Below are 55466 nucleotides of genomic sequence, written 5' to 3'. Positions count from 1 at the left end.
TTCACCGTCCGCTTCGACTCCATCGAAGCACCCTGACACCCACCAGCGTCACAGCACCCGCTCGACCCGCACCTCACCCATTATTTTCGGACCAGAGGTGGGATACCGGTGGGAGGAATCGGGAGTAAGGCCGAATTTCGGCTCGTGGTCTAGGTGCACCCGGAGATGGGCGCCTGACGGGAATTTTCCCTGGTCAGGCGCCCTTTTTCTGCGTCTAGAAGAAGCCCAGCTTCTTCGGCGAGTACGACACCAGCAGGTTCTTCGTCTGCTGGTAGTGCTCCAGCATCATCTTGTGGGTCTCGCGGCCGATGCCGGACTGCTTGTAGCCTCCGAACGCCGCGTGCGCCGGGTACGCGTGGTAGCAGTTTGTCCAGACGCGGCCGGCTTGGATCGCGCGGCCCGCGCGGTAGGCGGTGTTGATGTCCCGCGTCCACACGCCCGCCCCGAGCCCGTACAGCGTGTCGTTCGCGACCTTGATGGCGTCGTCGAAGTCGTCGAACGACGTGACCGAGACGACCGGGCCGAAGATCTCCTCCTGGAAGATCCGCATGCGGTTGTCGCCCTCGAAGATGGTCGGCTGGACGTAGTAGCCGCCCTTCAACTCCCCGTCATGCTCGATGCGTTCACCGCCGGTGAGGACCTTGGCACCTTCCTGCCGGCCGATGTCCAGGTAGGAGAGGATCTTCTCCAGCTGGTCGTTGGAGGCCTGGGCGCCGATCATCGTGTCGGTGTCGAGGGGATGGCCGGGCTTGATGAGTTCAGTGCGGGCGACCGCCGCTTCGAGGAATTCGCGATAGTGGCCGCGTTGGATCAGCGCCCGGGACGGGCAGGTGCACACCTCGCCCTGGTTGAGCGCGAACATCGTGAAGCCTTCGAGGGCCTTGTCGCGGAAGTCGTCGTTCTCGGCCCAGACGTCGTCGAAGAAGATGTTCGGGGACTTGCCGCCGAGCTCCAGCGTGACCGGCTTGATGTTCTCCGAGGCGTACTGCATGATCAGCCGCCCCGTGGTGGTCTCACCCGTGAACGCGACTTTCGCCACCCGCGGGCTGGACGCGAGCGGCTTTCCCGCCTCCACACCGAAGCCGTTGACGATGTTCACGACACCAGGCGGCAGCAGGTCCGCGATCAGGCTCATCCAGTAGTGGATGGACGCCGGGGTCTGCTCGGCGGGCTTGATGACGACCGCGTTGCCGGCCGCCAGCGCCGGGGCGAGCTTCCAGACCGCCATCAGAATGGGGAAGTTCCACGGGATGATCTGCGCGACCACGCCGAGCGGCTCGTGGAAGTGGTACGCGACGGTGTCGTCGTCGACCTCGCCGAGCGAACCCTCCTGTGCGCGGATCGCTCCCGCGAAGTAGCGGAAGTGGTCGATCGCGAGCGGGATGTCGGCCGCCAGGGTCTCGCGCACCGGCTTGCCGTTCTCCCAGCTCTCGGCGACCGCCAGCTTCTCCAGGTTCGCCTCCATCCGGTCGGCGATCTTGAGCAGGATGTCACCGCGCGCGGTGACGGAGGTGCGGCCCCAGGCGGGCGCCGCCGCGTGCGCCGCGTCCAGCGCGCGCTCCACGTCCTCGGCGGTGCCCCGCGCGACCTCCGTGAACGGCTGCCCGTGCACCGGACTCGGGTTCTCGAAGTACTGTCCGCGAGCCGGCGGCACGTACTCGCCGCCGATGAAGTGGTCGTAACGCGCCTGGTAGGAGACGATCGCGCCCTCGGTGCCGGGCGCCGCGTAACGGGTCATGCTGGTCTGCCTCCCGGAGAAGCGCTGCCCGCCGTTGGGCAGCTCTCGCCGCGAGGCTAGGAACGCGGACGTTGCGAGGACGTTGCGTGCCCGGCTATCGGCCTGCGGGGTTACGCCGGTGGCCCGGTGGCCCGGTGGCCCCGTGGCCCCGTGGCCCGGTGACCCGGTGACCTGGTGACCGGGTGGCCCGATGCCGGGGGCGCCGGGTGCCCCGGTGGCTGTTGGGCTTGCGGTGTGTTCGTCAGCGTGGTGTCGGGCGCGCCTGCCCGTGGTGTGCCGGTCGCGTCCGTCCGTGGGGTGCGGGGTGCGCCCAGCCCGGGGGCGCCGACAGCTCGGCCTCCAACCCGTCCAACCGCGCCCGCACCGCCGCCGTCGGGCGCACCGCGGCCAGCGCCCGCCATACGTCGAGGTCGTCCTCGCCCCACGGCGCGCGGGCCCAGTCGGCCAGCAGGTCGGGGTCGCGGCGGGCGATGAGCGCCGTACGCAGCCCCTCGGCGAGCCGGTGCCGCAGCCGCACCACCGCCGGTGCCGCGGAACCCGGCAGCAGCGGACCGGCGTACACCGCCGCGGCCGCCGTGACCGCGCCGGTGCCGAGCCGTCGCTCCACGACCGCGACATCGGACTCGACCGGCGCCATGAGCCGATAGGGGCGCGAACCCAGCAGGCCCGGGCCGAGAACCCGGCGCAGCCGTGCCAGTTCGGCGCGCAGCGTCACCGGCGTCACCGACTCGTCCTCGTACAGCGCGCACATCAACTCGTCGCCCGTCAGACCCTCCGGGTGCCGGGCCAGCAGCACCAGGATCTCGCTGTGCCTGCGGCTGAGCCTGATCTTCCGCCCGCCCGCGAGCAGTTGAGCCTCGTCGCGGCCCAGCGCGGTCAGTTCGATCGTGTCGGCCATGGCCTTCGGCGGCGCGAGCAACGCCAACTGGGACTCCGCGGCGCGCGCCACCGCCTGCACGAAACCGAGACTGTGCGGATGCGCGAGCCCGTCCCCGCCGGTGATGTCCACCGCGCCGAGGACCCGCCCGGTGCGCGGATCGTGCACGGGCGCCGCCGCGCACGTCCAGGGCTGGACACGGCGGATGAAGTGCTCGGCGGCGAACACCTGCACCGGCCGGTCGACGGCCACTGCCGTACCCGGCGCGTTCGTACCGACCGCCGTCTCCGACCACCGCGCACCCGGCACGAAGTTCATCCGCCCCGCCCGCCGCCGCGGCACCGGATGGCCCTCGACCCACAGCAGTCTGCCCTGCGCGTCGCACACCGCGAGGAGGTGCTCCCCGTCCGCCGCGAACGTTCCCATGAGTTCCCGGAACAGTGGCATCACCCGGGCCAGCGGATGTTCCGCCCGGTACGAGCCGAGGTCTCCGTCCGTGAGCTCCACGCTCGCGGTGCCGTCCGGCACGACGCCCGCCCGCGCCGAACGCCGCCACGAGTCGGCCACCACGGAACGCACCGGCCGTGGCACCGTGCCCGCCTCGGTGAACGCCTCGTGGGCGCGACGCAGGATCCGCACCCGCTCGACGGGATCGGCGCCCGGTTCCAGGGCCACCCAAGGATCGGTCAACTCGGCCTCCCGGCAGGCGATGCGGCTGGGACCATCGTCACTCCCGGTGCGGGCCCCGACAAGCAGTGCGACCGTCCGGGCCGCTGTTGTGGCCGTCCACCGCACCCGTCGCCCGCACCACCCGTCGCCTTCCGGACACCCCGAGGGCCCGTCGGTCAGGCGAAGTTGACGAGCCTTATGTAGCGCGTCCAGTCCCAGTTCGGCCCGGGATCGGTGTGGTCGGTGCCGGGTACCTCGAAGTGACCGATGATGTGGGCGCGGTCCTTGGGGATGCCGTACGTGGCGCAGATCGCGGCGGTGAGCTTGGCCGACTCCTCGTACAGCGCGTTGGTGAAGTAGGCGGGCTGGTCCACCCAGCCCTCGTGCTCGATGCCGATGCTGCGTGTGTTGTAGTCCCAGTTCCCCGCGTGCCAGGCGATGTCGTGCTCCCTGACGCACTGCGCGACATGCCCGTCGGCCGATCGCACGAGGTAATGGGCGGACACCTTCTTCTGCGGATTCTGGAAGATGGACAGGGTGTTGGAGTAGGTCGCCTGCGTGACGTGGATGATCACGTAGTCGAGCGGATAGGCCGTCGGCCGGTTGGACGCCGTGTAGTTGGACGAGCTCGCCTGCGTCCATTCGGCGCCGGGGAAGTCGACGTCCGCAGCCTGTGCCGTGGCCCGGGTGTCGGGGAGTAACGAGTAGGGGAGTGCGGCGAGGGCTGCGCCCTTCAGCAGCAGCCGCCGGCTGGGGAACGACCTGGCCCGTTCCATGGGGTGTCTGCCTTTCGACGGTGGGGGGTCATTGAGCGAGGGTGAGCGGATGCGCGCTCAGTGCCGGAGTGCCGTGGCCGTCTCGCGCAGCTGTGCGTGCAGTCCGCGATGTGTCTCCCGCGCGGGCAGCCATTCCTTGCGGAGCTTGGCGACGCACGTGTAGTTGGTGTCGCAGACGTTGGCGAGCGGCGACTCGACCGCCTGGGTCGCGAACTGGTACGCGTCCAACTCGCTGAATCCGTAGTCACGCACCAGCCACTGCACCAGGTCGAGCTGGGATATCCGGAACGCGTCCTCCAGCGGGCGTGCCGAGCCGGTCGAGATGATGTGCGTGTCGGACTCGATGCGCGGCCAGGGGGTGGCCACTCCCTTGAGCAGTTCGACGATCACCACTGTGTTCATCGCGCACTCGACGGCGACTCCACAGGTCTCGCCCTCGCCCTGCCGTGCGTGTCCGTCACCGAGGCTCAATAGGGCGCCCTCAACGTTCACTCCGAGGTAACAGGTCACGCCGGCCCGCATCTCCGGAGTGTCCATGTTCCCGCCGTGCGCGTCGGGCACCAGCGCGGAGCGTACCTCCAGGTTCGCGGGCGCCACTCCGACGGTTCCGTGCATCGGATCCATCGGCAGCTCGATCCGGATGTCACTGTCACGAGCGCTGAACAGCGCGGTGCGCCGCTCCCGGTCGAGCTGCCAGATCCACACGGTCTCCGGCAGTGGCGGCTGCAGCGTGGCCGTGGTGTGCGTGGACGTGAGCGCGCCGAAGAGGGGAACCGTCGTCGATGCCGCCCAGTCGCGGGCCGGTTCGATCGAAACGAAGTGAATCGCCACGGTGTCGCCCGGCTCGGCTCCCTCCACATGGAAGGGTCCCGTCTGCGGGTTGAGGAACGGAAACTCGCACACCTCGGACACCAGGTCCTTCTCGGAGCGCACCCGTCCGGCGAAGCAGTCCTCGGTGTAGAGATCAAGGACCGTGCCCGGCGCGATACGCGCCACGGGCGGCGCGCCGCCGAACGTCCACGCGTACTCGCCCGGTGAAGGCCGCACGGTCAGGATCCGGGGGTCGCTCATGGCTGCACAGCTCCGCTCTGCCGGGGGTCGGGGGTGGAGGTCTCGTCGAGGTGGACACGGGCGGTCTCGGCTATGCGCCCGGGATGGCGGCGCACCAGGACGATCAATACCACGATCCCCGCCAGCATCCAGACACCGACGACCGGTCCCGCGTACGACACGGGGGCGGTCAGTTCGGACACGAAGTCGAAGACCGGCAGGCCCGCCGCGGTCAGCAGCGCGGGGACGAAGGCGACGATGCCGAGCAGCGGGAACAGCAGATGCCGCACCGGTTCGAACAACTCCCGCCTGCGGCGCAGGAAGTAGCCCGCACAGGTGAGGTTCACCACGATGTACACGCCGATCACGACCGTGACGATCACTGTCGCGAGCAGCAGGAACGCGGTCACGGGGTCGTAGTAGAAGCCGAGCCCCAGCATGGCCGCGAGCGCCACGGCGCACTGCACGGCGATTCCGGCGACGGGGGAGCGGTGCCTGGGGTGCACGCGCGCGAAAAGCTGCGGGAACACCCGGATCCGCCCCAGGGCGAAGGCAGTTCGCGTGGAGACATTGGCGCAGGCGTTGGCGTTGGCGATCGTCGAGTTGACCACCGCGAGGAACACGAGCACCCAGAACAGGCCGAACGAAGCGCGGGCCACGCCCTCCCAGGACGCGGCGCCGGAGGCCCCGAACCCGGCGAAGCGGTCGGGCCCGAAGTACACGGCCATGGCGTAGGTCGTCAGGACGTAGACGAGGCCGATCGCGAGTGCCGCGCCGAGGACGGCGCGGTGCATGGTGCGGCGCGGGTCCTTGGTCTCCTCCGCGAGCGGTGCCGCCGCCTCGAACCCGGCGAAGGCGAGCACGGTGTACACCGATCCCGCGAACACGCCGCTGATGCCTTGGTATCCCTCGGCCGTGTGCGACGTGCCGAACACCGACAAGGTGTTGTCACCGCCCGCCTTGACGATCAGCCACACCGCGAAGACCACGAAGACCAGCACCTCGAACACTCCGAGGACGGTTCCGAAACGGGCCGAGGCGCGCACTCCGAAGTACCCGGCCACCGCGATCACCGCCGCGCCCGCGAGCGACCAGGGCCACCACAGGTCGTCCGGATACGAGGACCAGTCCTGGTGCAGCGTGCCCGCCGTGGTGAACCCGAGTTGCAGGAGCAGCAGCGGCGGCACCAGCGCCTCGACGAACACATAGCCCCAGCCCACCAGGAATCCGACGGCCGGGTGGAGCCCCTGTGCCGCGTACGTGGCCACCGATCCCGCGGCGGGCAACTGCCGAGCCAACTCGGCCACGCACGACGCGGTGAACAGGCACGCCACCAGAGCGATGAGCACGGACAGTGGCAGACTGCCGCCCGCGAAGGCCGCGCCCGACGGAATGGACGCGGCGACCGCCGCGGCCGGCGCCATGGCCGTGATGCTCTGGAACAGCACCTCTCGCAGCCCGATCGCCTCACGCCGCAGTCCTGGAGCTGTCTCCCCCGACATGTGAACCCCCCGATTCGCCCGGACACGCAGCCATCCGTCCGACGGCTGCGCCTCGCGTGAATTACGGTACGGCGCTTGCCGGTTGGGCAGGAAGAGCGAGGCGTGAGTCGGTGGACAGGCCCGGGACTGTGGACAACTCGGCCACCCGAAGGAGGGAATTGGCGTCAGGCGGGGCGTCTCGTGCCTCTCGAGGTACGCCGTCCGTTCCGCCCGCCTGCCCCGCCGCGCTCGCCCGCCCGCTAAGCCCGGGCCGCCACCCCGGCCGGATCGTCGAGCACTGCCCGTACCACCGAGTGTGCCGCGCCCAGCAGCGGACCCTCGGGACCCAGCCGCGAGACGGACACGGCACACGCCGGACCCGCCGTGCGCCGCGCCAACTCGCCTTCGAGCGACGGCAGCAGCCAAGGCGCGAGACCGGACAGCGCTCCCCCCAGCACGACAGTCTCCGGGTCCAGCAGATTGACCGCCCCGGTCAGCGCGATGCCGAGCGCTGTTCCGGCCTCGCGCAGGGCACGCCTTACCTCCGTGTCGCCCTGCGCGGCGCGCTCGGCGAGCAGCCCGACCCGGTCCTCGCCCGGCTCCAGACCGGCCGAGCGCAGGACGGCCTCCTCACCCGCGTACTGTTCAAGGCACCCGCGTCCACCGCACGGGCACTCCGGCCCTTCGGGGCGGATCGGCACATGCCCCAACTCGCCCGCGAAGCCGCGCGTTCCGCGCAGCAGCCGACCGTCCACGAGCACCGCCGCGCCGATGCCGATCTCTGCCGACACATGCAGAAAGTCTCGCGGAGTCGCCTCGCCGAGCCAGAGTTCCGCGAGACCGCCGAAGTTGGCCTCGTTGTCCACGGTCAGCGGCAGCCCCCCCGGCAGCAGCGTGCCGAGGTCCGTGTCGTGCCAGTCGAGGTTGGGGGCGCGGACCACGGTTCGGGCGTCGCGGGCCACCAGACCGGGCACGGCGACCGCGAGGCCCACGGGCCACAGCCCCTCCCGCTCCGCCTCGGCGATCACCTGACGTATCAGCGACGTCAGTTCCTGGATCACCGGCCCGGGCGGCCGCCCGCGGTTCGTGCCGTGCCGCACGGCCCGGGCGCGTACCTCACCGCGTAGATCGACCGCGCACACCGCGAGATGGTCGACGCCCACCTCCGCCCCGATCCCTGCGGGACCGCGCCCGCTGACGGCGAGGGCCGAGCCCGGCCGCCCCACCCGGCCGGGCCGCTCGGGGCCCAGCTCTTCGAGGAGCCCCGAGCGGATCAGCTCGTCCACCAGCGTCGACACGGCCGCCCGCGTCAGGCCGATGCGCGAGGCGACGGCGGCGCGCGACAGCGGCCCCTCGGCGTTGACGGTGTGCATCACCCGGGAGAGATTGCGGCGACGCATGCCCTGCTGGGTGTCGGGCAGCCGACGGCCGGAACCGGTCGGGTGAACCTCGTGCAGCGGTGCGGTCATGCCTCCGTCAGTCCTCGTCCGGACGGTCCCTCGGGGCGGTCCTCGTCAGTGTCCGGTCAGTTCCGGTGCGGCTCGCGCTCCAGCAGCGGGGCCGCGTCGGAGAGTACCCCGGTGATCCTCGTGAGCGTCTCCTCGTCCCGCTCCACGGCATCGAGCACGGGCCCGCGGGCGGTGTTCCAGCGCCGGGCGACGGCGGCCGGGTCCTCGCCGGTCAGCAGACCCGCGGCCTGCGCCGCGGCTCCCAGCGCGACCAGTTCCTTGGCCTCGGGCACCTGAACGGGCCGCCCCGACAGTCGGCGAACCGTCTCCTGCCAGGCCGTTCCCCGGGCGCCGCCGCCGATCAGCAGCAGCGGAGCGGAGCTGTCGGCGTCCTCGTCGAGCACCAGGTCGAGGGCGCCCAGCAGCGAGTGGACCGCGCCGTCGTACGCCGCCTGGAGCAGTTGCCCGCCCGTCGTGTCGTGCCGGAGCCCATGCAGCAGTCCGGCGGCGTGCGGCAGGTTCGGCGTGCGCTCACCGTCCAGGTAGGGGAGCAGCGTCACGCCCGCGCCCGGCTCGACGGCCTCGCGGTCCAGGCCCAGCAGTGCGGCCACACGGTCGATGGCCAGAGTGCAGTTCAGGGTGCAGGCCAGCGGGAGCCAGTCGCCACGCGCGTCGGCGAAGCCCGCCACGGTGCCGGTCGGGTCGGCGGGGCGTCGCGTCGAGACGGCGTACACCGTGCCGGAGGTGCCGAGGCTCAGTACCGGGATGCCGGGGCGCAGCCCGAGGCCGAGCGCTGCGGCCGCGTTGTCGCCGGTGCCGGCGGCGACCAGTGTGCCCCTGGAGACTGGCAGCTCATGGCCGGCGTGCACAGTTCCGGCCACCTCACCGGGACGGACGATGCGCGGAAGCAGCGCCGGGTCGAGGCCGACATGGGCGAGGACCTCTTCGTCGTACGTCTCGGTCGCGGACGCCCACCAGCCCGTACCCGAGACATCGCCCCGGTCGGTCGTGCCCTGTCCCGTGAGACGTTCGGTGAGGTAGTCGTGGGGGAGTCGTACGGCCGCGGTCGCACGGACGGCGTCCGGCTCGTTCTCGGCCAGCCAGGCCCACTTCGTGACCGTGAACGACGGGCCGGGCACAATGCCGGTCCGTTCGGCCCAGGCCTTCGGGCCGCCCAGCTCCTCGACGAGCCGACGCGCCTGCGCCGCCGAGCGTACGTCGTTCCACAGCAGGGCAGGGCGTACGGGATCGCCCTGGGCGTCGAGCGTGACGAGCCCGTGCTGCTGGCCGCCGATCGACACCGCTGCGGCCTCGTGTGCCGCGTCCCCGCACTGGTGCAGGGCCTCGCAGAGCGCGTCCCACCACTGCCGCGGGTCGCTCTCGCGGCCCGCCCCGGTAGAGACGGTGTGCGACGCCTGTCCGCTCGCCACCACCTGGCCGGTCGACGCGTCGACGACCAGGGCCTTGGTGGACTGGGTGGATGTGTCCACCCCGACGACGAGCGGACCCTCGGCTGCTGACATCGGGCTCTCCCTCTTCCGCGGCTCCGCGGGATCGGCCTGTTTTTGGGGTACCCAGGACCAGAGTGACCCGGGTTTCGCACTTCGTCTCTTCCCAGAGATGCCTCCGCATACTAATTTGTTAACCGCCATGACGAAATAGTCGGAGCTAGCAAGGAGCCGCGGCATGAACTACCAGCCCACCCCCGAGGACAGGTTCACCTTCGGCCTGTGGACCGTCGGCTGGCAGGGAAGGGATCCGTTCGGCGACGCCACCCGGCGCGCCCTGGACCCGGTCGAATCGGTGCAGCGTCTGGCCGAGCTCGGCGCCTACGGAGTGACCTTCCACGACGACGACCTGATCCCCTTCGGATCCTCGGACAGCGAGCGCGAGTCGCACGTCAAGCGGTTCAGGCAGGCCCTGGACGCGACGGGTCTGAAGGTGCCGATGGCCACCACCAACCTGTTCACGCACCCCGTCTTCAAGGACGGCGCATTCACCGCCAACGACCGAGACGTGCGTCGCTACGCGCTGCGCAAGACGATCCGCAACATCGACCTGGCGGTCGAGCTGGGCGCCCGGACGTACGTCGCCTGGGGCGGCCGGGAGGGCGCCGAGTCCGGCGCTGCCAAGGACGTACGCGTGGCCCTCGACCGCATGAAGGAGGCCTTCGACCTCCTCGGCGAGTATGTGACCTCGCAGGGCTACGACCTGAAGTTCGCGATCGAGCCGAAGCCGAACGAGCCGCGCGGCGACATCCTGCTGCCCACCGTCGGCCACGCCCTCGCGTTCATCGAGCGCCTGGAGCGCCCGGAGCTGTACGGCGTCAACCCCGAGGTCGGCCACGAGCAGATGGCCGGGCTGAACTTCCCGCACGGAATCGCGCAGGCGCTGTGGGCGGGCAAGCTCTTCCACATCGACCTCAACGGCCAGTCCGGCATCAAGTACGACCAGGATCTGCGCTTTGGTGCGGGCGATCTGCGCTCCGCGTTCTGGCTGGTCGACCTTCTGGAGACCGCCGGTTACGAGGGGCCCAAGCACTTCGACTTCAAGCCGCCGCGGACCGAGGACTTCGATGGAGTGTGGGCGTCGGCGGCCGGCTGCATGCGCAACTACCTGATCCTGCGCGAGCGTTCCGCGGCCTTCCGCGCCGACCCCGAGGTCCGGGAGGCGCTGCGTGTCTCGCGTCTGGATGAGCTGGCGCAGCCCACCGCGGCGGACGGTCTGAAGGGGCTGCTCGCCGACCGCGCGGCCTTCGAGGACTTCGACGTGGAGGCGGCCGCCGCACGCGGGATGGCCTTCGAGCGGCTGGACCAGCTGGCGATGGACCACCTGCTGGGTGCACGGAGCTGATCGGGTTCCCTGGGGTGTGTGGACCTGCCTTCTTGCGGGCTCGCGAGGCGCGGTCCTGCCGCCCGGCGGGTTCTTGAGGTCCGGTCCTGCCTTCCGGAGGGTTCGTGAGGCCCGGACCTGCCTTCCGACGGGTCCGGGCCGCACGTTCTCCTTCTGCGGATCTCCGCGCGGAATGCTCCGGAATCATGCGATCCATGGCATGAGTCCGCATCAACTTCCGCGCAGGGGTCGCGTCATGACCGGTTCGAGGCGACTCTTGACGGTATGGCCATGCCGCCCGTACCGCCCCAGCCCCCTCGGCCGCCGGGAGACACGCCGCCTCCTGGAGGTGGTGGCTTTGGCCCTCCGTCCGGGGGCTACGGACCTCCACCCGGCGGCTATGGCCCGCCTCCTGGCGGCTACGGTCCCCCTCCTGATGGCTACGGACCGCCGTCGCAGGGCGGTGGTTGGCCGCCCGGACAGGGCGACGCGGGCTGGCAGCCGCCGCCTCCCGGATCGCCCGGTGGGCCCGGTGGCCATCGAGGTGGAGGGCGGCGCCGCAGCCCCCTGTTCCTCGTGCTCGCCGTGATCGTGGCCGTAGGAACCATCGTCGCCGTGGCCGTGGTGGCCTTCGGCGGTGGCGGCAAACAGGACAAGAAGTCGCCCACCGAGAGCACGCGTCACTCACCCAGCCCCTCGCTGAGCATCCCGTCCGAACTGCCGTCCCTGCCTTCAGAGGTGCCCAGCGTCGTGCCGACACTGCCCTCGGAGGTGCCCAGCGGAGACGTACCGAGCGACCTCGAATCGCTCTTCCCGACCCTCGCGAACGACGAAGTGCCGTACTACATGCTGAAGAAGGGCGACTGTTTCGACACGTTCGACAGCCTGCCCGGGCAGGCTGCCAAGCGCTCGTGCAGCAGGCCGCACGACGCCGAAGTCGTGAAGGTGACCGAACTCAACGGCAGTTACTCGACCGACGCCGCCCTCAAGAAGGCCGCCTCGGCGCTGTGCGAATCGACACTGGAACGCAAGGCGGCCAGGCAGCCCGCGGGCACCGTGCGCGGCACCCTGGTGCAGTATCCGGACTCCAGCGGCTACAAGATCGGCATCGACAACGTCGCCTGCAGCCTGGCGGCGGACATCGGCAAGGGCACCCACAAGCTGACCAAGCCACTGCAGTGAACGCCACGCGCGCGTGGCCGCCGTTCACCGCCCACGCGCGCGTGCTGTACGAAGAGTCCCCGAGGTCAGATCCCGTGCGGCAGCCGCACGTAGGTGACCGTCGTCTCGATCCCGCTGTCCACCAGCCGGTCCTGCGCGTCGAACGCGCCCGCCCCGTCGGTCATCCCGAAGTCGTTGTCGTTGATGAGGGCGAGCGTGTCGTGGTCCACGCGCGCGACGCCCTCGATCTTGCCGGGCACCCCTTCGACCCTGCCCAGGTCGACGACCAGGCGCTTGCGCAGTACCGGAACGCCGGCCGCCGCTGGATCGTCGAGTTGCTCCAAGGAAGGCGATGTCGTGTCGGTGTCCCACGCGTCGCCGAGGAAGTTCGCATCACGCGTGAGCTTCACCAGCTGCAGGCGGGCGGCCTTGTCGGTGCGCTCCTCGACGAGCAACCGGTCACGGCCGACGGCCACCACGGAGGAGATCTTCAGCTCGGACGTGTCGTCCTCGCTCGGGTCGACCACGTTCACCGGGTCGAAGCGGTACGCGTACTCGGCTGTCACGGCCCGCTTCTTGGGCGAGAAGCGCAGCAGCCGCGTCGTGCGCGAGGCGTCTCCCGTGTCGCCGCCCGGCAGTGAGAGCGGGCTCTGCAGGGCCATCACCAGGTCGCCGCCCGGGAGCTGGGCGAGCCCTTCGAAACCACGGTTGATCTTCCGGTGCAGCAGGATGGCCGGCAGCGTCTCGACCACCGGGTAGTCCGTGCCCGTCAGGTTCAGCCCCTTGGGTACGTAGCGCGTGAGCACCTTCCCGCGCGCGGAGACATGGATCAGCGAAGGGCCGTACTCGTCGACGAGCCAGAAGGTGCCGTCCTCGGCCCGCACGATGCCTTCGGTGTCCACACCGTTCGCGTCGTACGCGAGCGGGGTCTGCGCGTCATAGGAGTACGGCGCTTCGTCGCGCCCCGCCTGGTTGGGCAGTCCGCTGACGGGCTTCCCGGAGGACGTGGTGATCGGAATCGCGTCGAGCACCTTCACCGTGTCACCGGACACCCTGATCTTCACGATCGCCGGGTCGAAGCCGGGCACCGGGAACGTCCGCCGCTTCTTGCCGTCCACCTTGATCTGGCCATTGGGCCCGCGGTCGGTGACCGTCCAGAACTCGCCCATGCGCCCGGCCGGATAGATGTCACTGCCGATTCCCCCGAGGTCCACGCCCCGGTCGTCGGCCACCGTCCCGGGCAGCAGCGCGTTGCTGAACACGCCCAGAGGGATGTCGCCGACCGTCGCGGTGCGGGTCACCCGCTGCTGCGACGGGTCGCCCGCGGCGCTCGCCGTGCCGGACACCACGAAGGCGGCCAGCACGGCGAGCGGCACACCCGCGGCGACGGATCGGTGGACGCGGCGCCGGCCGACAGCATGCGGGGACATCGGGCCTCCTGGGGCACAAGTTCGTTGACAGCGGCCAGAGTTGGCTCCGGCATCGAACGTCGCGCGACGTGGAGGTGAATTCCGGGCGTCAACCACTCATCGGGTTTCCTTCCGCCGTGGCGAGCGCCGTTGCCGGATCCTTTGCCGCCGGTCCGGCCGGGGCCCAGCGGCCCCGCTCCTTGCGATACGGCCACCACCGGCCGTCGCGCCCCAGACGCAGCTGAGCGGACGCGCCGACCGCCGTCCAGCGATTGCGCGCGGCGCGGAGCCGCGGCCGCTCGTCCTCGTCCCAGGCGGACTCCAGCGCCGCACGCGCGCGTGCCAGCGATTCCGCCTCCACGGCCCACTCGTCCTCGAGGACGGACAGCGCGGCCACACCCCCGTACCGCCAGGCGCGTATGGCGAGTTGCAGCTGCTCGCGATCGCGTCCAGAACCTTCGGCGAGGCGCTGACTGATCGCCTTCTCCGGGGCGCCCGCGGCCAGCCGGACCGCGTCCTGGCCAAGTGTCAACTCGGCCTCGACCGCACGCTGTCCGTGTCCGGAACCCCGTGCCTCGGCCAGCAGCCGGTACGCCTCGCCCGCGGCGGCGGCCGCGAGGAACTCCACGCCGGTCGGGTCAACTCCTGGGGCGGGCATGGTCTCCAAGTCAAGGGAGGGCGGCTGCCCGGGCTCGCCTGGCAGTTCCGGAAGAGCCGGCAGCGGCGGCAGGATGTACCCGGCGGCGTACGCCTCGGCGGCGTCCACCCCTTCCCGGCCGGTGACCGGCGACTCCCGCACGGGCGCGCTGGTGCGCTCCTGCAGCTCGTCCAGCACGCGGCGTTCGCCGCGCCCCCGCATCAACAGCAGTACGAACGGATCCTCGTCCAGCAACCGCGCCACCTGGTAGCAGAGCGCGGCCGTGTGCCCACAGTGGTCCCAGGCGCCGCAGTCGCACCTCGCCTCCAGATCGCCGAGTCCCGGCAGGAGTTCGACTCCGGCGGCCGCCGCGTCCTCGACCAGATGCGGAGGCATGTCGCGGTCGAGCAGCGCCGCGATGTGCCCCGCGCGCTCGGCGGCCATGTCCAGGAAGCGGTCCCACTGCTCCTCGGACAGCTCCTGAAGCAGGACATCCGCGCGATGTGCGGTGCGGTCGCGGTCCTGGACGACGGCCGTGATGCGCCCCGGACGCACCGACACGGCACCCACCGCCCCGGCGCGCGCGAGCCTGCGGCCCGTCTTCACCTGCTCCGAGTCCAACGCCGCGTCCTCCAGGGCCTTCAGCCAGGCCCGGCCCCACCACGTCTGCGCGAAACCTCGCCCGTGCGCGGGCGGCAGCGCGGCGAACGTACGCTCCTTGTCGCGATCCGTCATCGTGCGCCTCCTCGCAGCTCCACCAGGTCGGCCAGTTCCGCGTCGGTCAGCTCCGTGAGCGCTGCCTCACCGGCGCCCAGGACGGCGTCGGCCAACTGCTGCTTGCGCCGCAGCATGTCGGCGATACGGTCCTCGATGGTTCCCTCGGCGATGAGCCGGTGCACCTGGACGGGCCGGCTCTGTCCGATGCGGTACGCGCGGTCCGTGGCCTGTGCCTCGACGGCCGGGTTCCACCAGCGGTCGTAGTGCACGACGTGTTCGGCCCGTGTCAGGTTCAGTCCCGTGCCCGCGGCCTTCAACGACAGCAGGAAGACGGGGATTTCGCCCTCCTGGAAGCGCTGCACCATCGCCTCGCGCTCGTTGATGGGCGTCCCTCCGTGCAGGAACTGCGTCGACACGCCGCGCGCCGCCAGGTGACGCTCGATGAGGCGAGCCATGCGCACGTACTGCGTGAAGACCAGAACGCTCGCTCCCTCGGAGAGGATGGTGTCGAGCAGTTCGTCCAGCAGCTCCAGCTTCCCGGACCTGCCCGGGATCTTCGGCCGGTCCTCCTTGAGGAACTGGGCCGGGTGGTTGCAGATCTGCTTCAGCCCGGTCAGCAGTTTCACGATCAGACCGCGCCGCGCCATGCTGTCCGCGCCCGAGATCTCCGCAAGAGTCTCGCGCACCATGGCCTCGTACAGTCCCGCCTGCTCCGTGGTGAGCGCCACGGCACGGTCGGTCTCCGTCTTCGGCGGCAGCTCGGGCGCGATGCCCGGGTCCGACTTGCGGCGGCGCAGCAGGAAGGGTTGTACGAGCTGGGCGAGCCGCTCGGCCGCCGCGGGATCCTGGCCGCCCTCGACGGCTTGCGCGTAGCGCGTGCGGAAGGTGCCGAGACCGCCGAGCAGACCTGGTGTCGTCCAGTCGAGGATCGCCCACAGCTCCGAGAGGTTGTTCTCCACCGGGGTGCCGGTGAGCGCCACGCGCGCGCGTGCGCCGATGGTGCGCAGCGCTCGCGCCGTCGCCGAATAGGGGTTCTTCACATGCTGGGCCTCGTCCGCGACCACCATGCCCCACGCCACCTCGTCGAGCCGCGGTGCGTCGAGCCGCATCGTGCCGTACGTCGTGAGCACGAACTCGCCGTCGGCCAGGCCCTCCAGGCTGCGCCGAGAGCCGTGGAAGCGGCGTACGGGGGCGCCGGGAGCGAACTTCTCGATCTCGCGATGCCAGTTGCCCATCAGGGAGGCCGGGCAGACGACGAGGGTGGGGCCCGCGGCGGACTCGTCCGTCTGCCGGTGCAGATGCAGGGCGATCAGCGTGATCGTCTTGCCCAGGCCCATGTCGTCGGCCAGACACCCGCCCAGTCCCAAAGAGGTCATCCGGGCCAGCCAGTTGAGGCCCCGCGCCTGGTAGTCCCGCAGCGTCGCGTGGAGCGCCGCGGGCTGCCGGACCGGCTCCTGTCCCTCCGGGTCCGTCAGCCGCTCCCGCAGGGTCGCCAGCCATCCGGTGGGACGTACCTCGACCCGGCGGCCGTCGACCTCCGTGGAGCCCGTCAGAGCGGCGCTCAGCGCGTCGATGGGCGTGACCTTGCGGTCCTGCTGCGCCTGGGCACGGCGCACCTCGCGCGGATCGACGAGGACCCATTGGTCGCGCAGCCGCACCATGGGCCGGTTCGCCTCGGCCAGCTGGTCCAGCTCCTGACGGGTGAGCTGCTGGTCGCCCAGCGCGAACCACCAGTTGAAGGCGAGGAGCGCGTCGGCGGACAGGAACGAGGGTGAATCCGGGGAGACCCTGCCCGGACCGTCTCCTTCGTCAGGCGGGCCGATGACCGCCCGGGTCGTCAGCTTCCGCGCCAGCTCCCTCGGCCAGTGCACGTCGACACCGGCCAACGCCAGCGTGCGCGCGCCTTCGCCGAGGAGCTCGGCCACCTCCTCGTCGGCGAGCTCGACGGCGTCCGGCACGGCTTCCGAGAGCAGGGGAGTCAGCGGAGCCCAGGCCCGGGCCGCGCGGCGCAGCGCCAGCAAGGCGTCCATCCGCGCGCGTGAGCCGAAGCCGGTGGATCCGGCCCAGACGGCGGAGGCATCCGCGACGAGGGCCGGATCGCTCACGCTGTGCAGTTGCAGCACCGCGCGGAACGGCAGCCGCGTCTCGTCCGACACCGCCGACGCCAGCCCCGGCACCTCGACGCGCAGGGAGATCCGTACGTCCGCGTCATGCACCGCGCCGACATCTGCGGCCCAGGCGCGCTGCTCGGGCATGTGCTGGGGCTCCGGCGCCGCGAAGGCCGGACCGCCCGCCGCGAGCGCCGCCGCGGGCGAGCGGGGCAGCGCGTCGGCGACCGCGTCCAGGAAGCCGCGCAGCAACCGCTCGGGCTCCGGCAGCCTCAGCGGTTCGGCGCCGTCCACCGGCACCGCGTGCGCGTGGGGCGGCATCGCGGCCGCCAGCCCACGGATCCGCTCCAGATCCTCCGCGCGCAGCGGACCCGCCCGCCATGCGTCGTGGTCGCCGGCCGACAGCCCCGGCAGCAGCAGTCCCCGCGCGGCGAACTGGAGGGCGAGCACGGCGGCCGTGCCCCAGAACGCGGTCGCCCGCTGAACCTGTGCGACGGCACGCGCGCGCGTGAGGACCGGCAGAGCGGCCCGTACCGGAAGCAGCACGGCGGGCACGGTCACGAGTTCGACGCCCTCGTCCGCGGGCAGCACGACGGTCAGCTCCTCGGCGGAGCCGGACGCCACCTGGGGAGGGGAGCCGCCTTCGGGGCGCCAGAACGCAACGCGGCCGGTACGGGAGGGCACGGCGGGCACGAACACGGCACGGCAGCGGGCCAGTTCGGAGATCTCGGCGGGGGTTGCCGCGGGAATCCTCTGCACAGCGATGGCGTATTCCTCAAATTTGACTACTGGGGGCCGGGTCGCCGAGGGTACAGCACTCCGGAGGGCAGGCGGGCACGGTCGGCCGTGACGTGGGTCACCTCGCGCGGGGTGCAGCCAGCACCCCTACCGTGCGCCGGGAGGCCCCCGCACCGACACGGGTGGTGGCGCCATGGTCGCCGAAGGTCACTGATTCGTACGTTTCATCAGGTCAGCCCGATTGTCTGAGAGACCGGAGACCCGCCATGCCCCAGACCGTCGCAGTCCTCGCGGAACACCTTCCAGGGACGAGCGTCGGGCAGACCCCCGGAAGCGAGTTCGCGCCCCTCTTGCGTACCGTCAAGGACCGGGGCCTCCTGAGGTGTCGCCATGGCTGGTACGCGCGGGAGATCGCCGCGAACGCGCTGGCCCTGGCCGCGGTTGTGACCGGCGTCGCCCTGATCGGCAACTCCTGGTGGACACTGCTCCTCGCCCCGGTGCTCGCCGTCCTCGGCGCCCGAACGGCGTTCATAGGCCACGACGCAGGCCACTCGCAGATCACCAGCGACAAGTCCGTCGGTCGCGTGATCGGCCTGATCCACGGCAACCTGCTCCTGGGGATGAGCTACTCCTGGTGGAACGACAAGCACAATCGCCACCACGCCAACCCCAACCACATCGCCAAGGACCCCGACGTCGTCGCCGACGTCCTGGTGTTCACCAGTGAGCAGGCCAAGGACCGGTCCGGCTTCCGGCGCTGGCTGACCCGCAACCAGGCCTGGCTCTTCTTCCCGCTCACCCTCCTCGAAGGCGTCGCCCTGAAGGTCCACGGTTTCCAAGACCTGCGCAGGCAGCCGCCGCGTGAGCGGGCCGTGGAGGCCCTGCTGCTGGTGGCCCACGTCGCCGCCTACGCGACGCTGCTGCTCACCTCTATGTCGCTCGGCAAGGACCTGGTATTCGCCGCCCTCCACCAGGCGCTTTTCGGCCTGCATCTGGGCATGGCCTTCGCGCCCAACCACAAGGGCATGGAAATGCCCGACCCGGACGGCGAGCGCTGGGGGCATCTGCGTCGCCAAGTGCTCACCTCGCGCAATGTCCGCGGAGCTGTTCTGACGGACTGGTTCCTCGGCGGCCTGAACTACCAGATCGAGCACCATTTGTTCCCCAGCATGCCCCGCCCGCATCTGCGCCTTGTCCAGCCCCTGGTGCGCGCACACTGCCAGGAGTTGGGTATCTCCTACACGGAGACCGGGCTCGTCGACTCCTACCGGCAGGCCCTCCGCCACATGTACGAGGTCGGGGAGCCTCTCAGGGTTGAGTAGGGGCGCGGCTCAGGGACGTATCAGGGTCGCGGTCCGGAACCGTGGGAGGCAGGGACCCGTTCTCAGGACAGAGAGCGGCAGCAGCCGCGAAGGAGGCGACACACATGTCGAAGAACGCGAAGATCGCTGCGGGAGGTGTGGCGGTCGGGCTCATCCTGCTGATCTGGTTGCCCTGGTGGGCCGCCTTCCTGATCGTGCTGGGAGTCCCGGCGGCCGCATACCTTGCGCTGGACCCCTCGCAGCGGCGCAGGCTGCGCCGCGTCACGCGCAAGGAGCTCGGCCGCTGAGGAGCCACCGCCCTGGTGCTGCTCCGTCCAGCGCGCACGAGTTCAGCGCATCGCCGCTCGCGGACGTGCCGTCGGTACGGTCCGCGAGCGGCAATGCGACGCGAGGCGGATCCACCTGCCTCGGCCCGACCGAGGGCCCACTTCGACTTCCTGCCCTTCCCGCACGCAGGAGTGCCCCGGCGCGTTACGCCGGCACGGTCACCCCGCACGCGTACGAATCCCTCCACCACGCCCTCGACCCACCGCGCCCTCGCCGCCGGTGACCCGACGAACGGCACACGGCGCCGTTCGTGGCACGCCGCGCCCTGAGCGACATCAGGGCGACCCGCCACGACGCGGACGCGAGCCGCTGACGAGAACGGCCGATGGCCGTCTCGCAGGGGTTCCGCGCGGAACCGCGCCTCAGCTCGGGCGTACCGCCATCTTGTCGAGGGCCTCCAGGAGACCCGGCAGTTCCGGTCCGCGACCGACGGGCAGGACCTCTCCGGGCTCCTCGTCGAGGAGGACGAACGCGATGTCGTCGGTCCTGGCGACCAAGGACCAGCCGGGGCCGTCGGCCCGCAGGGTCCGGGCGTCGCCCGTGGCGAAGGACGAGCGGACACGGCCGAGCGGAGGCGGTGTGTCCACATAGGAGCGGGCTTCCGCGAGCACCCGGCGGACACCGCTGCGTGCCTCGCCGTCGCCGCTCTCCTCCTGAGCCGCGTCCTCGGCCCGGGCCACCTCGGGCTGGGCCTCGCCCTCCGACGTCACGAACTCGGCGTCGTCGATCTGCTCCCGCCAGATCGCCCACTGCAGGGCGATCTCGTCGGCGCCGAGCCGCCGTTGGGCCGGACCCCAAGTGGCGGTGTCCGGCGGGCTGAGCGGGGGCCGCTCCGTGAGCTCGGGCGCGGGGTCGTGCGGGGCCGGCACCCCGGGGGCCGAGACGGCGACCTCGAGGGGCCAGCCGGGCAGCGCGGAGACGACCGTGCGCTCGTCCGGCGACAGGTCGTGCTCCATCCCGCAGTCCCAGGACGCGATGGCGACGGCGACCAGCGAGACGTCGTCGACGACGACCGTCCACCGCGCGCCATCGCCGTCCTGGCCGAGCACGAGACCGTACCCGTCGGCGAGAGGCGCGAGACCGAGCGCCCCGCATGCCTCGGGGTAGTCGTCCCCCAGCACGCTGGGGAACTTCGCGGGTGTCAGCAACACCGCCGTCAGCACATACAGCGCGTCTTCGTCCAGTGCGTCGTCGTCCCCGATGGCGACGGCGCCATCGTCCGTCCCGGCCATCCCAGCCTCCCCATAGCTACGTTCGTCGGCGCACCATAATGCGAGCGGAAGGCGCTTGTCACGGGCCCGAAGCACACGCGGAGCTGCAGTTATCCGGCTGGACAGGGGCGAAACGACCGTTCCGGCCCCTAGGGTCAGGCCACGGGTAGTCCGAGCAGCGTGCGGGCCACCGTCCGCGGCGACTCGTCGCGCTCCCGTGCCAGGGCTATCACGGCCCGGCAGGCGAGCTCGTTCACCCCGAACGACAGCGCCTCCGGCGACACCCAGGCGGCTGCCTCGTCGATCTGGTCCTGGTCGTCCTCGGCGCACGCCGACACGTACGCCGCGGCCGCCTCGAACAGGTTGTGCGCACGCCTCTCAGGCCGCGGCGTCGCGGGCTGCCGCTCCTCGGACCGCTCGGCCGTCTTCTTGCGCCACTTCTTGCGGAGTCTGCCGAACACGTCGGACATCAGGCCACCTTCCCCCTGTGCGATGGTCATCGCTGATCGCTCATCTGCTGCTACTCAACGTAGAGTTGGAGCCGCGGCGACAGAAGGGGGACAGCCCGGTGAAGCGTTACGAGCGACTCGAACGGATCCGGCGGATGGACCCGGAGAAGGAGGCGTCGGAGATCTACCGGCTCACCTGCGCGTACGAATTCCCCTGGGATTTCACCCGCGCCCTGGAACTGGCCCTCTACCGCACCTACGCCGTCCCCAGCATCGGCCGGCTCCTCGCCGAGACGGCGGAACTCACGAACCGCACACAGAAGCGCTACGACGACACGGCGCTGCTCCTCGACGCCATCGTCGAGCACGGCTTCGACGGAGAGCAGGGCCGCACGGCGATCCGCCGCATCAACCAGATGCACCGCAGCTACGACATCAGCAATGAAGACATGCGTTACGTGCTCTGCACCTTCGTGGTGATGCCCAAAAGGTGGATCGAGTCCTATGGATGGCGCAGGCTGTCGCGTCACGAGATCGTCGCGTCAACCGTGCACTATCGCACCCTTGGGCGGCACATGGGCATCAAGGACGTTCCCGAGACCTACGAGGAATTCGAGGCCTGTCTCGACGCCTACGAAGAGGCGCACTTCGGGTGGGACGAGGGTGCGCGCCGGATCTCCGACGCGACGCTGGACCTGATGGCCTCCTGGTACCCGCGTCCGCTCGCACCGCTGCTGCGTGCCTCGACCCTGGCCCTGCTCGACGATTCGCTGTTGCAGGCCTTCCGGTACGAAGCCCCGGGCGCCACGACGCGCGCGTGGGTCCGCCGCGCGGTGCGCGCGCGTGGTCGGCTGGTTCGGCTGATGCCGCCGCGCCGTGCCCCGCACTTCGCGAGGCAGAACTGGGAGATCAAGGGTTACCCGGACGGCTACCGCGTCGCAGAGCTGGGCACCTGTCCGGTGCCTGGTGTGCGGGGCTGCCCCGTCTCACCGGCCACCAGCGCCGAGTGAGTCGATCGTGGCCCGCAGCCAGGTCAGTTCGGCCCGGCTCGTGGCTCGCGCGATGGTGAGGATGCCGCGCCGGAAGGGGTCGTCCAGCTCCTCGGCGGACAGAGGCCGGTCACCTTCGTAGAAGAAGCTCGCGGGCTCCTCCAGGAAGGCGAGCCTGCGCCGCAGTACGGCTGCCTGCGCCCTCGGGTCCTCCAGGTGCCTGAGGAAGGCGAGCAGCGTGAACCAGCGATTCTCGTCCGTGATGTCGCGCTGTGCCGGTTCCGCCAGCCGGCGGCGCAGCTCGCTTCTGCCTTCCTCCGTGAGCGTCAGGACGTGACGAGGGGCGGCCACGGAACCGGGCTCGGTCGCTCGCGCCAGCAGGTCCGCCTTCTCCAACCGCTTGATCGCGGGATACAGCGTGCTCTCGGCCACGGGTTTCACATGCCCGGTCAGCGCACTGATGCGCTTGCGCAGCTCATAGCCGTGCAGCGGGGTGTCGTACAGAAAACCAAGGATGGCCAGCTCCAGCATGTCCACATTATGCCGCACTCTCGCTGTACATCGCTTCCTCTATACATCGGTTCCGAGGTATCCTCTTGGAGGCGTGGAAGACCATGAAGCGGCACAGGGGAGTGCGTGATGCGGCAGGCCGAGTTCGACAGCAATGGAAGCCAGATCCGCTGGACGGAGGCGGCGGGCGCGGAACCGGCGCGGGTGTACGTGCACGGACTGGGTTCGGCCTCGACGGTCTACCACGCCCATATCGCGGCCCGGCCCGAACTGGCGGGCCGCCGCACCCTGTTCGTCGACCTGCCAGGTCACGGCATCAGCGACCGGCCCGTGGACTTCGGCTACACCCTGGAAGACCACGCGGACGCGTTGGCGGTGGCCCTGGATGCGGCTCACCTCGCCGGCGCGGAACTGGTCGCGCACAGCATGGGCGGCGCCGTCGCCATCGTGCTCGCCCACCGGCGCCCCGAACTCGTCTCACGGCTGGTCCTGACGGAGGCCAACCTCGACCCGTACCCTCCGCTCACCGCGGGCAGCAGCGGCATCGCTTCCTACGAGGAGGACGACTACGTCGAAAACGGCGGCCACGCGCGCGTGCTGGCGAAGGTCGGTCCCTCCTGGGCGGCCACCATGCGACTCGCCGATCCGCGCGCCCTGCACCGCACGGCTGCGGGGCTCAGGCGCGGCACGAACCCCACGATGCGCCGGATGCTCGAAGAGCTGACGGCGGACCGCGTCTACCTTCAGGGCGAGCTGACCGGTGAACTCCCGGGCAGGGAAGGCCTGGAGGCCGCCGGAGTACGCGTCGTGACCGTGCCCGGGGCCGGACACAACGTCATGTTCGACAACCCCGAAGCCTTCGCGGCGGAGATCGCCCGAAGGGACTGAGGCTCCAGCCGGACCGGAGGGGCTGACGCCCCAGGCGCGCCGTAAGGGGCTGACGCCTCACGCGCGGAGGAAGAGGTTGCCGCCTCAGCCGCGGCGTACGGCCAGCGCGAGGAAGCGGACGTCCTCGTCGACGTATGACCTCATGTCCCAGCCGGAACCGGCGAGGAGGGGACCGAGGTTGCCTTCCGCGCGCAGGTCGTCCGGGGTGATCTGCCGGCCCTGACGGGCCGCGAGCGCCGCTCGGCCGATCGGGTGGAAGAGGGCGAGGGTGCCGCCCGGCCGCACCACGCGTGCCAACTCCTGGAGGTTCTGCGCCGGGTTCGGCAGGTGCGCGATGAGGCCCGCCGCGAACACCGCGTCCAGCGACTCGGTGCGGAACGGAAGACCGGCGACGTCGGCGAGCAGCAACTGCCCGTCCCGGTCCCGTCCGGCCCGTACGGCGGCCTCCAGCATGGCCGGGGTCAGATCGGCCCCGATGACCACTCCGGAGGCCCCCACGGCCGCTCGCAGCGGCGGCAGGGCGCGGCCGGTGCCGCAGCCCGCATCGAGCACGCGGTCGCCCTCGCGCAGACCGAGTTCGGCGACCGCGGCCGCGTACGCCGGCCCGTCGTCGGGGAACCGCTCGTCCCAGTCCGCCGCGCGGGCCGTGAAGAACTCCTGGACGTGTGTGTGGTCGTCGCTCATGCTCCGCATGATCCCTCACCGACACGAAGGACGTCGCGGTGCACACGTTCGAGCGTGACGCGATCGTTCAGGTACATCTCTTCGTCATATTCCAACAGCTTTCGAAATGCGCCCCTGTTGTGCGCCTCTGCCCGGACTAGCGTCCCTGGGCCATGGGACACCTGGACCACGCCGCCTTCGGCTGGCTGACCCCCGTGCTGTCGTACGTGATGGCCTGCATAGGCGCCGCCCTCGGGCTGCGCTGCACGGTCCGCGCGCTCGGCGCCACCGGGCGGTCGCGCCGCAACTGGCTCCTCACCGCGGCCTCCGCGATCGGCACCGGCATCTGGACCATGCACTTCGTGGCGATGCTCGGCTTCAGCGTCACCGGCACGGAGATGCGCTACAACGTGCCGTTGACCATCCTCAGTCTGCTCGTCGCCATGGTCGTCGTCGGCGCTGGCGTCTTCGCCGTCGGCTACAGCCGCGACCGGGGCCGTGCACTCTTCCTGGGCGGGCTCACCACCGGACTCGGTGTCGCGAGCATGCACTACCTGGGCATGGCCGCGCTGCGGCTGCACGGCCAGGTGCACTACGACCCGGCCCTGATCGGCCTCTCCGTCGTGATCGCCGTGGTCGCGGCGACCGCGGCCCTGTGGGCGGCACTCAACATCAAGTCGCCCGTGGCGGTCGCCGTCGCCTCCCTCGTCATGGGCGGCGCGGTGAGCAGCATGCACTACACCGGAATGATGGCGGTGAGCGTGCGCGTCAGCCCCTCCACCCAGGCCCTGCCCGGGGCCACGGCGATGCAGTTCATCTTCCCCCTCGCCGTCGGCCTCGGGTCCTATCTCTTCCTGACATCGGCGTTCGTCGCGCTGTCGCCGACGTCCGACGAACGCGAAGCATCCGCATCGGCCCAGCGGCCGGTCGAGAGCGCCGCCCGCTAGCGGCGGGCCCGGAGCCACGACGGCCCGGAAGGCACGCCCCGAACCTTTCCGAGCGAGGAGGCCATGCGTACACCCCGTAGAACCCCGACAGCCGGCGCCGAGCCGCCGCCCCAGCCCTTGGCGCGCGGTCGCCGCGCGCACGCCGGCCCGCCGGCCGACGAGCGCGCGGACAACGACGAAACCGTCGCGGGGTCACCGCCGGAGGCACCCACGCGCGCGGGAGGGTGGCGCGTCCGGCCCCGCACCGTACGAGCCAAGATCGTCTGCCTGCTGATGGTGCCGGTCATCTCCTTGCTCGCCCTGTGGGCGTACGCCACGGTGAGCACCGCCCAGGACGTCGCGCGGCTACGGCAGTTGCAGCGCGTGGACTCGACGGTCCGAGCCCCGGTCGACGCAGCCGTCGCCGCCCTCCAGGCCGAACGCGCCGCCGCCGTCCGCTACGCGACCGCCCCGGCCACTGAACAGCCGAACGACCTCAAGACACTGGCGCGGCGCACCGACCGCGCGGTGGCGAAGCTGCGACTGGGCGACCACAACACCGTCGCCGACGGTGCCGACCTGCCGGCGGGAGTGGCCGGGCGCCTCGAAGCCTTCGTCGCCGCAGCCGAACAAGTGCGGTCCCTGCGCACCGCCGTGCTGGACCGCCGTACCGGATGGGACGAGGCGTACGGGCAGTACACCAAGACCATCTCGACGGCCTTCGGCGTGGGCGGCGCGCTCACCGGCATCCAGGACGCCGACCTCGGTTCCGACGCGCGCGTGCTGCTCGAATTCTCCCGGGCTGGGGAAGCACTGGCCCGGGAGGACGCGGTGCTGTCCGGCGCCCGGGTCGCCGGGAGCCTCGACGGTGAACGGCTGCGGCTGTTCACCGGTGCCGTCGACACCCGCCGTACCCTGACCGATTCGGCCGTCGCGGATCTGCGTGGGCCCGAACGAGCCGCCTGGCACGACCTCGTGGAGGGGAGCGCGTACGCCGACGTACGCACCGTCGAGGACAAGGTGCTCGTCTCCCGGCCCGGTGGCAAAGCGATCGACGCCGCGCCGGAGGCCGACTGGAACACGGCCCACGCGCGCGTGCAGGACGGAATGCGCTCGATCGAGGCGAACGCGGGCCGCGGTGTCGCGAACCGGGCCGACCCGTTCACACGCGGTGTGCTCACCCCCGCCGGTGCCGCGGTCCTGTTCGGGCTCGCTGCCGTCGTCGCGTCGCTCGTCATCTCCGTACGTATCGGACGCGGGCTCGTCGTCGAATTGGTGAGCCTGCGCAACAGCGCCCTGGAGATCGCGCGCCGCAAACTGCCGCAGGCCATGCGCAGACTGCGAGCCGGCGAGGAGATCGACGTCCGCGCCGAGGCCCCGCCCGGGCCGCCCGCGGAGGACGAGACCGGACAGGTCGCGGAGGCCCTCGGCACCGTGCACCGAGCCGCTCTGCGCGCCGCCGTCGAGCGTGCGGAACTCGCCAGCGGAATCTCCGGAGTCTTCGTCAATCTCGCCCGCCGCAGCCAGGTTCTGGTGCACCGCCAACTGAGCCTGCTGGACAGCATGGAGCGCAGGTCGGAGGACCCGAACGAGCTGAGCGACCTGTTCCGGCTCGACCACCTCACCACACGGATGCGGCGCCACGCGGAGAGCCTGATCATCCTCTCCGGAGCCGCGCCCGGCCGGGCTTGGCGCATGCCGGTCTCACTGACGAACGTGGTCCGCGCGGCCGTCTCCGAAGTCGAGGACTACGCGCGCGTGGAGGTACGACAGCTTCCCGAGGCTTCCGTGGTCGGAGCCGCGGTGGCCGACCTCACGCACCTGCTGGCGGAGATCGTCGAGAACGCCGCACAGTTCTCGCCGCCGCACACCCGGGTTCGGATCACCGGCGAGCCCGTCGGCAACGGCTACGCGGTCGAGGTCGAGGACCGGGGGCTCGGCATGGGCAAGGAGACGCTCGCCGAGGCCAACCGGCGCATCGAGCAGTCCGAGGCGCTCGACCTGTTCGACAGCGACCGGCTCGGTCTGTTCGTGGTCAGCAGGCTGGCGGCCCGGCACGGCATCAAGGTGCACCTGCGGACCTCGCCCTACGGCGGTACCACCGCGGTCGTTCTGCTGCCCACGGTCCTGCTGCACGGCGACGCGGCGGAACGTTCCCCCCGGCGTGCGGACACCGACAGGCCGGCGGAACGGGAGTACGCGCGCGTGTCGGCCGCCCCGGAACAGGACTCCGTCCAGGCCATCACCGAGCGGCCCGCACTGGTGCGCCCGGTACAGGCGGCCCCTGAAGCCCCTGTGAACGGCTCGTCGGAAAACCCTCCGCCTGGAGTCACCACGCTGCGGTTGCACCGTCCCCCGGACGACTCCGAAGGCTCCGACGACCTCCCACGGCGCGTACGGCAGGCGAGCCTCGCACCCCAACTGCGCGAACAGCGCTCCGAGGACCCGGTGGAAACGCCGGGTCCCCAGAACGACGACCAGCGCACCCCCGAACTCGTACGGGACCGCATGGCGGCCTACCGCGACGGCTGGGCACGCGGCGGCGGCAGGTCACCCGGCCTCGGTGCCACCCCCGACCCGGAAGCGGGCGACAGCAGTGAAGGAGACCCCGCATGATCCAGGATCCGAGTATGAGGGCCGCCCAGCGGTCCGGCGAACTCGACTGGCTGCTGGACGACTTGGTGCTGCGCGTGGCCGAAGTGCGTCACGCCGTGGTGCTGTCGAACGACGGTCTTGCGGTGGGCGCGTCCACCGGCCTCCGGCGCGAGGACGCCGAACACCTCGCCGCCGTCGCCTCGGGCTTCCACAGCCTGGCCAAGGGTGCGGGGCGCCACTTCGGCGCCGGCGGCGTACGTCAGACGATGGTGGAGATGGACGACGGCTTCCTGTTCGTCGCCGCGGCGGGGGACGGTTCGTGCCTCGCCCTCCTCACCGCCGTCACGGCCGACATCGGCCTGGTGGCGTACGAGATGGCGCTGCTGGTCAAGCGCGTCGGCGAGCACCTCTACACGCCGCCGCGCGTCGCCGCACAGCCGCCCGCCGCCGGATGAGCGAGGACGGTCGGTGCAGATGACCGAGGACACGCCGGGCAGTCAGTGGTACGACAACGAGGCCGGACCACTCGTCCGCCCCTACGCGATGACGGGTGGGCGCACCAAACCCGGCCCCACCGGGGTGCGCTTCGACATGATCGCCCTGGTGACGCTCGACACGGGAGCACCCGGCGTCGACGACGACACCTCGCTCGGTCCGGAACACCGGGCGCTGATCGAACTGTGCCGTATCGAGACACAGTCGGTGGCCGAACTGGCCGCCGGCGCGGACCTGCCGGTGGGCGTGGTCAGGGTGCTCCTCGGCGACCTCCTGGAACTGGGCTGCGTCACCGTCAGCCGCCCCGTGCCGCCCGCGCAGCTGCCCGACGAGCGGATTCTCCGCGAGGTGATCGCAGGACTGAGAGCGCTCTAGATGAATCACCTCGGCTTGTCCTTGGACCTCTTTGAACCCACATCCGGGCACCGATTGGGCGCGAGTCGGTCAGAACGGTCAAATTGCGGTCCAATCCCTCGAAGGGGAGCCGCAGTTGCCATGATGCTGCCTTCGCACTCCCGCACAGATGTACCGACGCACAGCCGCTCAGATGTGACGCACGCCCTGCACAGATGTACCGACGTCGACCGTTGTCGGCAATCCCGAGAGAAGTGATCGATGGTCTCCGAGAACTCCGACGCCTCGGGTGGCGAGATGACCGCCCTGGCATTGAAGATACTGGTCGCCGGCGGATTCGGCGTGGGCAAGACCACCCTGGTGGGCGCGGTCAGCGAGATCAGGCCGCTGCGTACCGAGGAACTGCTCAGCGAGGCGGGGCAGTCGGTGGACGACACCGACGGCGTGGACCAGAAGGTCACGACGACCGTCGCCATGGACTTCGGACGCATCACCATCAGGTCCGGCCTTTCGCTCTACCTCTTCGGAACCCCGGGTCAGGACCGGTTCTGGTTCCTGTGGGACGAGCTGTCGCAGGGCGCCCTCGGCGCCGTCGTCCTCGCGGACACCCGGCGGCTCGAGGACTGCTTCCCCGCGGTGGACTACTTCGAGCACCGGCACATCCCGTTCGTGGTGGCCGTCAACTGCTTCGCGGGCGCTCGCGCCTACGGCGCCCAGGACGTGTCTCGCGCCCTCGACCTCGACCGGGGCACGCCCGTGGTCCTCTGCGACGCACGTGACCGCGACTCCGGGAAGGAGGTGCTGATTCGTCTCGTCGAGTACGCCGGGCGGGTGCACACCGCCCGGCTGCTCGACTCCGTCGGCTGAGGGGAAGAGCGACCGCACCGGGGGCGCGGCCGCTCCGGTGCGGACCGATGCTCTCAGTCGGCCACGGAGGCGTAGGCCAGCACCTTCTCGATCCTTACGCGTACGAGGAGTTCACCGGGAACCCCGTTGCGTTTCCCGAACTCCTCGGCGCGATCCTCGCCCATGTACCGGGCGCCGATCCGCGCCGCCCAGTGCCGCAACTCGTCGAGGTCCTCCGAAAGCTCGGCCTGTCCCTCCAGCACGACGAAGTCGAAGGGCGGCCGGTCGTGGTCCACACACAGCGCGACCCGGCCGTCCCGGGCCAGGTTCCGTCCCTTCACACTCCCCTTTGCGGTGTTGAAGACCACGTCGTCGCCGTCCAACAGAAACCAGATCGGCGTCACATGCGGACTTCCGTCGGCTCGGACAGTGGACAGCTTTCCGGTGCGGGTGCCGTGCGAGACGAACGCCCGCCATTGCTCGTCGGTCATCTTCTCTGCCATGCCGCCCATCCTCCTTGCTCGGACGGCGGCTGTGGGGAAGGCTGGCTGGTCAGATCCTCCGTACAGGGGGAAGGACACCACGGGGAGACCGGATCATGGCGCAGAACACGGGACTTGGCTGGCTGCTGGACGACCTGACCGAGCGCGTCGAACACATACGGCACGCGTTGGTGCTGTCCAACGACGGACTGGTGACGGGCGCGAGCACGGGGCTGCGGCGCGAGGACGCCGAACACCTCGCCGCGGTCTCGTCGGGCCTGCACAGTCTTGCGAAGGGATCCGGCCGTCACTTCGGCGCGGGGCAAGTGCGTCAGACGATGGTCGAGTTCGACGATGCGGTGCTCTTCGTCACCGCCGCGGGCGCCGGCAGCTGTCTGTGCGTCCTCAGCGCCGCCGAGGCCGACATCGGCCAGGTCGCCTATGAGATGACGCTTCTCGTGAACCGCGTCGGTGAGCATCTGCGCGTGGACGCGCGGCAGCCGGAGAGCACACCCGCTGTAGACCTCTGACCTGCGCATACGTCGCCGCGGTCGAAGTTATCCACAGGCTCGCCGCGATGTCCGCCGAGCCGGATACGGTTTTTCTCGAAGCAAGCGCACGCCAGCGCGAGCAACTCGCTCCACGGGGGAGAACCGCCATGTCCGGCACCACGATTGCACAGTCCGCCACGTCTTCACTCAGCCGCGCCGCACGAGAACTGGAACTCAGGCGCGGCGAGTTCGACCTCGCCCTGCACCTCGGATGTGTGCGCACCGTTCCCGACGAGGGCGGCGGCGGACGTCGCGTCACTCGTGCGGAGATCGACCGGGTGCGCTCCGAGGACGGCTTTCCCGAGGCATTGCGGGAGCGCGTCAAGGCTGTTGGCACCACGGAGGCCGCCGCCCTCATGGGTGTGACGACCGCCAGGTTCACGCGCTTCGCGCGACTGGGACTGGTGGTACCGGTGAAGTTCCATCTCAATCGCTACCGGGCTGTGGTGTGGCTGTATCTGGCCCAGGAGCTTCGGCAGTTCGCGGCCGACAAGCAGAACGCACCGCTGCTGAGCGGCCGTACGCCCGAGGGACTCCGCGACCAGTTGGAGGCCGGCCTGGACCTGCGCCCGCGCAATTGGCGGGGACGGCACATGGGATTCCTGCTGCGGCAGACCGAGGACCCCTGGGCGCGGGCCGCGGTCGTGGCATCGCTGCTCGATCCCGTTCAGGTGGCGGAGATCGTCAGGGATCCGTACGAGCGCGCCTGTCTGAACCGCTTCCGGCCCGAGCGGGCCTCCCACGGGACGCCGGACTCTCCTGCCGCGCACCTGGCCTCGCGGATCATGACGGCTCAGGATCCCGACGAGATCAGCTGGCTCCGGGCCGACTTGGGCCAGGCTCTCGCCGAAGCCCGAGAGCTGAGCCCCGCACCTCGCCCGACACCGGAGGTCTCACTTTCCGTGGCGACACCCTCGGTGGCCACACCACTGGTGGCCTCACCACGAGTGGCTTCGCGGCCGGGGAAGTCCGCTCGGGAAGATCGGCCCACGACGGAGGAATCCGAGCGGCCACGAAAGCTGCTCGGGTGGCTGGGGCGCAGAAACGCCTGACGGCCCGACACACCTTCCGGCAGCGCCGCCAAGCCCCCCAGGCCGGTCGGGCACGTCCCTACAGCGCCCGGAACAGCCCCTCCTGGACGACCGAGACGAGCAGCCGTCCCTTCAGGTCGTAGATCCGTCCGCGGGCGAGCCCGCGTCCGCCCGTCGCGATCGGGGACTCCTGGTCGTACAGGAACCATTCGTCCGCGCGGAACGGCCGGTGGAACCACATGGCGTGGTCCAACGAGGCCATGTCGAAGCCCCGCGGACCCCACAGCGGTTCCACCGGGATGCGGACGGCGTCCAGGAGGGTCATGTCGCTCGCGTACGTGAGGGCGCAGGTGTGCACGAGCGGGTCGTCGCCCAGTGGTCCAACGGCACGCATCCACACCGCGCTCCGCGGCTCGGTGTCCTTGACCTCCTCGGGTGTCCAGCGCAGCCGGTCCGCATAGCGGATGTCGAACGGCTGGCGCCGTGCCATGCGCTCCAACGCCTCGGGGAGCGCGCCCAGATGTTCCTTGATCTCCTGTGTCACCGTCGGCAGCGACTCCGGGTGCGGAACCTCGCGGGCCGGCGGCAGCTGGTGCTCGAAGCTCCCCATCTCAGGCTGGTGAAAGGAGGCGGTCAGATTGAAGATCGTGCGGCCCTGCTGCACGGCGGTGACGCGGCGGGTGGTGAACGACCGCCCGTCCCGGACCCGTTCGACCTGGTACACGATCGGCACGCCCGGTCGGCCCGGGCGCAGGAAGTACGCGTGCAGCGAGTGCACCGGCCGGTCGCCCTCGGTGGTGCGCCCGGCGGCGACCAGCGCCTGGCCCGCCACCTGGCCGCCGAAGACGCGTTGCAGCGACTCCTGCGGGCTGCGGCCACGGAAGATGTTGACCTCTATCTGCTCCAGGTCGAGCAGGTCGACGAGCCTTTCGGCTGGGTTTGTCATCTGGTTCCTCCGTGGATGCTCCGCTCTTCGAGGCGGAGAGGAAAGGGATTTCTGCGGAGTAGGTCAGGGAACGCCGATTCGCTGCCGGAGTGGACGGCACTGTGACGTTGGCGCAGATGAAGAACAAGCTGACCACCCGGCTCGTTCGTGAAAACCCAACGATCGTGATCGAGGACCTGAGGGTCCGCACCATGCCCAAGAACCACACACTGGCCCGCGCCATCAGTGACGCGAGCTGGACCATGATGCGCACCATGCTGGAGTACAAGGCCGCCTGGTACGGAAGGGACCTGGTCGCCGTCGACCGCTGGTTTTCCTCCACCAAGCCGTGCTCCGCGTGCGGCACCCTCACCGAGAAGATGCCGCTCAGCGTGCGCACCTGGACGTGCGGGGGCTGTGGGACGACCCATGACCGGGACGTGAACGCGGCCATCAACCTCAAGGCCGCCGGGCTGGCGGTGTCTGTCTGCGGACCCGGTGTAAGACCTCAACGGAGCACTCCGGGCGGGCGGTCGGCGACGAAGCAGAAACCCTCACGGCGCGAGCCGTGAGAATCCCCCTCGTTTACGAGTGGGTGAAGCCAAGTGTGGGATTCTCCTGTGCTCACAGCTGACCGACGTCGGTGACCTTGACGATGGCGCGACCCTCCGCGTCGGAGGCCGCGAGGTCGACCTCCGCGCTAATGCCCCAGTCGTGGTCGCCGTTCGGGTCGGCGAAGGTCTGCCGGACGCGCCACAGACCGTTCTGCGGCTCCTCCACGATCGACAGCAGCTTCGGGCCGCGCGCGTCGGGGCCGGTGCCGAGGTCCTCGTACTCGTCCCAGTACTTGTCCATCGCCTCGCCCCAGGCGTCGGCGTCCCAGCCGGAGTCGGCATCCATCTCACCGAGCTCGTCGACATGGTCGAGGGCGGCGAGCTCGACGCGGCGGAACATGGCGTTGCGGACGAGGACGCGGAAGGCGCGGGCGTTGGAGGTGACCGGCTTGACCTGATCGGCCTTCTCCTGGGCCTCCTCGGCCGTCATCTCCTCAGGGTTGGCGAGCTGCTCCCACTCGTCCAGGAGGCTGGAGTCGACCTGGCGCACCATCTCGCCCAGCCAGGCGATCAAATCCTCCAGGTCCTCGGACTTGAGGTCGTCCGGGACGGTGTGCTCAAGGGCCTTGTAGGCGCTGGCGAGGTAGCGCAGGACAATGCCTTCGGTACGGGCGAGCTCGTAGAAGGAGACGAACTCCGTGAAGGACATGGCCCGTTCGTACATGTCTCGGATCACGGACTTCGGGGACAGCGGATGGTCACCGACCCACGGATGGCTCTTGCGGTAGGTGTTGTACGCGTGGAAGAGCAGCTCCTCCAGCGGCTTGGGGTACGACACGTCCTGGAGCCGCTCCATCCGCTCCTCGTACTCGACGCCGTCCGACTTCATCGCGGCCACGGCCTCGCCGCGCGCCTTGTTCTGCTGGGCGGCGAGGATCTGTCGCGGATCGTCCAGCGTGGACTCGACCACGGACACCATGTCGAGGGCGTACGAGGGGGATTCGGGGTCCAGGAGCTCGAACGCGGCGAGCGCGAAGGTCGACAGCGGCTGGTTGAGCGCGAAGTCCTGCTGGAGGTCGACGGTGAGGCGCACGATACGGCCCGTGGCGTCCGGCTCGTCGAGCTTTTCGACGATGCCGCCGTCGAGGAGCGAGCGGTAGATCGCGATCGCCCGCCGGATGTGCCGCAGCTGCTGCTTGCGCGGCTCGTGGTTGTCCTCCAGCAGATGCCGCATCGCCTCGAAGGCGTTGCCGGGACGGGCGATCACCGACAGCAGCATGGTGTGCGTCACGCGGAAGCGCGAGGTCAGCGGCTCGGGCTCGGAGGCGATGAGCTTCTCGAAGGTATTGTCCGTCCAGCCGACGAAGCCCTCGGGAGCCTTCTTGCGCACCACCTTGCGGCGCTTCTTCGGGTCGTCGCCCGCCTTGGCGAGAGCCTTCTCGTTCTCGATGACGTGCTCGGGCGCCTGCGCCACGACGAAGCCGGCCGTGTCGAATCCGGCTCGCCCGGCGCGGCCGGCGATCTGGTGGAACTCGCGGGCGCGCAGCGTCCGGACCCGGTTGCCGTCGTACTTCGTCAGTGCCGTGAACAGCACGGTACGGATGGGGACGTTGACACCCACGCCGAGTGTGTCCGTGCCGCAGATCACCTTCAGGAGACCGGCCTGGGCCAGCTTCTCCACCAGTCGGCGGTACTTGGGCAGCATGCCCGCGTGGTGCACGCCGATTCCGTGGCGCACGTAGCGGGAGAGATTGCGGCCGAACTTGGTGGTGAAGCGGAAGTTGCCGATCAGCTCGGCGATCTGGTCCTTCTCCTCCCGCGTGCACATGTTGATGCTCATCAGCGCCTGCGCCCGCTCCACCGCCTGGGCCTGGGTGAAGTGCACGATGTAGACGGGAGCCTGCTTGGTCGCAAGCAGTTCGGTGAGTGTCTCGGTGAGCGGGGTCAGCACGTACTCGTAGGAGAGGGGCACGGGCCGGGTCGCCGAGCGGACCACCGACGTGGGGCGGCCGGTGCGCCGGGTCAGATCCTTCTCGAACATCGAGACATCGCCGAGCGTCGCCGACATCAGGATGAACTGCGCCTGCGGCAGTTCCAGGATCGGAATCTGCCAGGCCCAGCCGCGGTCGGCCTCCGCGTAGAAGTGGAACTCGTCCATCACGACCTGGCCGACGTCGGCGTGCTTGCCGTCCCGCAGGGCGATGGACGCCAGTACCTCGGCGGTGCAGCAGATCACGGGGGCGTCGGCGTTCACGGAGGCGTCGCCCGTGAGCATGCCGACGTTCTCGGTGCCGAAGATCTTGCACAGCTCGAAGAACTTCTCCGAGACGAGCGCCTTGATCGGTGCCGTGTAGAAGGTGACCTCGTCACGGGCGAGCGCCGCGAAGTGCGCACCCGCGGCGATCATGCTCTTGCCCGAGCCGGTGGGCGTCGAGACGATCACGTTCGCACCCGAGACCACCTCGATCAGCGCCTCCTCCTGATGGGGGTAGAGGGTGAGACCGCGTTCCCCGGCCCACGACTCGAAGGCTTCGTAGAGGGCGTCGGGATCTGCGGTCTGTGGCAGCTGATCGATAAGGGTCACGCCCCCATCTTGCCCGTCAACCCGCCCGATGGGGGAATCGGATGCTGGTCGGAAGATCACGGAGGCTACGCTGTGGCGCCGACGAAGCGTCAGCGCACACGGGTAACTGGACAGCGGTACAAGAGGAATGGGGCGGGGAACGGCCATGATGGGACCAGCACACTCACTGTCAGGAGCCGCGGCCTGGCTCGGTGTCGGAGCGGCGGCCGCCGCGGCCGGCCACACCATGCCCTGGCCGGTCCTCCTGGTCGGCGCCCTGATCTGCGCCGGCGCCGCGCTCGCCCCCGACCTGGACCACAAGGCGGCCACCATCTCGCGCGCCTTCGGGCCGCTCTCACGGGGCCTGTGCGAGATCGTCGACAAGCTTTCGTACGCCGTCTACAAGGGGACGAAGAAGCAGGGCGACCCCCGGCGCTCCGGTGGCCACCGCACGCTGACGCACACCTGGCTGTGGGCGGTGCTGATCGGCGCGGGCACCTCGGTCCTGGCGATCACCGGCGGGCGCTGGGCGGTTCTGGCCATCCTCTTCGTGCACATGGTGCTCGCCATCGAAGGGCTGCTGTGGCGGGCCGCCCGCGGTTCCAGCAGCGACGTCCTGGTCTGGCTGCTGGCCGCGACGAGCGCCTGGATCCTCGCCGGTGTACTGGACAAACCGGGCAACGGCGCGGACTGGCTGTTCACCGCGCCGGGTCAGGAGTACCTGTGGCTCGGGCTCCCGATCGTGCTGGGTGCCCTCGTGCACGACATCGGGGACGCGCTGACGGTGTCCGGCTGCCCGATCCTGTGGCCCATCCCCGTCGGTCGCAAGCGCTGGTATCCGATCGGCCCGCCCAAGGCGATGCGCTTCCGCGCCGGCAGCTGGGTCGAGCTCAAGGTGCTGATGCCGGTGTTCATGCTGCTGGGCGGGGTGGGGTGCGCGGCTGCGCTCAATGTCATCTGAGGTTGGACGCCCGGGGGGCTGGACGGGACTCGGGGGCGCACGACGTGGACCGTGGTGGGAGGGGCGTGCGGGTTCGCTCGCCGTGGCCACGTTGCGCAACAGGTCGATCGGATGGTGATCGGGGATCTTGAGTCGTCGGGCCGGCGGCGCTCGTCGAGGGCGGTGAGCGGGACCGCGGCCTGCCAGGGGACGAGGCGGGGTGAGCTGCGTGTTGCGCGGCCGCACGCGATCATGTGACGTTCGGCCGCTCCCTAGGCTGTATCGCCCCCGCCGGCTCCCTGCCCCCCACCCCCGTACCGCCGCTCGAACTGAGCGATCCGTCCCTCCGTGTCCACGGTTCGGGCCTTCCCGGTGTAGAAGGGGTGGCTCTCCGAGGAGATCTCGACGTCCACGACCGGGTAGGTCTCGCCGTCGTCCCATTCGATGGTCTGGTCGCTCGTCGCGGTGGAGCGCGTGAGGAACGCGTACCCGGCGGCGCGGTCGCGGAAGACGACAGGGTGGTAGTCGGGCTGCTTGTCCTGCTGCATGGGTGCTCCTTGGTGGGGAGGGGCGGGATCGGTCAGCCGGACAGGGAGTCCTCGTCGACGATGTGCATGGCGGCCTCCTCGGCCGAGGCCGCGGCGCCGTCGATGCCCACGTCCGAGGCGATGAGCCCGCTCTCCTCGTCCTCGTGCGCTCCTTCGTCGGGAGCCACGAGGCGGCCGGAGCGAAGGTCGCCCACCTCGTTGTCGAGGGGTTCGCCGTCGGTGCCTTGGCAGTCGCCGATGCCGTCTCCGCCGGGTTCGGTGATGTCGGGAAGTTCCTCCGCGAGGCGCTGGTCCAGGGTCTCGCCCTCCTGGCGCTCCGCAGCGGTCACCCCGGCGTGCTCCACCGCCCACGGCCGCTCGGGCGGCGACCAACCCCGGTCGAGGGGATCGCCGACGCCGTCCGCGAGGAGCGTGTCCTCGGCGTCGAGCAACCCCGCGTCGTCCTGTACCTCGGATCCGTCGGGCTGGTAGACGTCGTCTCCCCATCCGTCGGCGCTGTCCACGGCTACCTCCAGGGGGTGCGGGCGGGGTCCGCTGCCGCCGCGTTCGACGGCGGGCGCGCGGGCCACGGGACACGGGCGTCTCCCCGCGCGAACCGGGTGGTTCGCCAGAGTCCCCCGAGCCGGTGTCCGCTTCCAGCCTTCCACCCCCCTTCGGCACCGCGCAACGCCACACGGTCCGACCATGGGACGGCTCGCCCACGAACGGACGGCCGGAGGCCGACGCGGCCCCGCCCCCACAGAGGGGGACGGGCACCGAGACGGCCTCACCCCGGACGAGGCTGCGCCAAGCCCGGCTCGCTCACCCGTGCCAGGACCGCCACAGCGCCGCGTACGCGCCGTCCGCGGCGACCAGCTGGTCATGGCTGCCCAGCTCGCTGATCCTGCCGTTCTCCACGACGGCGATGACATCCGCGTCGTGCGCGGTGTGCAGCCGGTGCGCGATGGCGACGACGGTGCGGCCGTCGAGGACGCGGGCCAGCGAGCGCTCCAGATGGCGGGCCGCTCGCGGGTCGAGGAGCGAGGTCGCCTCGTCGAGGACCAGCGTGTGCGGATCGGCCAGCACCAGCCTGGCCAGCGCGATCTGCTGGGCCTGGGCAGGAGTGAGCGCGAGCCCGCCCGAGCCGACCTCGGTGTCCAGACCGTCGTCCAGCGCCTGGGCCCATCCGTCCGCGTCGACCGCGCCGAGCGCCGCCCACAGCTGGGCGTCGTCGGCGCCCGTCCGGGCGAGCAGCAGGTTGTCGCGCAGGGAACCCACGAAGACGTGGTGCTCCTGGTTGACCAGGGCCACGTGGGAGCGCACCTCCTCGGCGGGCATCCTGGCCAGTTCGGCGCCGCCGAGCGTGATCCGGCCGTCCCGGGGCGCGTAGATTCCGGCGAGCAGCCTGCCGAGCGTGGACTTGCCCGCGCCGGACGGGCCGACCAGGGCGAGCCGGGTGCCGGGCGCGACCTCCAGGGAGACCTTGCGCAGCACGTCCACTCCGGCTCGGTAGCCGAAGTGCACCCGGTCCGCGTGCACGTCGCGCCCGTCCGGAGCCACCCCCGGGTCGCCCGCGGCCGGCTCGATGTCCCGGACACCGACCAGCCGGGCCAGCGAGACCTGGGCGACCTGCAGCTCGTCGTACCAGCGCAGGATCAGGCCCACCGGGTCGACGAGCATCTGTGCGATGAGCGCGCCCGTCGTCAGCTGGCCCACGCCGATCCAGCCCTGGAGGACGAAGACCCCGCCGATCATCAGGACAGAGCACAGCACCGTCACATGCGTGAGGTTGATGACCGGAAAGAGGACCGACCGCAGCCAGAGCGTGTACCGCTCCCACGCCGTCCACTCCTTGACCCGGCGGTCCGACAGTTCGATGCGGCGCTCGCCCAGGCGGTGCGCCTCGATGGTGCGCCCGGCGTCGACCGTCTCGGCGAGGACGGCGGCGACGGCCGCGTAGCCGGCGGCCTCCGAGCGGTACCCCGACGGCGCCCGTTTGTAGTACCAGCGGCAGCCGACGACCAGCAGCGGTACGGCGATCAGTACGGCGGGGGCGAGCGGTGGAGCGGTCACGGCGAGCCCGCCGAGCAGCAGCGCCGCCCACACCACACCGATGGCCAGCTGCGGCACGGCCTCGCGCATCGCGTTGGCGAGCCGGTCGATGTCCGTCGTGATGCGGGACAGCAGATCGCCCGTCCCAGCCCGCTCCAGCACACCCGGCGGCAACCCCACCGACCGTACGAGGAAGTCCTCGCGCAGATCGGCCAGCATCCGCTCACCGAGCATGGCGCCGCGCAGCCGTACCTCTCGTACGAACACGGCCTGTACGACGAGCGCGGCGGCGAAGAGCCCGGCGGTGAGCTCCAGATGGAGCTCGCGCGCGTGGTCCGAGACCCGCTCGACAACCGAGCCCAACAGATAGGGCCCCGCCATCGAGGCGACGACGGCCACGGTGTTGACGGTGATCAGGAGCAGGAAGGCCCTGCGGTGCCGTTGGAACAGTTCGGCCACGTAGGCGCGTACGGTCGCCGGCGCACCGACGGGCAGCGTGTCCGCCGTCGTCGGGGCGGCCGGGTCGTACGCCGGTGGCGCCACGCCGATCATGCGGTCTCCTCGATTTCTTCCAGTACGCCCTCAAGCGCGGCTTCTTCGTCGGTCTCCCGGGTCACCACGGCCCGGTAGCGCGGCTCGCTGTGCACCAGTTCGCGGTGCACGCCGACCGCCGCGACCTCGCCCTCGTGGACCAGGACGACCCGGTCCGCGTGGTCCAGCAGCAGCGGCGAGGAGGTGAAGACCACCGTCGTGCGCCCGGCGCGCAGGGCGCGCACGCTGTCGGCGATCCGGGCCTCGGTGTGCGAGTCGACGGCGGACGTCGGCTCGTCCAGGACGAGCACCTCGGGGTCAGTGATCAGCGAACGGGCCAGCGCCAGACGCTGGCGCTGGCCGCCCGACAGGGAGCGTCCGCGTTCGGTGATACGGGCGTCCATCGGGTCCTCGGCGTCCAGCGACCCCTGGGCGAGCGCGTCCAGGACGTCGCCGCACTGCGCGGCGGTCAGCGCGGCCTCGGCGGTGACGGAACCCGACGCGGGCACGTCGAGCAGCTCGCGCAGCGAGCCGGACAGCAGCACCGGGTCCTTGTCCTGGACGAGGACGGCGGTACGGGCCGAGTCCAACGGCAGCTCGTCCAGTGGCACGCCTCCGAGGAGCACCGAGATGCCCTCTTCGGACGGGTGTCCACCCAGCCGCTCGGCCAGCAGCCCCGCCGCGTCCGGGTCGCCGCACACCACGGCGGTGAGCCGTCCGGCGGGCGCGAGCAGCCCGGTCGCGGGATCGTACAGATCGCCTCCCGGCACCTCCGCCGAGCGGGATCCGTCGCTGTCCATGGCGCGTTCGAGGGACAGCACCCGGGCGGCCCGCTTGGCGGACGGGCGGGAGAAGGAGTAGGCCATCGCGATTTCTTCGAAGTGCCGCAGCGGATAGGTGAGCAGCATGACCGCGCTGTACACGGTGACCAGCTCGCCGACCGTGATCCTTCCGTCCCGGGCCAGATGCACGCCCTGCCAGATGACGGCGATCAGCAGCAGACCGGGGAGCAGCACCTGGATGGCCGAGATGAGCGACCACATCCGGGCGCTGCGTACGGCCGCCCGGCGGACCTCCTGGGAGGCGCGCCGGTAGCGGTCGAGGAACAGTTCCTCGCCGCCGATGCCGCGCAGCACACGCAGGCCCGCGACGGTGTCCGAGGCTAGCTCGGTGGCGCGTCCGGCCTTCTCGCGCTGGAAGTCGGCGCGCCGGGTGGCACGGGGCAGCAGCGGCAGCACGGCGAGCGCCAGGACGGGCACGCCCACGGCGACGATCACGCCGAGCGCCGGCTGGTACACGACCAGACCCACGCAGACCAGCACCACGCTGAGCGCTGCCGCCAGGAACCGCGACACGGCCTCGACCAACCAGCCGATCTTCTCGACGTCACCGGTGGAGACCGCGACGACTTCACCGGCCGCGACACGCCGCGTCAGCGCGGAGCCCAACAGGGCGGTCTTGCGGGCCAGCAGCTGCTGGACGCGCGCGGCCGCCGTGATCCAGTTGGTGACCGCGGCGCGGTGCAGCATGGTGTCGCCCAGCGCGATACAGGCGCCGCAGAGCACCATCAGCCCGCCCGTCAGGGCGAGGCGGGTGCCGGATCGGTCGACGACGGCCTGGATGGCGAGGCCGACACAGAACGGCAGTCCGGAGACGGCCACGAAGTGCAGCAGACCCCAAGCGAGGGCCTTGAACTGCCCGCCGAGCTGGTTCCGGAAGAGCCACCGCAGCAATCGGGGACCCGAGCGCGCGTCCGGCACACCCGGGTCGGGATACGGAAGGTCTTGAATCTGCATGACGTCCCAGTGGCTCGTGTCAGGGGGTGGAGCGTGCCGCGATGTCGGCAACCGGGCCGGCCGTGAAGGCCGGCAACAAACCGTGAAAGGTTCGCCTCGCAGCGTGGTCGGAAGCAAACGATTTTCCGCCGCGGGGCAAGGAATCGGCCCCGACCGCCCGTGAAGGTACGCGAAGCGGGGGCGGGTGATTAGTCCTATAAATGCGTGGTGCGACGATGGGCCGCATGCGAAGGAACAGTGCGATGCGTGCGGGGTTCGCCGCGGCGGCATGTGGTGTCCTTGCCGTCGCCCTTTCGGCCTGTGGCGGCTCGGGCGGCGGGAGCGGGGCAAAGAGCAAGGGAGAGTCCGGCGGCAAGGCCGCCCAACCCCCGGTCCCCACTGTCGATCCGAAACGCATCCCCGAGGTCGGCGACCGGTTGCAGCAGCGGATCCCCTCCGACTCCCGACAGGTCGTGGCGGTCTACGGGAAGGGCAAGGACTCCGCGGACTCCACGGTCGTGCTGTATACGAAGGCCGGCCCGACGTGGGACAAGACCCGCAGCTGGGCCGCGCACAACGGGAAGAAGGGCTGGACCAGCGATCACCACGAGGGCGACAACCGCAGCCCCGTCGGCGTGTTCACGCTCAGCGACGCGGGCGGTGTGCTCGCCGACCCGGGTGCCCGGCTCCCGTACACCCGGTCGGCGTCCTTCCAGGCCCCGCGCGACTGGGCCAAGTCCCACTGGCACGACTTCGACTACGTCATCGCCATCGACTACAACCGCGTCAAGGGCACCGCGCCGAACGACCCGACCCGCCCCGACGGCCAGTCGAAGGGCGGCGGAATATGGCTGCACATGGACCACGGCAGCGGTACGTCGGCGTGCGTGAGCCTGTCCAAGTCGGCCATGGAGTATCTGCTGCGCACGCTCGACCCGAATCAGCACCCTGTCGTGGTGATGGGGGACAGGGCGGACCTGAACGGGTAGCCCCTGAGCACCCATTGCGGGGTGGGCCAACTGCCCCGTAGAACACCGCACATGAGAAGACGGCTCATCATGTCCATGCTCGCCGGGGTGACCCTCGCGGCGAGCGCCTTCCTCGGGGCCAACCCGGTGTCGGCCACGCAACTCGCGGACCCGCCGGCGGAGTTCGGCACCGACTGGCACGACCCCCTGACCGCCGCCGCACCGATCGGCAAGCCCACCACCAAGTCCTGCGAAGTGACGGTCGCCGAGGCGCAATTCCGCGACTTCACGCCGTACCGGGGCACCTACACCCCGCCGAGCGGCTGCGGTGAGCGCTGGAGCAAGGTCGTGCTGCGGCTCGACGGCAAGGTCAAGGGGCGGCAGTTCGACCGGCTCGGCTATCTGCACATCGGCGGAGTCGAGATCTTCCGTACGTCCACTCCGGAACCCTCGCCCGACGGCATCCAGTGGTCCGTCGAGAAGGACGTGACGCGCTACAGCGACACGTTCCGGCAGAGCCGCGACGTCGAGATGCTCATAGGGAACGTCGTCGACGACACGTACACCGGTGTCCTCGACGTCAAGGCCACGCTCACCTTCTACGCCGCCGAGAAGCCCGCGGTGAAGACCGCGCAGAAGCCCGCCGAGCCGGCGTCGGCGACGACCCCCGACCGCGTCCTCACCCTCCGGAACGGCACCCTCACCACACCGCGCAACAGCGAACGCATCGTCGCCGAGGTGTACGCGACCGGGTCCGGCGGTGGCTGCGAGGAGTACTGGTACCTGACGGTTCCGGCCTCCGCGCCGTACTCCTGCCAGGCGGACAAGGGCCCCTACCGCGAGGTGCAGATCAAGGTCGACGGTCAACTCGCGGGTATCGCCGAGCCGTTCCCGACCGTATGGACCGGCGGCTGGTCCAACCCGTTCCTCTGGTACGTGATTCCGGGCCCGCGCGCCTTCGACATCAAGCCCATCGAGTACGACCTCACGCCCTTCGCCGGGTTCCTCAACGACGGCCGTCCGCACCAGGTCGACGTGTCGGTCGTGGGTGTGCCCGAGGGGCAGACCGGCTGGAGCACTCCGGTCAACGTCCTCGTCTGGCAGGACGCGAAGCGTCAGCACGTGAGCGGTGCGCTGACCGAGGTCACAGCGGGCGACGTCGTCAACTCCTCTGTTCACACGCCGGGTTCGGAGAACCGTCTCGACACCGAGGGCGGGCACCGGCTGACGGTCGCCGGGTACGTCGACACCTCGCACGGCCGGGTGAAGACCACCGTCAGCCGCACGCTGGCGAACACCTCCGTGCACCGCTGGACGGACGGCGAGAACACGGACGGACTCAAGGCCACCTGGACCGACGACGAGAGGGTCACCGTCGACGGACGCGGACCGGCCAGGACGACGCGCACACACCGCACGTACGCGATGGACGGAACGACCACGCTCGGCGCGGACGACCGGCTGCGGACCGTCCTGACGCTCGGCGACCGGGCGGCCGTCGTGGAGACGCGCGACGGGCGACGCACCATGTGGTCACGGCTCGACGACTCCTACACGGGCGACGCGACGTATACGGCGAACGTGCCGCGCGACCAGCGCCACGCGATCGGTACGACGAGCGAGCGCTACCGGCTGTACGGCTCGGCCGGGTGCTATGACCGGAGTCTGACCACCGTTCAGGGAGTGCTCACGGAGGACCGCGGCGGCTGCGGAGAGTCCTGAGAGGGGCTGGTGAGGCTCCTGAGAGGGGCCGGTGAGGCTGCTGAGAGGGCGTGGTGTCTCTGTTCCATGATTTACATGGACGTGACACACAAGTATCTGGCGGCATCGGGCATGCCGCAATCGCCCGCGAAGGCGCAGCGCCCGGCGTCGTCCGGGACGACCACCTACTCGTCGTCCGGGACGACCACCTCCCCGGCACAGGTCCCGGCCGGCGCGCGCGGCTGTGCCTCGTCGCCCAAGTGACGTATCGACTACCGCTTCAGCAGCGGTGCTCCGCGCTGGGCACGCCGTCCACCAAGGTGTCCAGCAGTCCGCCGAGCAGCTCGCGCTGCTCGTCCGTCAAGGGAGCCAGGATCTCCTCCGCTGCGGACCGGCGCGCGCCGCGCAGCTCGCGCAGCGCCATGCGCCCCGCGTCCGTGACTTCGATCCGGATGACCCGCCGGTTGGTGGGGTCGGGGACCCGGCGCACCTTGCCGCTCGCCTCCAGGCCGTCCACCAGGGTGGTCACGGCGCGGGGCACCACTTCGAGGCGCTCGGCGAGATCGGCCATGCGGGGCGGCGCGCTGTAGTGCGCGAGAGTGCGCAGCAGTCGGGACTGCGCCGGAGTGATGCCCAGCTCGCGCTGCTCCAGATGGCGCTTCTGGATGCGGTGCACACGGCGGGTCAGCCGCAGCAGCTGCTCGGCGAGCAGGCCGTCGGCATCAGGGGTGGTCATGTGGGAACAATATCAGGACCTGGTTCATTGTGAGTATAGGTAACAATGAGCTATGCTCCGTCAGTCTTCGTCGCCCCTCGACCCGAGAGGCGCTCTCACAACCCGTAGGAGCCCATGCGTCCCGACCAACCCACCTGGACCCCGCCACCTGCCGACGCGGAACAGCCGCGGCAGGTGCGCCGCATCCTGAAGCTCTTCCGGCCCTACCGCGGCCGCCTCACGATCGTCGGCCTGCTGGTCGGCGCCGCGTCCCTCGTCTCGGTCGCCACGCCCTTCCTGCTGAAGGAGATCCTGGACGTCGCGATCCCCCAGGGCCGTACCGGCCTGCTGAGCCTGCTCGCGCTCGGCATGATTCTCAGCGCCGTCCTCACCAGCGTCTTCGGCGTGCTGCAGACCCTCATCTCCACCACCGTCGGCCAGCGCGTCATGCACGACCTGCGCACCGCCGTCTACGGCCGGCTCCAGCGCATGTCGCTCGCCTTCTTCACCAGAACGCGTACGGGCGAGGTCCAGTCGCGCATCGCCAACGACATCGGCGGAATGCAGGCGACCGTCACCTCCACCGCCACCTCGCTGGTCTCCAACCTCACCAGCGTGGTCGCCACCATCGTCGCGATGGTTGCCCTGGACTGGCGGCTCACCGCCGTCTCGCTGCTCCTGCTGCCGGTGTTCGTGTGGATCAGCCGCCGGGTCGGCAACGAACGCAAGAAGATCACCACCCAGCGCCAGAAGCAGATGGCCGCGATGGCCGCCACGGTCACCGAGTCGCTCTCCGTCAGCGGCATCCTGCTCGGCCGCACCATGGGCCGCGCCGACTCGCTCACCAAGTCCTTCGCGGAGGAGTCCGAGAGCCTGGTCGACCTCGAAGTGAAGTCGAACATGGCGGGGCGCTGGCGCATGTCCGTCATCGGCATCGTCATGGCCGCCATGCCCGCCGTCATCTACTGGGCCGCGGGCATCGCCTTCCAGGTGGGCGGTTCCGCCATCTCGATCGGCACACTCGTCGCCTTTGTCTCGCTCCAGCAGGGCCTGTTCCGGCCGACGGTCAGCCTGCTCTCCACCGGCGTCCAGATCCAGACCTCGCTCGCGCTCTTCCAGCGCATCTTCGAGTACCTCGACCTGCCCATCGACATCACCGAGCCCGAGCGCCCGGTCCACCTCGACCAGGTCAAGGGTGAGATCTGCTTCGAGGGCGTCGAGTTCCGCTACGACGACAAGAGCGGGCCGATCCTCGACGGCATCGACATCACCGTCCCCGCGGGCGGCAGCCTCGCCGTCGTCGGCCCGACCGGCTCAGGCAAGTCCACGCTCAGCTATCTGGTGCCTCGGCTGTACGACGTCACGGGCGGCCGCGTCACGCTGGACGGCGTCGACGTACGTGACCTGGACTTCGACACGCTCGCACGCGCGGTCGGCGTCGTCTCCCAGGAGACGTACCTCTTCCACGCCTCGGTCGCCGAGAACCTGCGCTTCGCCAAGCCGGACGCCACCGACGAGGAGCTGTACGCGGCGGCGCGCGCGGCCCAGATCCACGACCACATCGCGTCCCTGCCCGACGGGTACGACACGGTCGTCGGCGAGCGCGGCCACCGGTTCTCCGGCGGTGAGAAGCAGCGCCTCGCCATCGCCCGCACGATCCTGCGCGACCCGCCGGTGCTCATCCTCGACGAGGCGACCAGCGCCCTGGACACCCGCACGGAGCACGCCGTCCAGCAGGCCATCGACGCCCTGTCGGCCAACCGCACCACGCTCACCATCGCGCATCGGCTGTCCACCATTCGGGGCGCCGACCAGATCGTGGTCCTCGACTCCGGCCGCACGGTCGAACGCGGCACGCACGAGGAGCTGTTGGAGCAGGAGGGCCGCTATGCCGCGCTCGTTCACCGGGACGCCCAACTGGAGCCGACAAGATGACGATATGCCGGGTTTGATGGCATTGGCGCGTTAACGTGCCCGCATGCAGATGAACACTCCGCCACGGAGCACGATTCGACTGACGCGCCGGGGCCGGGTCGCCCTCATCGCGACCGGAGCCGTCGTGGCGGCCACCGCCGTGGCGGTGCCGCTGCTGATCGTGGGACGCGGCGAGGACACGCCCCACGCGTCCCTCGTCATCCCGGAGGGCTGGCGGTCCAGCCAGGTCTACGAGGCCGTCGACAAGGCGCTCCGGGTGCCCCGGGGCACCACCAAGAAGTCCCTCGCTAAGGCCAACCTGAAGCTGCCGAACGACGCGGAGGGCAACCCTGAGGGCTACCTCTTCCCGGCGACGTATCCGATCGCCAAGAAGGCGACCCCGGAGTCGCTGCTGTCGTTCATGGTCGACACCGCGAATCTGAGGTTCAACAAGGCTCCGGTCGCCGCCGGGGCGCAGCGCAACGCGATGAACATCTATCAGGCGGTCACCATCGCGAGCATCGCCCAGGCCGAGGCGGCGACCAAGGCGGACATGGGCAAGGTGGCCCGGGTCATCTTCAACCGCCTGGAACGGGGCATGCCGCTGCAGATGGACTCCACCATCAACTACGCCCTGAACCGTTCCACCCTGAGCACCAGCCAGAACGACACGACGCTCAACAGCCCTTACAACTCGTACCAGCGCATGGGCCTGCCGCCCACGCCGATCGCCAACCCTGGCGAGGACGCGATGCGCGCCGCGACCAACCCGCCCCCGGGTGACTGGCTCTACTTCGTGACGGTCAAACCGGGCGAGACCCGCTTCACGGCCAGCTACGAGGAGCACGAGAGGAACGTGGCCGAGTTCAACCGGAACCACAGCAGCGCGTCCCACAGCGTTGCTCCCACCGGTTCCCCCGCCGTCACCCCCAGGGGCACCCCCAGCGTCACCCCCACCGGCTGAACTGCCGTGCGGGGCATCAGACGGTGACCGGCACTCCCGCCAGCAGCCGCCTGATGCCCCGTACCGCGGCGCGTCCGGCCCGGTTGGCGCCGATGGTGCTGGCCGAGGGCCCGTACCCGACCAGGTGGATCCGTGGATCGGCGACCGCGCGTGTCCCCTCGACGCGGATACCGCCGCCCGGCTCGCGCAGCCGCAGCGGCGCCAGATGGTCGATGGCGGCCCGGAAGCCGGTCGCCCACAGGATGACGTCGGCGTCCACGCGACGACCGTCGTCCCACTCGACTCCGTCGGGCGTGATCCGGTCGAACATCGGCCGGCGGTCCAGAAGGCCGTCGTCCAGGGCCTGCCGGATCGCGTCGTTCAGCGGCAGCCCGGTGACCGAGACGACACTCTTGGGCGGCAATCCCTGGCGGACGCGTTCCTCGACGAGCGCGACGGCGGCCCGGCCGAATTCCTCCGTGAAGGGACCCTCGCGGAAAACGGGCGGGCGCCGTGTCACCCAGGTGGTCTCCGCCGCGTACGGGGCGATCTCCATCAGATGCTGGGTGCCGGACGCCCCACCGCCCACGACGACCACCCGCTGACCGGCGAACTCCTGGGGACCGGGGTACTGCGCCGTGTGCAACTGCCGCCCCCGGAAGGTCTCCTGGCCCGGGTAACGCGGCCAGAACGGCCGGTCCCAGGTGCCCGTCGCATTGATCAGCGCCCGCGCCGACCACGTACCGTCGTCCGTCTCGACGAGCAGCCGTCCCCCGGAACCCTCCCGTACCGCCTTGACGTCGACCGGCCGCCGTACGCGCAGGTCGAAGGTGCGCTCGAACCGGTCGAAGTACTCGGCGATGACCTCGGAGGACGGACGCGCCGGGTCCGCGTCCGTCAGTTCCATGCCGGGCAGGGAGTGCATCCCGTGCACCTTGCCGTACGTCAACGACGGCCAGCGGAACTGCCAGGCGCCGCCGGGATGCGGCGCGTGGTCGAGCACCACGAAGTCCCGTTCGGGCTCGAAACCGGTGCGCCGCAGGTGATAGGCGCTGGACAGGCCGGCCTGTCCAGCGCCTATGACGACGACATCGACTTCGCGCGCGGGTACCCCGGTGTTGTTCACGCATCTACTAACCGGACCGGGGTCCGGGATCTTCCCGCAGGGTGGCTGCCTGTGAGCCACCCGACGAGCCGCCGTCAGCGGCCACTAGCGACAAGCAGCGGCGCGCCACCTCCCGCGTCCGTACGGGGCAGCAGCCCCCGCGCCTTCAGGACCGGGATCACACCCTCCCCGAACCAGTACGCCTCCTCCAGGTGCGGATACCCGGAGAGCACGAAGTGCTCGATGCCCAGCGCGTGGTACTCCTCGATCCGGCCGGCGACCTCGGCATGGCTGCCGACCAGGGCGGTGCCCGCGCCGCCCCGGACGAGGCCGACGCCCGCCCACAGGTTCGGCGAGATCTCCAGCCCGTCGCGGGAGCCGCCGTGCAGCGCCAGCATGCGCTGCTGGCCCACCGACTCGCTGCGCCCGAGTGCCGACTGCGCGGCCGCGATCGTGTCCGGGTCCAGGTCGTCGAGCAGCCGGTTCGCCGTCGACCACGCCTCGGCCGACGAGTCGCGCGAGATGGTGTGCAGCCGGATGCCGAAGCGAACCGTCCGCCCCTCGCGCTCCGCGAGGGAGCGAATCCAGTCGATCTTCTCCTTGACCCGCGCCGGAGGCTCACCCCAGGTCAGATACACATCGGCGTGCCGGGCCGCGACCGGACCCGCGGCCGCCGACGAACCGCCGAAGAAGATCTCCGGCAGGGGGTCCGGCGGCAGCGCCGTCAGCCCGCCCTCGACCTGGTAGTGGGCGCCGTCGAAGTCGTACGGCTGCCCGCTCCACACCCCTCGGACGACTGACAGGAACTCGTCCGTACGCGCATACCGCTGATCGTGGCCGAGATGGTCGCCGAAGCGCCGCTGCTCGGTGGAGTCGCCGCCGGTGACGACGTTCAGGAGCAGCCGGCCGCGCGTGATGCGTTGGTACGTGGCCGCCATCTGCGCCGCGAGCGTCGGCGAGACGACCCCCGGTCGGAACGCCACCAGGAACTTCAGCCGCTCGGTGTGCTGGGCCAGTGCCACCGTCGTCAGCCAGGCGTCCTCGCACCAGGTGCCGGTCGGAGTGAGCACCGCCTCGAAACCCAACTGCTCGGCAGCCTTGGCGATTTGGGCCAGATACTCGATGTCGGGCGCGCGGACCCCGCTGACCGGCCGGGCACGGTCGATGTCGTTGGAGGCGTACGCGTGCCGGTCGACGAGGGTACGACCGTCGCCGCCGGTGGGCAGGAACCAGTGGAGATGGACGGTCATCAGGATTCCTTGAAGACGCGGGGCGTGGTCGTGGACGGCGGCAGGCTGCCGTTGAACCGGGTGTCCACGAAGTCGGCGAAGTCGACCTTGCGGGGAATGAGCTTCAGACCGGTGAACGTGTCCGCGACAGCCTGTTCGGAGGCGATGAGCGGCTTGTCGACCGCGACCGCGATACGGCTGGCGTTGGTGCGCTTCACCGAGGCCAGCGCCACCTCGTAAGGCAGTCCGGTGTCCTTCGCCCACACCTTGGCCCACGCCTCCGGGTGGTCGTAGACCCAGCCCTGGGCGCGCCGCAGCCGCTCCAGATAGTCCTTGATGGCCGCGACCTTCTTCTTGTCCTTGAGGGCGCTCGGCGCCGCCACCTGGAAGTTGAGCCCGTTGACCACGCCGTCGCCGTCGGCCAGGATCCGGCCCTGCTTGGCCTGCAGCACCTGCGAGGTGTACGGGTCCCACACCGCCCACGCGTCCACCTTGCCGCTGGTGAACGCGGCCAGCGCGTCGGCGGGCTGCAGGTACTTCACCCTGACGTCGCTCAGCGTGAGCCCGGCCTCCTTGAGCGAGGCGATGAGCTGGTAGTGCGCGGACGAACCCTGCGCCACGGCAATGGACTTGCCCTTCAGCTCCTCGGGCTTCTTCAGCGACGAGTTCTCGGGTACGAGGATGGCCTCGCCTTGGGACGTGCCGTGCCAGGCGGCCACCACGGAGATGTTCGAGCCCGCGCCGGCCGCGAAGACGGGTGGGGTGTTGCCGACGCCGCCGATGTCGACGGCCTTGGCGTTGACCGCCTCCAGGAGCGGCGGACCGGAGGTGAATGTCGACCACTTGATCTTGTAGTCGAGGTTCTTGAGTTCTCCGGCGGCGCGCAGCACCGCCTCGGAACCACCCTTCTGGTCCCCGACGTTGAGGGTGAGAGACCCCTTGCCGTCGGAGTCCGTCGAGGTCTCGGCCGCGGAGTTCCCGCCGCAGGCGGTGAGCAGCAGGGCCAGGGGGAGGAGCAGGGTGGCGGGTGCGAGGCGTCGTCGCATGGCTGTTCCGTTCGTTCGGGTTGAACTGAGGGTTCGGGACGGGAATCGGGGCTTCAGGCTGCTTCGGCGGCGGTGTCGACGCCGAGCCGTTCCAGCAGCCCGGCGCGCAGTGCGGCGAACCGGGGGTCGGTGATGTCGCGCGGCCGGTCCAGCTCGACCTTCGTCTCGTGCGCGATGACGCCGTTGTCCATCACGAGGACGCGGTCGGCGAGGAGTACCGCTTCTTCGACGTCGTGGGTGACCAACAGGACGGCACAGCCCCGGCGTTGCCACAGCTCGCCGACAAGCCGCTGCGCCTTGATCCGGGTCAGCGCGTCCAGCGCGCCGAACGGCTCGTCGAGCAGGAGCAGATCAGGCTCGCGGACCAACGCGCGTGCCAGCGAGGCTCGTTGGGCCTCGCCGCCGGAGAGTGTCTTGGGCCAGGCGTCCGAGCGGTGGGTGAGACCGACCTCGGTCAAGGCCTGTTCGGCGACGGAGCGTTCGGGCTTTCCGGGCAGACCGAGCAGCACATTGCGCCACACCTTCTTCCACGGCATCAAGCGGGGCGCCTGGAACGCGACGGCTTTGCGGCGTGGGACGAGGACGGTGCCCTCGATGTCGCGGTCCAGCCCGGCGAGGATGCGCAGGAGCGTGGATTTTCCGCAGCCGCTGCGGCCGAGCAGGGCGACGAACTCGCCCGGCCTGACGTCCAGTTGGAGGCTGTCGATGACGGCGCGACCGTCGAAGGAGCGGGTGAGCCCTTCTACGCGTACGGCCGAGGACGGGCTGGTCACGGCCTTCTCGGTGGTCACCGGCCCGTGAACGTCGGTCGCCATTGCAGCAGCAGCCTTTCGAGGGTGCGGACGACGAAGTCGGCCAGCAGGCCGAGGAAGGCGTAGACGATCAGGCAGACCACGATCACGTCGGTCCGCAGGAAGTCGCGTGCCTGGACCATGAGGAAGCCGATCCCGGCGTCCGCGTTGATCTGCTCGGCGAAGACGAGGGCCAGCCAGGCGATGCCGAGGGAGTAGCGCAGCCCGGTCATGGCCCCGGGCAGGGCGCCGGGCAGCACCACATGCCGTACGAGCCCCCACCGCGAGAGCCCGAGCGACTCCCCGGCCTCGATCAGCTGGGAATCGACGCCGCGGATACCGGCGTACACGTTCAGATAGAGCGGGAAGGACACGCCGAGCGTGATGATCGCGACCTTCGGGGCCTCGCCGATGCCGAACCAGATGATGAACAGCGGGATCAGCCCGACGAACGGCACCGTGCGCAGCATCTGGACGCTCGCGTCCACGAGGTCCTCACCGATGCGGAAAAGCCCGGAGATCAGGGCGAGCCCGGTGCCGACGACGGTGCCGAACAGCAGCCCGACCGCGACACGCTGCAGCGACACGCCCATCGCAGTGGGGAGGGACCCGTCCGCGACCAGATCACTGCCGACCCGCGCGATGGTGCCCGGCGGGGCGAGAACGCCGGAAGTCAACGCGCCTGTACCGCTGAGGAGTTGCCACAGGGCGAGCAGCAGGAGCGGGCCGCAGGTGCGGCGCAGCCAGCGGGGGACACGGGCGCGGCGGGTGGAGGCGGGGACGATGGGTTCGAGCTCGGGAGGCGCGTGTTCGCGCGCGCCGACGTTGGATATATCCGAAATATCGGGCTCGGATGAGCCCGGTGGGGCATGGCTGATGCTCATGAGTGCTCCACGGGGAGGAGAGCGACCGGAGAGGGGTGCGCCAGGGCACCGCCGCGTCACGAACTCAGCGTGAACACATGTGAGAACGGGACGCGCGGATGAGGCGGAGTCCGGGCGAGGAGAAAGGCGGGGTGAAAGGGCGTCAGCGGCCGCGACGACACGCGGCGGAGGCCACCCGCAGCAGGTCGATGTGACCGCGCGTGGTGAGCAAGGCTGAACGCAACATGCGGCAGAAAGTAGCCAGCTGGTGCGCGTACGGTCAATGGCGTCTCGCGGAGTGGACCTCTCGTACCACCGTATGGGCGGGGTGTGCGCAGACGGATCGCCACGTACGCGCAGTCGGTCGGGTCGGACACGGACCCCGGCGTATGGGCGAGGATTGGGGCATGTCCGATGCCTTCAGCACCCGTGTCCTGAACGTCGCCACCGGTTCGTCGGAGACGGTCGTCGACCTCACCGGCGACTGCGAGGCGTTCCTGAGGGAGGTGGCCCCCGGTCGCGACGGCCTCCTGAACGTCTTCGTGCCTCACGCGACCGCCGGAATCGCCATCATCGAGACCGGCGCCGGCAGCGACGACGACCTCCTCGCCGCCCTCCACTCACTGCTCCCCGCGGACGACCGCTGGCAGCACCGCCACGGCAGCCCCGGCCACGGCCGCGACCACGTCGTCCCCGCGCTGGTGCCTCCGCACGCGACACTGCCGGTGCTGGGCGGGCGGCTGGAGTTGGGGACGTGGCAGTCGGTGTGTCTGGTGGATACGAATACAGACAATACTGACCGTCAGGTCCGGTTGAGCTTCCTGGGGTGATCTGCCTGGCCCTAGCGGCAGGCTGTGATCCACAAGTCTGCGGTCGGGGGAGCTGAACGTCGCTCTCTTTGGGGTTGCGACCCTGTGAACGAAAGCGGGGCGCCCAGACGACCCCAGCGGAATCGCGGAAGTTAGGGGTGACTGTAACCTTCGGCATCGGCATCGGCATCGGCATCGGCAGGGGACGCGGGCGGTTTCGAGGAGCGGTGTAAGTGACAGGCAGGCGGGTCATCGGGGTCGTCGTGCTCACTGCCACCACTGGTGTTACGGCGGCTCTGGCAGCGCTGGCGGGCAATGCGGCAAGTTCCCAGGAGCGCTGGCCAGGCGTTTTGGACGTGCTGCGGCGGCACCCGTGGCCGTCGCTGCTGGTACTCACTTTCCTGGGCGTGGTGGCTGGCGTGGCGTTGTTCTGGGCGCAGGACCGTCCGGCTGCGGGGGCGGACGATCCGCCTCCTCCGCCGCCTGCGCAAGTGCCTGGCTGGGTAATCGACAGGGCGGAGAGCGACCGGGCCGTGGCCGCGGTGTGCGGAACGAGGCGCGGTGCGGTGGGCATCACCACGGCGTTGGAGGGCGCGGGCGGTTTCGGAAAGACCACGCTGGCCGGCGTGGTGTGTGCCGCTCCCCGGGTGCGACGGCGTTTTCGGAGCCGGGTGTATCTCGTCACCCTGGGCCGGGAGGTGCGCGGGCGGGCCACGATTGCCGCGAAGGTCGCCGAGGTCACGGAGTTCATCACCGGAGACACCCGTACCTTCACCGACCCGCAGGCGGCCGGGGCCCATCTGGGGCGGCTTCTGGACCAGCGGCGGCGTACCCTGCTGGTCCTCGACGACGTTTGGACGCCCGAGCAACTCGCCCCATTCCTGATCGGGGGCAGCCGGTGTGTGCGGCTGGTGACCACCCGCGTTCCCGCCGTACTGCCACCCGGGGCGGCGCGTATCCGGGTCGATGCGATGTCGCCCGCCCAGGCCCGGCAGGTGCTGACCTGGGACTTGCGGGGCCTGCCTGAGGAGGTGGTCCGGGGCCTGTTGCGCGCGACCGGGCGGTGGGCGCTGCTGCTGCGCCAGGTCAACCGGCTGATCGCGGGGGAAGTGGCTACCGGGGTTGCTGTGGCCGATGCCGGCCAGGACGTGCTGCGGCGGCTGCGACAGCACGGGCCGACGGCAGCGGACGACCCGAGCATGGCGTTGGACCTGGATGACCCGCAGCAGCGGGCCAAGGTGGTCCGGGCGACCGTGGAGGCCGCCACCACTCTCCTGCCCGCCGGCGGGGACGAGCGCTTCGCCGAGCTGGGTGTGTTCGCCGAGGACGAGGCGATCCCTGTCTCCCTGGTCGCGCAGCTGTGGCAGGCCACCGGCGCCCTGACCGCAGCCGAGGCGCGGCAGCTGTGCCGCACCCTGGACGATTTATCCCTGCTCACTCTCAGCCCGGCAGCCGGCGGCACGGTCAGCCTGCACGACGTCATCGGCGACTATCTGCGCGGCGAGCTCGGCCCCACTCGCCTGGCCGCCCTGCACGCCACCCTGGTGGACACCATCGAAGCCGGCCTGCCCACGGCCGACCCGCTTACGCCCGCGGCGCCACGGTCCGGCACTGCCTGGTGGAGGCTGCCCGACGGCTACCTGTCCGATCACCTCATCGCCCACCTGCTCGCCGCAGGCCGCTCTGCCCAAGCAGAAGCCCTCGCCAGCGACCTGCGCTGGGTGGAGACCCGGCTACACCAGCGCGGCCCCACCGCCCCCTGGTCCGATCTGGACCGGATACCCACCCCCACCGCGGCCTCTCGGGCCCGCGACCTCGCCCGCATCGGCCATTTCCTCGCCCCCACCGAACCCGCCCACCTGTTGACCGCCGTCTTGTACAACCGCCTGGAACCCATGGCTGACTGGCACGACCAGGTCACCGTCCTGCAGGACCAGTCCGGCCAGGCGACTCTGACCAATCGCCGGCCCTCACCAGACTTGGCCGACCCCGCCCTGCGGCGCACCCTGACCGGGCACACGGCCTCGGTGAGGGGGGTGGCGATTTCTCCGGACGGCACCTGGCTTGCCACCTGCGACGACATCATTCCCGAGGGCGGGGAGGTGCGGATCTGGGACCGGGCCACCGGCACCTGCACCAACACCCTGACCAGACACAGTGACTTGGTGATGGCGGTGGCGATTGCTCCGGACGGCACGTGGCTTGCCACTGGAGGTGGCGACGGAACGGTGCGGA

49 protein-coding genes and 1 pseudogene are annotated in these 55466 nt (G+C 70.4%); 22 read left to right on the top strand and 28 right to left on the bottom strand.

What is annotated here, in order from left to right; all coding sequences use genetic code 11:
* Positions 1 to 214: 214 nt before the first annotated feature.
* The 7 genes from exaC to xylB all read right to left on the bottom strand — a co-directional run bounded on the left by exaC (position 215) and on the right by xylB (position 9562).
* Positions 215 to 1738, bottom strand: a complete 1524-nt coding sequence (gene exaC, locus ACZ4RZ_RS07775; RefSeq protein WP_467743043.1) for an acetaldehyde dehydrogenase ExaC — start codon at positions 1736 to 1738, stop codon at positions 215 to 217.
* 241 nt (positions 1739 to 1979) lie between these two features.
* Positions 1980 to 3305 (bottom strand): winged helix-turn-helix domain-containing protein, encoded by a 1326-nt coding sequence (locus ACZ4RZ_RS07770; RefSeq protein ID WP_467743041.1) that lies wholly within the window; start codon positions 3303 to 3305, stop codon positions 1980 to 1982.
* 155 nt (positions 3306 to 3460) lie between these two features.
* Positions 3461 to 4060: an N-acetylmuramoyl-L-alanine amidase gene (locus tag ACZ4RZ_RS07765; RefSeq protein ID WP_467743039.1), complete on the bottom strand. Its 600-nt coding sequence runs from the start codon at positions 4058 to 4060 to the stop codon at positions 3461 to 3463.
* A gap of 57 nt (positions 4061 to 4117) precedes the next feature.
* Positions 4118 to 5131, bottom strand: a complete 1014-nt coding sequence (locus ACZ4RZ_RS07760) for an acetamidase/formamidase family protein (protein ID WP_467743037.1) — start codon at positions 5129 to 5131, stop codon at positions 4118 to 4120.
* The gene (locus ACZ4RZ_RS07755) at positions 5128 to 6612 is read right to left on the bottom strand and encodes an APC family permease (RefSeq protein WP_467743035.1); all 1485 of its coding nucleotides are present in this window, start codon (positions 6610 to 6612) and stop codon (positions 5128 to 5130) included. The genes ACZ4RZ_RS07760 and ACZ4RZ_RS07755 overlap by 4 nt, the downstream gene beginning before the upstream one ends.
* Before the next feature lie 239 nt (positions 6613 to 6851).
* Positions 6852 to 8060 carry an ROK family protein gene (locus ACZ4RZ_RS07750; RefSeq protein ID WP_467743033.1) on the bottom strand — a complete coding sequence of 403 codons (1209 nt, stop codon included), beginning with the start codon at positions 8058 to 8060 and terminating at the stop codon, positions 6852 to 6854.
* A gap of 56 nt (positions 8061 to 8116) precedes the next feature.
* Positions 8117 to 9562 carry a xylulokinase gene (gene xylB / locus ACZ4RZ_RS07745; protein ID WP_467743031.1) on the bottom strand — a complete coding sequence of 482 codons (1446 nt, stop codon included), beginning with the start codon at positions 9560 to 9562 and terminating at the stop codon, positions 8117 to 8119.
* Between the two features lie 163 nt (positions 9563 to 9725).
* Here xylB and xylA point away from each other — a divergent pair, with 163 nt between their 5' ends.
* Both xylA and ACZ4RZ_RS07735 read left to right on the top strand, forming a co-directional pair.
* Entirely contained in the window at positions 9726 to 10892 is a 1167-nt protein-coding gene (gene xylA / locus ACZ4RZ_RS07740) for a xylose isomerase (protein WP_467743029.1), read from the top strand.
* A 555-nt stretch (positions 10893 to 11447) separates the two neighbouring features.
* Positions 11448 to 12053 carry a hypothetical protein gene (locus ACZ4RZ_RS07735; RefSeq protein WP_467743027.1) on the top strand — a complete coding sequence of 202 codons (606 nt, stop codon included), beginning with the start codon at positions 11448 to 11450 and terminating at the stop codon, positions 12051 to 12053.
* 65 nt (positions 12054 to 12118) lie between these two features.
* Here the strand turns inward: ACZ4RZ_RS07735 and ACZ4RZ_RS07730 are convergent, their stop codons facing one another.
* The 3 genes from ACZ4RZ_RS07730 to ACZ4RZ_RS07720 form a co-directional block, all read right to left on the bottom strand.
* Entirely contained in the window at positions 12119 to 13462 is a 1344-nt protein-coding gene (locus tag ACZ4RZ_RS07730) for an esterase-like activity of phytase family protein (protein WP_467743025.1), read from the bottom strand.
* 88 nt (positions 13463 to 13550) lie between these two features.
* Positions 13551 to 14813 carry an SWF or SNF family helicase gene (locus ACZ4RZ_RS07725; RefSeq protein WP_467743023.1) on the bottom strand — a complete coding sequence of 421 codons (1263 nt, stop codon included), beginning with the start codon at positions 14811 to 14813 and terminating at the stop codon, positions 13551 to 13553.
* The gene (locus ACZ4RZ_RS07720; protein WP_467743021.1) at positions 14810 to 17662 is read right to left on the bottom strand and encodes a DEAD/DEAH box helicase; all 2853 of its coding nucleotides are present in this window, start codon (positions 17660 to 17662) and stop codon (positions 14810 to 14812) included. Before ACZ4RZ_RS07720 ends, ACZ4RZ_RS07725 begins: the two co-directional genes overlap by 4 nt.
* 245 nt (positions 17663 to 17907) lie before the next feature.
* Between ACZ4RZ_RS07720 and ACZ4RZ_RS07715 the strand changes: the two genes are divergently transcribed.
* Together ACZ4RZ_RS07715 and ACZ4RZ_RS07710 are read left to right on the top strand one after the other, a co-directional pair.
* Complete coding sequence (locus ACZ4RZ_RS07715; protein ID WP_467743019.1) at positions 17908 to 18963, top strand: acyl-CoA desaturase; 1056 nt, start codon at positions 17908 to 17910, stop codon at positions 18961 to 18963.
* Positions 18964 to 19067: 104 nt separating this feature from the next.
* Entirely contained in the window at positions 19068 to 19250 is a 183-nt protein-coding gene (locus ACZ4RZ_RS07710) for a hypothetical protein (protein ID WP_151473737.1), read from the top strand.
* A gap of 402 nt (positions 19251 to 19652) precedes the next feature.
* Here ACZ4RZ_RS07710 and ACZ4RZ_RS07705 read toward each other — a convergent pair whose 3' ends face one another.
* A complete protein-coding gene (locus tag ACZ4RZ_RS07705; protein WP_467743017.1) occupies positions 19653 to 20522 on the bottom strand; it encodes a hypothetical protein in 870 nt (289 codons plus the stop codon).
* 134 nt (positions 20523 to 20656) lie between these two features.
* The gene (locus ACZ4RZ_RS07700) at positions 20657 to 20962 is read right to left on the bottom strand and encodes a hypothetical protein (protein ID WP_467743097.1); all 306 of its coding nucleotides are present in this window, start codon (positions 20960 to 20962) and stop codon (positions 20657 to 20659) included.
* Between the two features lie 107 nt (positions 20963 to 21069).
* Here ACZ4RZ_RS07700 and ACZ4RZ_RS07695 point away from each other — a divergent pair, with 107 nt between their 5' ends.
* A complete protein-coding gene (locus ACZ4RZ_RS07695; RefSeq protein WP_467743015.1) occupies positions 21070 to 21960 on the top strand; it encodes an oxygenase MpaB family protein in 891 nt (296 codons plus the stop codon).
* On the opposite strand, the gene ACZ4RZ_RS07690 is transcribed toward ACZ4RZ_RS07695, so the two are convergent.
* Positions 21937 to 22470: a PadR family transcriptional regulator gene (locus tag ACZ4RZ_RS07690; RefSeq protein WP_467743013.1), complete on the bottom strand. Its 534-nt coding sequence runs from the start codon at positions 22468 to 22470 to the stop codon at positions 21937 to 21939. The two genes, ACZ4RZ_RS07695 and ACZ4RZ_RS07690, sit on opposite strands and share 24 nt — an antisense overlap.
* Positions 22471 to 22578: 108 nt before the next feature.
* On the opposite strand from ACZ4RZ_RS07690, the gene ACZ4RZ_RS07685 reads away from it, so the two are divergent.
* The gene (locus ACZ4RZ_RS07685) at positions 22579 to 23337 is read left to right on the top strand and encodes an alpha/beta fold hydrolase (protein WP_467743011.1); all 759 of its coding nucleotides are present in this window, start codon (positions 22579 to 22581) and stop codon (positions 23335 to 23337) included.
* An 84-nt stretch (positions 23338 to 23421) separates the two neighbouring features.
* Here the strand turns inward: ACZ4RZ_RS07685 and ACZ4RZ_RS07680 are convergent, their stop codons facing one another.
* Positions 23422 to 24030 (bottom strand): class I SAM-dependent methyltransferase, encoded by a 609-nt coding sequence (locus ACZ4RZ_RS07680; RefSeq protein ID WP_467743009.1) that lies wholly within the window; start codon positions 24028 to 24030, stop codon positions 23422 to 23424.
* A gap of 143 nt (positions 24031 to 24173) precedes the next feature.
* On the opposite strand from ACZ4RZ_RS07680, the gene ACZ4RZ_RS07675 reads away from it, so the two are divergent.
* The 5 genes from ACZ4RZ_RS07675 to ACZ4RZ_RS07655 all read left to right on the top strand — a co-directional run bounded on the left by ACZ4RZ_RS07675 (position 24174) and on the right by ACZ4RZ_RS07655 (position 29237).
* Positions 24174 to 24947, top strand: coding sequence for an MHYT domain-containing protein (locus ACZ4RZ_RS07675; RefSeq protein WP_467743007.1), 774 nt, complete (start codon positions 24174 to 24176; stop codon positions 24945 to 24947).
* Positions 24948 to 25010: 63 nt separating this feature from the next.
* Positions 25011 to 27542, top strand: coding sequence for a sensor histidine kinase (locus tag ACZ4RZ_RS07670; RefSeq protein WP_467743005.1), 2532 nt, complete (start codon positions 25011 to 25013; stop codon positions 27540 to 27542).
* Positions 27539 to 27976, top strand: a complete 438-nt coding sequence (locus ACZ4RZ_RS07665) for a roadblock/LC7 domain-containing protein (protein WP_467743003.1) — start codon at positions 27539 to 27541, stop codon at positions 27974 to 27976. Before ACZ4RZ_RS07670 ends, ACZ4RZ_RS07665 begins: the two co-directional genes overlap by 4 nt.
* Before the next feature lie 19 nt (positions 27977 to 27995).
* Complete coding sequence (locus ACZ4RZ_RS07660) at positions 27996 to 28391, top strand: DUF742 domain-containing protein (RefSeq protein WP_467743001.1); 396 nt, start codon at positions 27996 to 27998, stop codon at positions 28389 to 28391.
* A 240-nt stretch (positions 28392 to 28631) separates the two neighbouring features.
* Positions 28632 to 29237, top strand: a complete 606-nt coding sequence (locus ACZ4RZ_RS07655; RefSeq protein WP_399088432.1) for a GTP-binding protein — start codon at positions 28632 to 28634, stop codon at positions 29235 to 29237.
* A 53-nt stretch (positions 29238 to 29290) separates the two neighbouring features.
* Here the strand turns inward: ACZ4RZ_RS07655 and ACZ4RZ_RS07650 are convergent, their stop codons facing one another.
* The gene (locus ACZ4RZ_RS07650; protein WP_467742999.1) at positions 29291 to 29719 is read right to left on the bottom strand and encodes a PPOX class F420-dependent oxidoreductase; all 429 of its coding nucleotides are present in this window, start codon (positions 29717 to 29719) and stop codon (positions 29291 to 29293) included.
* A gap of 95 nt (positions 29720 to 29814) precedes the next feature.
* Between ACZ4RZ_RS07650 and ACZ4RZ_RS07645 the strand changes: the two genes are divergently transcribed.
* Positions 29815 to 30228 carry a roadblock/LC7 domain-containing protein gene (locus ACZ4RZ_RS07645; protein ID WP_467742997.1) on the top strand — a complete coding sequence of 138 codons (414 nt, stop codon included), beginning with the start codon at positions 29815 to 29817 and terminating at the stop codon, positions 30226 to 30228.
* A 128-nt stretch (positions 30229 to 30356) separates the two neighbouring features.
* Positions 30357 to 31301: a DUF6397 family protein gene (locus ACZ4RZ_RS07640; RefSeq protein ID WP_467742995.1), complete on the top strand. Its 945-nt coding sequence runs from the start codon at positions 30357 to 30359 to the stop codon at positions 31299 to 31301.
* A 58-nt stretch (positions 31302 to 31359) separates the two neighbouring features.
* Here the strand turns inward: ACZ4RZ_RS07640 and ACZ4RZ_RS07635 are convergent, their stop codons facing one another.
* Positions 31360 to 32226: an acyl-CoA thioesterase gene (locus ACZ4RZ_RS07635; protein WP_467742993.1), complete on the bottom strand. Its 867-nt coding sequence runs from the start codon at positions 32224 to 32226 to the stop codon at positions 31360 to 31362.
* Positions 32227 to 32348: 122 nt separating this feature from the next.
* On the opposite strand from ACZ4RZ_RS07635, the pseudogene ACZ4RZ_RS07630 reads away from it, so the two are divergent.
* Positions 32349 to 32777, top strand: a pseudogene (locus ACZ4RZ_RS07630) (RNA-guided endonuclease InsQ/TnpB family protein); the annotation flags it as partial.
* Positions 32778 to 32829: 52 nt separating this feature from the next.
* Here ACZ4RZ_RS07630 and ACZ4RZ_RS07625 read toward each other — a convergent pair.
* Positions 32830 to 35343 (bottom strand): DEAD/DEAH box helicase, encoded by a 2514-nt coding sequence (locus ACZ4RZ_RS07625; RefSeq protein WP_467742991.1) that lies wholly within the window; start codon positions 35341 to 35343, stop codon positions 32830 to 32832.
* 145 nt (positions 35344 to 35488) lie between these two features.
* Between ACZ4RZ_RS07625 and ACZ4RZ_RS07620 the strand changes: the two genes are divergently transcribed.
* On the top strand, positions 35489 to 36283 hold the full coding sequence (locus ACZ4RZ_RS07620; protein WP_467742989.1) for a metal-dependent hydrolase: 795 nt from the start codon (positions 35489 to 35491) through the stop codon (positions 36281 to 36283).
* Positions 36284 to 36534: 251 nt separating this feature from the next.
* Here the strand turns inward: ACZ4RZ_RS07620 and ACZ4RZ_RS07615 are convergent, their stop codons facing one another.
* From ACZ4RZ_RS07615 to ACZ4RZ_RS07600, 4 genes are all read right to left on the bottom strand, one after another.
* Positions 36535 to 36810 carry a type B 50S ribosomal protein L31 gene (locus ACZ4RZ_RS07615; protein WP_467742987.1) on the bottom strand — a complete coding sequence of 92 codons (276 nt, stop codon included), beginning with the start codon at positions 36808 to 36810 and terminating at the stop codon, positions 36535 to 36537.
* Between the two features lie 32 nt (positions 36811 to 36842).
* On the bottom strand, positions 36843 to 37313 hold the full coding sequence (locus tag ACZ4RZ_RS07610) for a DUF5709 domain-containing protein (protein WP_467743096.1): 471 nt from the start codon (positions 37311 to 37313) through the stop codon (positions 36843 to 36845).
* Positions 37314 to 37611: 298 nt separating this feature from the next.
* Positions 37612 to 39393, bottom strand: coding sequence for an ABC transporter ATP-binding protein (locus ACZ4RZ_RS07605; protein WP_467742985.1), 1782 nt, complete (start codon positions 39391 to 39393; stop codon positions 37612 to 37614).
* Positions 39390 to 41168, bottom strand: a complete 1779-nt coding sequence (locus ACZ4RZ_RS07600; protein ID WP_467742983.1) for an ABC transporter transmembrane domain-containing protein — start codon at positions 41166 to 41168, stop codon at positions 39390 to 39392. The genes ACZ4RZ_RS07605 and ACZ4RZ_RS07600 overlap by 4 nt, the downstream gene beginning before the upstream one ends.
* A gap of 224 nt (positions 41169 to 41392) precedes the next feature.
* Between ACZ4RZ_RS07600 and ACZ4RZ_RS07595 the strand changes: the two genes are divergently transcribed.
* The 3 genes from ACZ4RZ_RS07595 (at position 41393) to ACZ4RZ_RS07585 (ending at position 44080) form a co-directional block, all read left to right on the top strand.
* Positions 41393 to 42136: a L,D-transpeptidase family protein gene (locus ACZ4RZ_RS07595; RefSeq protein ID WP_467742981.1), complete on the top strand. Its 744-nt coding sequence runs from the start codon at positions 41393 to 41395 to the stop codon at positions 42134 to 42136.
* Between the two features lie 51 nt (positions 42137 to 42187).
* Positions 42188 to 43837: a peptide-N4-asparagine amidase gene (locus ACZ4RZ_RS07590; RefSeq protein WP_467742979.1), complete on the top strand. Its 1650-nt coding sequence runs from the start codon at positions 42188 to 42190 to the stop codon at positions 43835 to 43837.
* A 75-nt stretch (positions 43838 to 43912) separates the two neighbouring features.
* On the top strand, positions 43913 to 44080 hold the full coding sequence (locus ACZ4RZ_RS07585; RefSeq protein ID WP_467742977.1) for a hypothetical protein: 168 nt from the start codon (positions 43913 to 43915) through the stop codon (positions 44078 to 44080).
* 16 nt (positions 44081 to 44096) lie between these two features.
* Here ACZ4RZ_RS07585 and ACZ4RZ_RS07580 read toward each other — a convergent pair whose 3' ends face one another.
* Positions 44097 to 44552 (bottom strand): MarR family winged helix-turn-helix transcriptional regulator, encoded by a 456-nt coding sequence (locus ACZ4RZ_RS07580; RefSeq protein WP_467742975.1) that lies wholly within the window; start codon positions 44550 to 44552, stop codon positions 44097 to 44099.
* 114 nt (positions 44553 to 44666) lie between these two features.
* Between ACZ4RZ_RS07580 and ACZ4RZ_RS07575 the strand changes: the two genes are divergently transcribed.
* Both ACZ4RZ_RS07575 and mltG read left to right on the top strand, forming a co-directional pair.
* Positions 44667 to 46466: an ABC transporter ATP-binding protein gene (locus ACZ4RZ_RS07575; RefSeq protein WP_467742973.1), complete on the top strand. Its 1800-nt coding sequence runs from the start codon at positions 44667 to 44669 to the stop codon at positions 46464 to 46466.
* 43 nt (positions 46467 to 46509) lie between these two features.
* Entirely contained in the window at positions 46510 to 47409 is a 900-nt protein-coding gene (mltG, locus tag ACZ4RZ_RS07570) for an endolytic transglycosylase MltG (protein ID WP_467742971.1), read from the top strand.
* A gap of 16 nt (positions 47410 to 47425) precedes the next feature.
* On the opposite strand, the gene ACZ4RZ_RS07565 is transcribed toward mltG, so the two are convergent.
* The 6 genes from ACZ4RZ_RS07565 to ACZ4RZ_RS07540 form a co-directional block, all read right to left on the bottom strand.
* Positions 47426 to 48514, bottom strand: a complete 1089-nt coding sequence (locus ACZ4RZ_RS07565) for an NAD(P)-binding domain-containing protein (protein ID WP_467742969.1) — start codon at positions 48512 to 48514, stop codon at positions 47426 to 47428.
* Between the two features lie 74 nt (positions 48515 to 48588).
* Positions 48589 to 49743, bottom strand: a complete 1155-nt coding sequence (locus ACZ4RZ_RS07560) for an LLM class flavin-dependent oxidoreductase (RefSeq protein ID WP_467742967.1) — start codon at positions 49741 to 49743, stop codon at positions 48589 to 48591.
* The gene (locus ACZ4RZ_RS07555; protein WP_467742965.1) at positions 49743 to 50768 is read right to left on the bottom strand and encodes an ABC transporter substrate-binding protein; all 1026 of its coding nucleotides are present in this window, start codon (positions 50766 to 50768) and stop codon (positions 49743 to 49745) included. The genes ACZ4RZ_RS07560 and ACZ4RZ_RS07555 overlap by 1 nt, the downstream gene beginning before the upstream one ends.
* 53 nt (positions 50769 to 50821) lie before the next feature.
* Complete coding sequence (locus tag ACZ4RZ_RS07550) at positions 50822 to 51583, bottom strand: ABC transporter ATP-binding protein (protein ID WP_467742963.1); 762 nt, start codon at positions 51581 to 51583, stop codon at positions 50822 to 50824.
* Complete coding sequence (locus ACZ4RZ_RS07545) at positions 51556 to 52443, bottom strand: ABC transporter permease (protein WP_467742961.1); 888 nt, start codon at positions 52441 to 52443, stop codon at positions 51556 to 51558. Before ACZ4RZ_RS07545 ends, ACZ4RZ_RS07550 begins: the two co-directional genes overlap by 28 nt.
* Positions 52444 to 52585: 142 nt before the next feature.
* Entirely contained in the window at positions 52586 to 52669 is an 84-nt protein-coding gene (locus tag ACZ4RZ_RS07540) for a putative leader peptide (protein ID WP_313884353.1), read from the bottom strand.
* A gap of 160 nt (positions 52670 to 52829) precedes the next feature.
* On the opposite strand from ACZ4RZ_RS07540, the gene ACZ4RZ_RS07535 reads away from it, so the two are divergent.
* Positions 52830 to 53252: a secondary thiamine-phosphate synthase enzyme YjbQ gene (locus ACZ4RZ_RS07535; RefSeq protein WP_467742959.1), complete on the top strand. Its 423-nt coding sequence runs from the start codon at positions 52830 to 52832 to the stop codon at positions 53250 to 53252.
* Between the two features lie 470 nt (positions 53253 to 53722).
* On the top strand, positions 53723 to 55466 hold a 1744-nt coding region (locus ACZ4RZ_RS07530; RefSeq protein WP_467742957.1), incomplete at its 3' end, for an NB-ARC domain-containing protein.

The organism is Streptomyces sp. NPDC027189 (assembly GCF_055566975.1).
Note: the sequence above shows the minus strand (reverse complement) of the source record. Positions and strands in the feature narration are given on the sequence as shown.

Bases quoted from the DNA above. Each gene is read 5' to 3' on its own strand.
- exaC (WP_467743043.1), bottom strand. From the start codon at position 1,738: ATGACCCGTTACGCGGCGCCCGGCACCGAGGGCGCGATCGTCTCCTAC.
- ACZ4RZ_RS07765 (WP_467743039.1), bottom strand. From the start codon at position 4,060: ATGGAACGGGCCAGGTCGTTCCCCAGCCGGCGGCTGCTGCTGAAGGGC.
- ACZ4RZ_RS07760 (WP_467743037.1), bottom strand. From the start codon at position 5,131: ATGAGCGACCCCCGGATCCTGACCGTGCGGCCTTCACCGGGCGAGTAC.
- ACZ4RZ_RS07755 (WP_467743035.1), bottom strand. From the start codon at position 6,612: ATGTCGGGGGAGACAGCTCCAGGACTGCGGCGTGAGGCGATCGGGCTG.
- ACZ4RZ_RS07750 (WP_467743033.1), bottom strand. From the start codon at position 8,060: ATGACCGCACCGCTGCACGAGGTTCACCCGACCGGTTCCGGCCGTCGG.
- xylB (WP_467743031.1), bottom strand. From the start codon at position 9,562: ATGTCAGCAGCCGAGGGTCCGCTCGTCGTCGGGGTGGACACATCCACC.
- xylA (WP_467743029.1), top strand. From the start codon at position 9,726: ATGAACTACCAGCCCACCCCCGAGGACAGGTTCACCTTCGGCCTGTGG.
- ACZ4RZ_RS07730 (WP_467743025.1), bottom strand. From the start codon at position 13,462: ATGTCCCCGCATGCTGTCGGCCGGCGCCGCGTCCACCGATCCGTCGCC.
- ACZ4RZ_RS07725 (WP_467743023.1), bottom strand. From the start codon at position 14,813: ATGACGGATCGCGACAAGGAGCGTACGTTCGCCGCGCTGCCGCCCGCG.
- ACZ4RZ_RS07715 (WP_467743019.1), top strand. From the start codon at position 17,908: ATGCCCCAGACCGTCGCAGTCCTCGCGGAACACCTTCCAGGGACGAGC.
- ACZ4RZ_RS07710 (WP_151473737.1), top strand. From the start codon at position 19,068: ATGTCGAAGAACGCGAAGATCGCTGCGGGAGGTGTGGCGGTCGGGCTC.
- ACZ4RZ_RS07705 (WP_467743017.1), bottom strand. From the start codon at position 20,522: ATGGCCGGGACGGACGATGGCGCCGTCGCCATCGGGGACGACGACGCA.
- ACZ4RZ_RS07690 (WP_467743013.1), bottom strand. From the start codon at position 22,470: ATGCTGGAGCTGGCCATCCTTGGTTTTCTGTACGACACCCCGCTGCAC.
- ACZ4RZ_RS07685 (WP_467743011.1), top strand. From the start codon at position 22,579: ATGCGGCAGGCCGAGTTCGACAGCAATGGAAGCCAGATCCGCTGGACG.
- ACZ4RZ_RS07680 (WP_467743009.1), bottom strand. From the start codon at position 24,030: ATGCGGAGCATGAGCGACGACCACACACACGTCCAGGAGTTCTTCACG.
- ACZ4RZ_RS07675 (WP_467743007.1), top strand. From the start codon at position 24,174: ATGGGACACCTGGACCACGCCGCCTTCGGCTGGCTGACCCCCGTGCTG.
- ACZ4RZ_RS07670 (WP_467743005.1), top strand. From the start codon at position 25,011: ATGCGTACACCCCGTAGAACCCCGACAGCCGGCGCCGAGCCGCCGCCC.
- ACZ4RZ_RS07665 (WP_467743003.1), top strand. From the start codon at position 27,539: ATGATCCAGGATCCGAGTATGAGGGCCGCCCAGCGGTCCGGCGAACTC.
- ACZ4RZ_RS07660 (WP_467743001.1), top strand. From the start codon at position 27,996: ATGACCGAGGACACGCCGGGCAGTCAGTGGTACGACAACGAGGCCGGA.
- ACZ4RZ_RS07655 (WP_399088432.1), top strand. From the start codon at position 28,632: ATGGTCTCCGAGAACTCCGACGCCTCGGGTGGCGAGATGACCGCCCTG.
- ACZ4RZ_RS07650 (WP_467742999.1), bottom strand. From the start codon at position 29,719: ATGGCAGAGAAGATGACCGACGAGCAATGGCGGGCGTTCGTCTCGCAC.
- ACZ4RZ_RS07645 (WP_467742997.1), top strand. From the start codon at position 29,815: ATGGCGCAGAACACGGGACTTGGCTGGCTGCTGGACGACCTGACCGAG.
- ACZ4RZ_RS07640 (WP_467742995.1), top strand. From the start codon at position 30,357: ATGTCCGGCACCACGATTGCACAGTCCGCCACGTCTTCACTCAGCCGC.
- ACZ4RZ_RS07635 (WP_467742993.1), bottom strand. From the start codon at position 32,226: ATGACAAACCCAGCCGAAAGGCTCGTCGACCTGCTCGACCTGGAGCAG.
- ACZ4RZ_RS07620 (WP_467742989.1), top strand. From the start codon at position 35,489: ATGATGGGACCAGCACACTCACTGTCAGGAGCCGCGGCCTGGCTCGGT.
- ACZ4RZ_RS07615 (WP_467742987.1), bottom strand. From the start codon at position 36,810: ATGCAGCAGGACAAGCAGCCCGACTACCACCCTGTCGTCTTCCGCGAC.
- ACZ4RZ_RS07605 (WP_467742985.1), bottom strand. From the start codon at position 39,393: ATGATCGGCGTGGCGCCACCGGCGTACGACCCGGCCGCCCCGACGACG.
- ACZ4RZ_RS07600 (WP_467742983.1), bottom strand. From the start codon at position 41,168: ATGCAGATTCAAGACCTTCCGTATCCCGACCCGGGTGTGCCGGACGCG.
- ACZ4RZ_RS07595 (WP_467742981.1), top strand. From the start codon at position 41,393: ATGCGAAGGAACAGTGCGATGCGTGCGGGGTTCGCCGCGGCGGCATGT.
- ACZ4RZ_RS07590 (WP_467742979.1), top strand. From the start codon at position 42,188: ATGAGAAGACGGCTCATCATGTCCATGCTCGCCGGGGTGACCCTCGCG.
- ACZ4RZ_RS07585 (WP_467742977.1), top strand. From the start codon at position 43,913: ATGGACGTGACACACAAGTATCTGGCGGCATCGGGCATGCCGCAATCG.
- ACZ4RZ_RS07580 (WP_467742975.1), bottom strand. From the start codon at position 44,552: ATGACCACCCCTGATGCCGACGGCCTGCTCGCCGAGCAGCTGCTGCGG.
- ACZ4RZ_RS07575 (WP_467742973.1), top strand. From the start codon at position 44,667: ATGCGTCCCGACCAACCCACCTGGACCCCGCCACCTGCCGACGCGGAA.
- mltG (WP_467742971.1), top strand. From the start codon at position 46,510: ATGCAGATGAACACTCCGCCACGGAGCACGATTCGACTGACGCGCCGG.
- ACZ4RZ_RS07560 (WP_467742967.1), bottom strand. From the start codon at position 49,743: ATGACCGTCCATCTCCACTGGTTCCTGCCCACCGGCGGCGACGGTCGT.
- ACZ4RZ_RS07555 (WP_467742965.1), bottom strand. From the start codon at position 50,768: ATGCGACGACGCCTCGCACCCGCCACCCTGCTCCTCCCCCTGGCCCTG.
- ACZ4RZ_RS07550 (WP_467742963.1), bottom strand. From the start codon at position 51,583: ATGGCGACCGACGTTCACGGGCCGGTGACCACCGAGAAGGCCGTGACC.
- ACZ4RZ_RS07545 (WP_467742961.1), bottom strand. From the start codon at position 52,443: ATGAGCATCAGCCATGCCCCACCGGGCTCATCCGAGCCCGATATTTCG.
- ACZ4RZ_RS07540 (WP_313884353.1), bottom strand. From the start codon at position 52,669: ATGTTGCGTTCAGCCTTGCTCACCACGCGCGGTCACATCGACCTGCTG.
- ACZ4RZ_RS07535 (WP_467742959.1), top strand. From the start codon at position 52,830: ATGTCCGATGCCTTCAGCACCCGTGTCCTGAACGTCGCCACCGGTTCG.